Genomic DNA, 55,986 nt, shown 5'->3' with positions numbered 1-55,986 from the left:
GCACGCGCTGTCGTTCCGCACCCCCGTCGTGCTCGCGATCCCCTACGACGTGGGCGGGCGCGATGCGGGCGCGATCCCGGCGACGCCCGATCCGGTGCTGCCCGCACCGCTCGCCCCGGCGGGCCCCCACGCCGCCGCAACGGTGGCGGCGATCGCCGGGGCGCTCGCGTCTGCCGAGCGCCCGCTGCTGCTCGCCGGCCGTGGCGCGTGGACGGCGGGCGCGGGTGAAGAGCTCGGACGCCTCGCGGATGCGGTCGGCGCACTGACGGCATCCACTGCTCTCGGACGCGGGATCTTCCCGCGCGGCGAGTTCGACCTGGGGGTGACCGGCGGGTTCGGCGCTGAAGGGGCGATGGCCGCGATCCGCGAGGCTGACGTGGTCGTCGTGTTCGGGGCATCGCTCAACCAGTTCACGATGCGGTTCGGCGAGCTCTTCTCCCCCGAGGCGACGATCGCTCAGGTCGACGTGGCGCCTGCGGCGACGCATCCGCAGGTCGGTCGCTTCCTGCGAGCGGATGCCGCACTCGCCGCCCGTGCGATCGCGGACGAGCTCGAGCGGCTCGGTGCGGCGCCGTCGAACTGGCGCGATCAGGTCGACGTGGCAGGGTTGGGCAAACGCGACGCTGGCGACGGGCTTGCACCGGATGGACGACTCGATCCACGGAGTGCGGCCGCGGCGATCGCGGATCTTCTGCCGGAAGACCGGGTGGTGGTGTCGGACGGTGGGCACTTCATCGGCTGGGCGAACATGTTCTGGCCGGTGGCGTCACCCGACCGGATGATGATGATCGGCACGGCGTATCAGTCGATCGGTCTCGGCTTCCCCTCGGTGCCGGGCGCAGCACGAGCTCGGACGGATTCGACGATCGTGCTCACGACGGGCGACGGCGGCGGGCTCATGGCGATCGCCGACCTCGAGTCGGCCGTGCGGGTGGCGCGCGGGCGGGGACTCGCGGTGGTCTGGAACGACGGTGCGTACGGCGCGGAGGTCCACCTGTACGGCGTCATGGGTCTCGCCCGCGGACCGATGGAGATCCCCGAGGTCGACTTCGCCGGGCTCGCTCGAGCCGTCGGCGCGGAAGGCGTCATCGTCCGAACCCTGGACGATCTGCAGGCGCTGGCGCGCTGGCGCGATCTACCCGCGGATGAGCGTCCGTTCCTGCTGCTCGACCTGCGGATCTCGGGCGCCGTTCGCGCGCCGTATCAGGAGGAGATCCTGCAGGTGAACCTGCGGCGCTGAGGAAGCAGATGCGCTCGCGCCGAAAACGTCGCGAAGAGGTTTCGGTGGGGCGTGGTTTCGGCAGGGGTTTTCGGTGGGCTGCGGGCGGCGTGTCGCTGGGGTGTCTGGGCGGGTCGGGAGTTGCGCCGAAAACGATCGTTTTCGGTAATCACCGTCAGATCGACGTCGGCGTGACTGTGCCCCTATCGCCGGGCGCGATTACGTGACACTGTCAGCAACAGGGAAGGGTTCGGGAACCGTCCCTGCTACAAAACCCCCCCCTGCATCTTGGACGTGATCCTCGTGTTTCGGAAAGGGTGGATCCTCTTGCAGTCGTCTGGGGGCTGATTGCGAGGGGGTCCTCGTTTTCTGGACGGCAGGGGTGCAAGCGCGGAGCTATGACTCGCGCGGACTCGTTCGAGTGGGGATCTCGTTTTCTGCAGTCAGCGCAACCCCCAGTGCGCATGGCTGGCGGGGTCCCCACGCCACACGACCGATCCAGATTCTCTGTGGTCAAGGAGCAATGGTGGACACGCCCTCAGGTTTGGATCGATCCTCCGATTCGTTAGGCAGTCGAGGGCGATCGAGAGGAACCGGCCGCGGTAGCCGAGACAAGGTTCTCCGGCTGACCACAGCCCAGTGCTGGAGCCTCGTCGAGGGGAGCAGCGTCGGCCGGCTGGCGGTGATCGGTGTCGATGGGATGCCTGACATCTTTCCGGTGAACTACGCCGTTCACGGCGGCTCGGTCTACATCCGGTCGGCGCCAGGATCAAAGCTGCTTGCAACGACGGTGCACCCTGTCGGCGCCTTCGAGATCGACGGAGAGGATTCAACGTCTCATTGGAGCGTCGTCCTCCGGGGAGCGGCCGAGAGTGTCGAGACCGACTCGGAGATCCGCGCGGCGGGTATTCGAACCCTGGTGTCGTTGAGCCCTACTGCAAAGTACGACTATCTCCGTGTGACCCCCGTGTCGATCGCGGGGCGTAGGTTCGCGAAACGGGTGAAAACAAGAGATGCGGCGCAGAGCGAGATTCCGAAGGTGCCGGCAGCCGGATCCGAACCAGCGTCCCCCGAAAACCCCTCAGAGACACGTCGCCGGGGTGCGTCAAGGGCACGTCAACCCGTCTCGATCGCACACTACCCACCCCTATGAGCGGTGGTGTTGTGCGTTCGCCGGAACCTGTGCGGCGCTCAGCCGGCAGGCGTAACGTCAGTTCATGAATGCACAATTGAAGATCCCGGGGAGTAACCCCGCGTTGCTGGGCATTGGATCAATACTTCTCACCACCCTTCCGCCGGATCTGATGACCCCGGGCGCACCCGAACGCTACAAAGTCGACGCGGTCTTCACCCGCAGGGTGGGGCCTGACGAGGTTGCCGCCATCGAAGGCGACGAGACTCGCGCGCAACTTTCTGTGCATGGGTATCCGACGACGGAGCTCCATGTGTCTGACCGCCGACTCGAAATAGACAACACCAATCTCGAGGAACTCCGCGACGGCCTCGCTTCGGTGATCGCGGAGCGACTCGCCGACATCGACACATACCTGTCGATCCAGCGAGACGTCGCTGCCCACCACTTCCAGGACTCGTCGGACCTGGAAATGGCGCGAGCCGCGTCGGTCGCCGTCCTCGCCGCCTCCGTCGCCTTCACGCAACGAGATATGGGCGTCGTGTTTGACGACAGCGCGCGGATCAGCGACTGGATGGAAGAAGGAGGCTCAGGCCGCGACTGACAACGAACGCAACCGCCGAAAACGATCGTTTTCGGCGGAGTCATCCCTGTGGGCACTTCCGCAGAGATCGTCGTTCTCGCAGCGATGCGTGTGTCTTGATCGCGCCCCCCACAAGCCGACGGCTGACCCGACAGAGCCGTCAGGCAACCGGTCGGGCGCTGTCGCTCGTCGCGACGATGGTCTGGCGGTACGCCTTGATCTTCCGCTCCAGCGCCGCCAAGTGACGCTGGACCTCGGCCTGCCGGGCGAGGACGGCCGAGTGGTGTTGTTCGAGGAGCGCAAGACGCTCGGCATGATCAGCACCGGCCCGGTACGCCGCCGCGTATTCGCGCATCTCTTGCACGCTCATCCCCGTGCCGCGGAGCATCACCGTTCCGGCGAGCCAGCTCAACGCGGCCGTGTCGTACCGTCGCCACCCGTCCGGACCACGGTCGGGCGCGGGCGCGATGCCTTCCTTCTCGTAGTAGCGGATGGTGTCGACGGTGATGCCGAGGAGGTCTGCAGCGACACTGATCGTGACGGGCTCGTCGACGTGGACCTCGGGAAGCAGCATGGAACTGAGTCTGCCACTTGACATGGTGTGCACACCAGTGTGGAAGGTTGTCTTCGCCCGGGGCACCCCGGCGAGGAAAGGACACCACATGCAGCAGATCCCTCTCGGCTCCCAAGGCCTTCAGGCTTCCGTGCTCGGGCTCGGATGCATGGGCATGAGCGCCTTCTACGGCGGCGCCACCGAAGCAGGCTCCACCGAAGCCATCCGTCGAGCGCTCGACCTCGGGATCACCCTGTTCGACACAGCGGAGGCGTACGGGCCGTTCGAGAACGAGCGACTCCTTGGTCGCGTCCTCGGCACGGACCGGGAGCGTGTGGTCATTGCATCGAAGTTCGCGACGGACTTCACCGACGACGGCGAACCAATCGGCCTCGACGGCTCCCCAGAACACGCGCGCCGTGCGATCGACCGGTCCCTTGGGCACCTCGGTACCGACCACGTCGACCTCTGGTACCTCCACCGTGCAGACCCGAAAGTGCCGATTGAGGAGACCATCGGCGCGATGAGCGAAGCCGTCGCTGCTGGCAAGGTGCGCTACATCGGCGTCTCAGAGACTTCGGCCGAGACGCTTCGTCGGGCGCATGCGACGTTCCCGATCACAGCGATCCAGTCCGAGTACAGCCTCTTCGAGCGCGACGCCGAGCACAACGGCGTCCTCGAAACAGCCTCGGAGCTCGGCGTCGGGTTCGTACCCTTCTCCCCACTCGGGCGCGGATTCCTCTCCGGAACCGTCACCCGCAAAGACGACCTGCCTGAAGGCGACGCCCGCCGCAACCTTCCCCGGTTCTCTGACGAGGCCATCGAGGCGAACCTCCGCGTCGTCGCAGCGCTCAAGGTCATCGCCGACGAAAAGGGCGTCACCACGGCGCAGCTCGCGCTCGCGTGGCTGATCCAGGCTGGCACAGTGCCGATCCCCGGCACCGCCAAAGCCGCGCGCATCGAGGAGAACGCCGCCGCCGCAGACGTCGTACTCACCGCCAACGACCTCGAACGCATCGACGCCGCATCCCCGCACGGCATCACGGTCGGCACCCGTAACACCGAAGCAGGAATGGCACGCGACCGCGGCTGACCTGCACGCGAAGGCCCGCGACACCGAACAGGTCTCGCGGGCCGGCGTCGGATTCAACACCGCGCCCCTCGCAGCGATGCGCCGAAAATCCCTGCCGTAGGGGTTTTCGGTGATCGTTTGTGGCGCCTCTAAAGCGCCGACGGTTCCGGTCCCGCCAGAAACGATCGTTTTCGGCGGGCCGTGTCGCAACGTATCGTCGCCGAATGTGGCCGATGACGAATGTGCCTTTTGCCAGAACATCGCGGAGAACCAGTTCGACGTGATCGCTCGGGGTAGCCGCAGCTTGGTGGTGCTCGACAAGCACCCCATCAATCGGGGTCATATTCTCGTGATCCCGATCCGGCACGCGCTGGACCTGGCCTCGATGACTACGGCGGAGGTAGCCGAGGTTGCCCTTTTCGCCCAGGCTGCCGACCGCGCCATCAGGCGCGTCCTCGATGCAGCTGTGGCAACCAACCTTCTTATGTCGAACGGGCCTGCCGCCGACCAGGGTGTGCCACACGCGCATCTTCACGTGATCCCTCGGGAGCCTGGCGACGGCTACGAATTCCGAGAGGATTACGCTCGCTACCCGCTAGAGGCTCTCACCGAGTTTGAGCGAGAGTCCCTCGTCGAGGAAGTGGGCGGCCTTCTCCACAACGCGGACGTGGAGGCAGACCGCCCCTGCGCGCGGGGGCGGTCTGCCTCCACGTCGTAACGGACGCCGTTTACGGCCCGCTTCCCTTTGAATCACGCGATGCGGTCGAAAACGATCGTTTTCGGCGGGCCCGAATGGACTCTGCCGCATTGCTCGGGTGCGCACGACGGAAGGCGCTGCTTTCCAGGCAGCGGTGTCCATGCCTCTGTAAACCGTGCACATGCACGGTTTTTCGATACTGTGATCGCATGACGGTATACATCCCCACCATCGAGACCCCATTTCGACCGTTCCCCGACGACCGCTGGTCGGTGGATCCTGCCTCGGGCAGCATCCGCGTGTCCAGCATCCCGGGCACTGACATCTTCACTGACCCGGGCGGCGACGACGGCGGCCAGGTCACCTCTTCGACGCTGCACAACGCCGCAACACTTCTCACCGACGCTCCCGCCGGCGACTTCCAGCTCAGCGCGCGGGTCCGCGTGCGCTTCGCGGGCACATTCGATGCCGGCGTACTTTTCGTGCGCCACGATCGTGAGACGTGGGCGAAGCTCTGCTTCGAGTTCTCTCCACGCGGGCAGGGCATGATCGTCAGCGTCGTCAACAATCGCGTGTCCGACGACGCCAACGCCTTCACCGTCGATGGTGAACACGTGCACCTGCGCGTGTCTCGGAAGGGGACCGTCTTCGCCTTCCATGCGTCTTTAGACGGCGAACGGTGGGAGCTGATCCGCGCATTCTCGCTCCCCAGCGCGCACGAGCCGCTGGAGGTTGGATTCGAGGCTCAGTCGCCCCAGAGCGAAGGCTGCGACGTTGTCTTCGATGAACCGCGCCTCGAGGAACGCACGATCTCCGACTTCCGTGACGAGTCGTGAACTACTGATCGTCTCCTTGCTCCGGCGGAGGGGACGAGCGACATCGCCGCCGGCAGCGGGACCACTGGCGGGCGCGCTGCTGCTGCCACCGTCGCGATCGCACCGACCTCGGACGTCGGTGCACCCTGGTACGAGAGTTCGATGCCCTCGCTCTCACATTCCTGGTCATCGCGACACGATCTCGCCCACGAACTCCTCAGCGCCTGGACGGTCAGACCACCCGACTTCAGAGGAATGCGGCGTGCCCTGCCGGATAGTTCCGCTGAGCGCACCACCCGATAGCGTCGAGGAGCACGAGAAAGCGAAGGCCGTTTTCCTGGTGCGCCCCACGGAAGGTGCAGCATGCGCAGATACCGCTTCTCGAGCCACGGACGGAACAGAGTGCTTGTCACCGCCGGGGGCGCACTCGCTCTCGGCCTCGCCACCAGCAGTCTCACCTCCTGCGCGGCCGAGCAGGAGCCGCTTGAGTTCCCGGAGGTTTCTTGGGAGGACGGCACCCCAGCTGGTCCACTGGAAGCTGACCCGTGGGTGCAGGGCGTGCGGGCTGAGCTTGAAGCCGAGGCAGTGGCCCGCAATCGGCTTGATTTCAGCATCCCCGAGTTGGCGCAGACGGGGACGGAGACGTACATCGATCGCGTCGCCTCGGACGTCATTACCCACGTTTCCAACCACGGGGCCACCGACCTGTATCCCGGGCCACTCCCCTTCTCTCCCGTCGAGGTCAAGGTCGGATATGACGGAAAAAGCGACGACGCGGCAGAAGTACGCGGCTGTGTCGCGACCGACTGGGCCACGGAATCCGGCAAACCCGCTGACGATCTCACCGGGAGGGGTGTCGCTTACCGACTGACACGGGACTCGCGCGGACTTGTGAAGGTCGACTCCACCCTCGCGCTTCCGGATCTTGACTGCACCGCCCTCGAACCGCTGCCTGCTGCGCTGTTCACCCCCGCGCCCGAGCCATCCGGAATCACCGAGGTGTACGGCATCACCCGGCCCAGCGGCACCAAGGTTGGCGGCAGCAACTGACCCAGGATCGCCTTCGGGTTGCCCCGCGCGTGAGCGGCCCCCTCGCCCGAGGCACAGCCCTCGATCCGGGCGAGCGAACAGACCCGAGCTGGCGCGGAGAGCGAGCATCGATGTGCTCGAGCCGGACCGAAAGGATGTCTGATGGCGTACGACGCAGATTCCGATGACGACCGCTGGCTCATCGTCAACGGACGCCGATGGCGACGTACCGATCCCTCCTTGCCCGCAGAGCTCGTGGCAGCATTGACCTCCCATCTCGGCGCGGCCGGTCAGGTGTGCGCCGCGCGCAGGGCGATCCGGACGCCACGGCACAGGCCCGCCGACGAGTGGACCTCGCAAAGCACGGACTCGGCGAGCGCGGCCCGTACTGGTGGGACGAGCCGGAGGATGACCGCCTGCGCAGGGCACAGCAGGCGCTCGTCGAGCTGGAGGAACTCGAGAACTGAGAGGTCTCGACGTATCGCGTCGGCCCTGCTGACCACTTGGCATTGCTGTGTCGCGTTCGAGGTCGCCCTCACCGAAGCCATGTCAGGATCGGTCGTTCAGCAATCCCCACGGATTCCTCAGGCATCGATCGTGTGTCCCGCGTCCTCGAGCGCTGTCGAAGCTTCGGCATGTCGGTCGCTTGGCGTCATCAGGATGTCCCCGTCGAAGGTCGAGACGACGAAGACCGGGCAGCCGATCTCCGCGAGGGGGCCGACCAACGACGCGACGACCCCGGTGAGGCCGAACGGGATCGGACCGGCGGCGTAAAGGGCCCGCCAGGGACCGTCGAGTTCCGCGGCCGACGGAGCAACGATGACATCGCAAACGATCGAGATCTCTTGATCGGTCCGTGTGACGGACATCAGCGATGCCGATGCGACGAGAGCGGTCAGCACCGGAGTGATATCCGCCCCGACGGGGAATCGGGCGATGACGTATTCGCCAGGGAGGGAGCGGAGAGGAACAGCAGGAGCAGGCATGGGAGCACCCGTCGAGGACACGCGGAAGGCTACCGAGCGGCGCCACGGCGATCGCGTTGCTGAAACCCTACCGGGCCGCGTTCCCACTGACGGGTCAGCACCGAACTCCTCGGCGCAGGCTGCGCTTCCTGTGCGGCTGACGCGATCATCGCGTGAGCCTCGAACCCAGGCCGGGACAAGGAAGAAGCACCCGGCCGCGAGGAAGTAGATCGCCGCCGCTCGACCCCGCTCCGCAGCCATTCGCTGAGTGATCAGTCCGCCGGTCGTTCGTTCTGCTGAGGAGCTTTCACCTGTCACGACCGAAGAGTCCCAGCACACCGCGTGAGACGCAATCCTCGGTCTCCGAGGGTTAGACACCAGCGACACAAAGCCCTGACATCTTCTTGTCCGCCCCCTCACAATCGGCGCATAGCTTCGGGGCCATGCAGACGACACAACCCGCTCCCGAATCGCCGACGGTGCAGTCCCTTCGCCGCGGCTCGGGCAGACGACGCGGAGCGGCAGCCCTCCTCGGACTACTCATCGTCGCGGGGCTCGGAGTAAGCGGCATCTCCGTGACACACGCCAGCGAACAGAACTCGAAACGACCACCGACCACGCTCGAGTACAACCTCGGGGCCAGGTCCTTCTCCGTCCCGAATCTGACCGATGCGAACGGCCACCCATCGCCCATGGAGGTGCAGGCACGCGTGCATCTGCCACCCGACGCAGCAAAGGGCCATCACCCGGTCATCGTGCTCGTTCCCGGCTACTGGCCGACCTGCGCTGACGCGAAGGCGCAGAAGATCACCGAGAATCCGAGAAGTTCCGAGGACGCCCTCACGGCCGCATACGACCGCCTCAATCGGTGGCCCTGCGCAAAAGGCATCTCGCAGATCCCGAGCTATCGGGGATTCGACTACCTCGCCCGCGCACTCTCCGGCTCAGGCAACATCGTCATCTCCATCGGCGCCAACGGCGCCAACGCGATCGACACCCGCAGCTTCCAGGGCGACCAGGCGCGCGCCGCGCTGATCGGCAAGCACCTGAACCTGTGGCAGAAGTTCGTGGCAACGGGGAAAGGGCCCCTGTCGGCAGTCCTGCCTGCACGTATCCGCACCCACGTCGACATGAAGAGTGTCGGACTCCTCGGTCACTCCCGTGCCGGTCGCGCGGTCCTTCAGTACGCGGCAAACGCGAACCGAGGCAAGTGGCCCGCAGGAGTCAGGATTCGCGCTGTTCTGGGGCTGGCACCGGCATCCGGCTTCGGCACCGACCCCGCCACGTTCACCAACACAGGCACCGATGTCGCCATCATCGGAGGGTCGTGCGACGGCGTCAGCAACCCGCCCTTCAATCCTTACTTCGCACCCGCGGTGAAAGGGAGCCGTCACCCTGCCTACCGGTGGCTCTTCCGCGGGGCGAACCACAACTACTTCAATACTCAGTGGTCTCCGTCCGGCGGCCAGGTCGCCACACACGACGACGCCGTACATCCGAAAGGCCAGCCCCACCGCTGCTACGACGCGTCGAGCACGACTGCGCAGCTCACTGAGGGCGAGCAGCGACTACTCACCCGCACGTTCGTCACGGCCTTCTTCGGCAGCGCACTTCGGAACGACCGCAGCCAGATCGGTCTTCTCGATGGGAGCCGCCCGGTAGCCGGGGTCACGACGGAGAAAGCGGGAGGAAAGTAGGTGGATCGGGATCAACCCGGCGGCTGCCGGGCCTGTCACGATGAGTCCATGCCCGTCATCGAGTCCCGCTGCGTCGTCCCGGTCCCGGTTGAGGAGGCGTTCGCGGTGTCGCAGACCACGGGCGAGACCCGCAAGCGCTGGGATCCCTTCATCCGCCGCCAGTATTTCATTGGCGACGCGACCGCTCCAGGGAAGGGTGTGCGCACCTACACCGTGCAGCGCTTCGGGTTCCGGATGGAGAGCGAATACGTCTCCTACAACCCGCCATCGAACGTCGGCATGAAGATGACCAAGGGGTCCTGGTTCTTCGAGCGTCTCGCCGGCGGCTGGAAGTTCACGCCCGCCGCCGACGACCCTGGCAGCACCCTCGCCGTGTGGCGGTACAACTTCGTCTGCCGCCCGAAATGGCTGGCACCGCTCGCCGAACGGATCGGCGCGGTCATCCTGCAGCGCGACATGGACCGGCGCATCCAGGGCTTTGCGAGAGGTTGCTCAGACCCGCTCGTGCTCGCAGCGGTGCGCTGACCGAGCCCGCCTGTTCCGAGCCATGGGTTACCACGTGGCACGGCGTCGCGCTACGGGAGCAGACAAGCGCGAAGCGCGCACTACTGTGGGCCTCAGCCAGGCGGCGTGAGTGGAGCGCGATGAACAGTAGCGATGTGACCCCACGGGTCGCGCGGCACGAGGCGCGGCGAGTCCTCGCCATGTTGCGGCACTACCGAGTGGCCGAGTCCGACATGCTGACCCGTGCGCGGCGCTCCCTAGGGATCAGTGCGAACGAGTTCGAGGCACTCCGTTTTCTGATGCAGCAGCGCGACCACGCCGCAAGGCCTCACGCGCTCATCCAGCATCTCGGGATCTCTTCGGCGTCGGTGACCACCATGATCGACAAGCTCGAACGCACGGGACGGATCGAGCGACACGTGGTGGCCGGCGACCGACGAGCAGTGTCTGTGGCGGCCACGGAGCTCGCCAAACGAGAGATGCGAGCGACGTTCGGGGCGCTGGATGAGCTGATGGAAGACGTTGCCGAACAGCTCAGCCCGTCTGAACTCCGCCACATCGAAGCGTTCCTCGAAGCTGTGACGGATGCCGTCGAAGGGAGCGTTGCAGCCTGACCGTTCTCCGCCGGACCAGCGCCGGAGGCTGGATCACTCCGCCGAGGAGGATTCGGACTCCGACTCTGCGGCCGGTTCCGGCTCGGAGTGGCCGAGGGACTTCTCCTGAAGGAAGGCGCACAGCTCGGCTGCGATCTGAAGTTCGTGCGTGAGGGCGTTGAGCTCGAAGCTCGTCAGCTCGAGCGTCTGTTCCGCCGGCTGGATGAACACGTGCCAGCTGAGATCGTCACCCTCGTCGCGAGGTTCGATCCACACCTCGTTCGGCGCACTATCCAGAGGGATCAGCACCAGACCGGTGTCCTCTCCGCCGGAACCGTCTTGCACGGCGACTCGGATCTCCTCGCCGGCGCTCCGCGCGTCAATGAATTCCGCCACCCAGTGCTCGAGCGTTGCCTTGCTGTGGAACACCATTAGTCGTCCTCGGGTGGGTAAAAGAGGCGATGTCGGGGTGAGACCGCTCGCTCGATTATTGCGCTGCAGAGACGGGTCCTCGCACCCATCGCGCGGAGGAGCACGGTTCCGACGGGAAAGGCCGCTCGGACTCGGAGGTCGAGCGGCCGTTCACGAGGCGGCATCCGAGGGGCTTCTCGGCGTGTCACGCCTCGCGAGGAGGCATCCCTTGCGCTCGTCGGCCGATCGCGAGCCAGGTGACGGGCCCGAGGATCGGGATGAAGATCGTGAGCAGTACCCATCCGAGCGCCTGCCGTGCGCTGAGGTGTCGGGCGGAACGGGCGAGCGACACCAGCGCGACGATCGCCAGCACAGCGCCCACGAGCGCGACGACAGACCACGCGATGTCGTATCCGCTGGGGATGAGGGGGTTGATGGCGTCCACACCCCGACCCTAGCTGCCGACGTCCGCGTCGAACCGACGCAAAGTGTCGTCATGAGAGCGGCATTTCGACACTTCACGTCGGCTCGGCGCGCCGAGACGTCGCAGATGGTCGGCATTACGCCGCGCGGGCGACCATCTGCGACGGCTCGACGGCCGGCGCGCCGAGATCAGCTGACCGGCCGGAGCGCTCCGGCGAGGAACTCACCCAACTCTGCCGTCGCGGTCAGCGGCAGGACGGCGGCGACGTACTGGTCGGGCCGCACGACCACGACCGCACCTTCCGGCGAAATCCCCCGCTCGGCGAAGATGTCGACATCCGTCCACGTCGACGGCCCCGCCGCGTAGACCTTCTCCCAGTCCATGAGCCCGAGCGGGCCGGAGTGGGGCCGGAAGACGCCCGGAACCGCGGCCATCTCGACATCCTCATACGAGCGCGGATAGATCACCTTCGCGTCGAACACCGCGTCGGGATCAGCCCCTACGGGAGCGTGCCGGGCGGTGGGACCGGATGCCGAGCCGAACCACTCCGCCCAGTCGGCGAGTCTCTCGCACGACTGGTCCGCGAAGGCGTACACGCGCCATCGGCCGTCCGCCTTCGCGTGGTGGCCGAGGTGCACGACGTTGCCGTCCGCGACTCGAACGACCTCGGCCGACTTCAGCCGCTTGCCCACGGGGAACCCGGTAGCGAGACGCTCGTGCTCGGTTCCGCCGACGATCGCCGACCGCTCGTACCGCGTCATGAACCCCGAAGGGAACTCGGCGGTCGCGAGATAGTAGGTCGCGAGATCCTCCGGGTCGGTGATCTCCTCGGGCTTGCGCGCCATCAACGACGACCACTCCTTGTCGAAGTCGATCAGCTGCTGCGCGACCGGCCGCCGTTCGGCTCCGTAGGTGGCGAGAAGGGATGCCGGGGCAAGCCCGGTCAGCACGTGACCGAGCTTCCAGCCCAGATTGAACCCGTCCTGCATCGACACGTTCATCCCCTGGCCGGCCTTGGCGCTGTGCGTGTGGCAAGCATCCCCGGTGAGGAACACGCGCGGGTCTCGATCCTCCCCCTCAGGCACATCGTCGAACCCGTCGGTCACACGATGGCCGACCTCGTAGACGCTGTGCCAGGCGACCTGCTTCACGTCGATCGCGTAGGGGTGGAGGATCTCGTTCGCCCGCCGGATGACCTCCTCGATGGGAGTCTGACGGACGCGATGGTTGTCGTCGGCCGAGACGGCGCCGAGGTCGATGTACATGCGGCTGAGGTACCCGCCCTCGCGGGGAATGTGGAGGATGTTGCCGGCCGTGCTGTTGATCGCGCACTTGATGCGCCAGTCGGGAAAGTCGGTGTCGACCAGCACGTCCATGACGCCCCAGGCATGCAGCGACGCATCGCCCACATGGACCCGGCCGATCGCCTGCCGCACGCCGCTGCGCGCACCGTCGCATCCGACGACGTACCGTGCGCGGATCACGCGCTCCTCCCCCGCTCGCGGACCGTCGACGTGCCGGACCGTGACGGCGACGGGGGCCGCGGCATCCTCAGGCACCTCCAACCCGACGAACTCGACGCCGTAGTCGGGCACGATGCGTCCCGGCCCCTGGGCGGCGGCCTCGGCGAAGTAGTCGAGCACGCGCGCCTGGTTGACGATGAGGTGCGGGAACTCGCTGATCTTCAGCCCGTAGTCATCGGTTCGAGACGTCCGACGGATGCGGCGCGGGTCGGACGGATCGGGGCCCCAGAAGTTCATGTAGCCGATGTTGTAGGCCTCGGCGACGATCCGCTCGGCAAACCCGAACGCCTGGAACGTCTCCACCGACCGCGGCTGGATGCCGTCGGCCTGTCCGAGCTCCAGCCGACCGCTTCGCCGCTCGATGAGGCGGGTCGAGACCTGCGGGAACTGCGACATCTGGGCGGCCAGCAGCATCCCGGCGGGACCCGACCCCACGATGAGGACGTCCGTCTCATCGGGGAGTTCGTCGGGGCGGTCGATCCCGGTGCCTGCGGCGGGGAGGACCCGCGGATCGCCCGAGACGTAGCCGTGGTGGTGGAACTGCATGGGTGCTCCTCGTCGAGGTCAGGCGCGCGTCAGACCGCGGACGGGACTGACCGACTGCTCTGCTTCGTGATCGGGGTCGAGCGGGATGCCGCTGCGATCCCGCAGCAGCAGGGTCGCGACGAGCCCGAGCACGGTCATGCCGGCGAGGTACCAGGTGACCGGGGTGGTCGACCCGAACGCGGCGACCAGAGCGGTCGCGATCGTCGGCGCGAAGGCGCCGCCGAGGATCGCGCCGATGGCGTACGAGATCGACACCCCCGAGAACCGGATCGAGGCGGGGAACAGCTCGGCGTAGAGCGCCGCCTGCGGTCCGTAGGTGAAGCCGAGCCCGATCGTGAGGATCGCGAGTCCCAGGAACAGGACGAAGACGTTGCCGGTGTTGACCAACGGGAAGAGAGTGAAGACGCCCACGAGCTGCATGATCCACCCCGCGATGTACGTCGTCCGCCGGCCGAACCGGTCCGAGGCGAATCCGGCGACGAGCGTCGAAAGCAGCCAGGTGATGGCCGACCCGGTCACCGCCCAGAGAACCTCGCCCCGCTCGAGACCGAGCGGACCTTCGGGGTTGGTCGCGTAGCCCTGGATGTACCCACCGGTGGTCATGTAGCCGACGGCGTTGTTCCCGGCGAAGACGAACGCGGCGATGATCACGAGCACCGCGTGCTTGCGGAACAGCTCGACGATCGGCATCCGACTGTGCTCTTTGCGCTCGGCGAGCTCGAGGAAGACAGGGCTCTCCTCGACCCGGCGGCGGACGTACCAGCCGACCAGGATGAGGACGACGCTCAGCAGGAACGGCACCCGCCAGCCCCACTGCAGGAACTGCTCCCCCGGTGCGATCGCCGACATGAGCGCCATGACGCCCGATGCGAGCAGCAGTCCGAGCGGAACGCCGATCTGCGGCGAAGCACCGAACGCGCCGCGCCGCGTCTTGGGGGCGTGCTCGACCGCCATCAGCACCGCACCGCCCCACTCGCCACCGGCGGAGATTCCCTGCAGGATGCGGAGCAGAACCAGGATCACCGGCGCGGCCAGGCCGATCGATTCGGCACTCGGCAAGACGCCGATGAGCGCCGTCGCGACGCCCATGAGGATGAGCGTCCACATGAGCACGACCTTGCGGCCGTACTTGTCGCCGAGGTGGCCGGCGAGGAACGCTCCGAGCGGACGGAACAGGAAGCTCACGCCGACCGTGGCGAAGCCGATCAGAACGCTGTCCTTGCCCAGTGGGGCGAAGAAGAGCTGGCCGAAGACCAGTCCGACCGCGGTCGCGTAGATGAAAAAGTCGTACCACTCGACGGTGGTCCCGACGACGGTGGCGAACACGACGCGGCGGCGGTCCGCGGCGGTCGCGATGGTCCCGGTGGGGGTGAACCCTCGAGGGGCGGGGGAAGTGCTCATGCTGACTCCTGTGTCATCCGACGTCTTCGTCGATTCCCGGTTGTCCGGTGCAGCCCGATCATATACGATTTGAGATACGACGCAAGGGCGAGGGAGCTCACGAGATGCAGAACGACGACACGGCGACGGATGCCGCATCCCGCGATCCTCGCTACGCCGCCCTCCCCGGTCGGCCGGGCAAGATCGTCGCCGTCCACCTGAACTACCGTTCCCGGGCCGCGCAGCGCGGACGGACGCCCGCCGCCCCCTCTTACTTCTTCAAGGCGTCGAGTTCCGTCGCCGCCTCGGGCGCCACGGTCGAGCGCCCCGCCGGAACCGAACTGCTCGCCTTCGAGGGCGAGATCGCCCTGATCATCGGTGCCGCGGCCCGACGCGTGGGAGTCGACCGAGCCTGGGAGCACGTCGCGGGCGTGACCGCAGCGAACGACCTCGGCCTCTACGACCTGCGGGCGAACGACAAGGGGTCGAACGTCCGCTCCAAGAGCGGCGACGGCTTCACTCCCCTCGGCCCTGCCGTGCTCGACGCCCGCCGCGTCGACCCGACTCGACTGCGCGTCCGCACCTGGGTCAACGGGGAGCTCGCTCAGGACGGGACGACCGACGATCTCCTCTTCCCCCTCGCGCAGATCGTCGCCGACCTGTCGCAGCACACCACTCTGGAGCCGGGCGATGTGATCCTCACGGGGACGCCGGCGGGCTCGTCGGTCATCGTCCCCGGCGACGTCGTCGAGATCGAGGTCGACTCCCCCGCCAGCGGGGAGAGCACTGGGCGCCTCGTCACGACGGTCGTCGACGGACCCGACGTGCCGTTCGACCGGACGCTCGGCTCGTTCCCGCAGGTGGACGATATGCAGCGCGAGGAGGCCTGGGGGTCTCGGGAGGCCGCCGGGCTGGGAGCGGCATCCGCCCTCTCTCCCGAACTCCGCGCGAAGCTCGAGCGCGTCCCCGTCGCAGGGCTGTCCCAGCAGCTGCGCAAACACGGCCTCGACAACGTCACGATCGACGGGGTCGCTCCGCTCCACCCCGACGCGAAGCTCGTCGGGGTCGCGTCGACCCTGCGCTTCGTGCCGAACCGCGAAGACCTCTTCCACAGCCACGGCGGCGGCTACAACGCACAGAAGCGCGCGTTCGACGCCGTCGGTGAGGGTGAGGTCATCGTCATCGAGGCACGCGGCGAGACCGGCTCGGGAACGCTCGGCGACATCCTCGCCCTCCGGGCCCATGCGCGCGGGGCCGCCGGCATCGTCACCGACGGGGGCGTGCGGGATGCCGCGGCTGTCGCGGCCATCGGCCTCCCTGTCTACTCGGCCGGAGCACACCCCGCCGTCCTCGGCCGCAAGCATGTGCCGTGGGACACCGGCGTCACGATCGCGTGCGGCGGCACGACCGTGCAACCGGGCGACATCATCATCGGCGATGGCGACGGCGTCATCGTCCTGCCGCCCGCTCTGGCCGAGGTGGTGGCCGACGCCGCGCTCGCGCAGGAGGACGAGGATGCCTGGATCGCGGCTCGCGTCGCCGAGGGCGAACCGGTCGACGGACTGTTCCCGATGAACGCCACGTGGCGCGCACGCTTCGACGCCGAGCGGGACGCACGATGACCGAGGTGCAGACGGCTCCGAGCAAGTCCCAGCAGGCCTACGCCTGGATCAAGGAACGGATCGTCGAGGAGACGTTCACGCCCGGGTACCGACTCGTTCTCGGCAGCATCGCGGGTGAGCTCGACATGAGCGTCGTCCCCGTCCGCGAGGCGATCCGCCAGCTCGAGGCCGAGGGCCTCGTCACCTTCGAGCGCAACGTCGGCGCGCGGGTCGCGATGGTCGACGACTCGCAGTACCGCTACAGCATGCAAGCCCTGTCGATCCTCGAGGGGACGGCGACGGCCCTCTCGGCCCGCGCCCTCACAGAATCCGACATCCGCCGAGCGCGGCAGATCAACGAGCTCATGATCGAGACGCTCGACCACTTCGACCCGCGCGCGTTCACCCGCCTCAACCAGGAGTTCCACGCGACCCTCTTCGAGCGCTGTGCGAACCCGCGGATGCTGGAACTCGTCCAGACCGAGTGGGGCCGGCTCGGACACCTCCGCGACTCGACGTTCAGCTTCGTACCCGGGCGTGCGCAGGAGTCGGTCCGCGAGCACGAGCAGATCCTCGTGCTGATCGAGCGGAGCGCGCCCCTCGGCGATATCGAGCACGCCGCCCGTCGCCACCGGTCGGCGACTCTCGATGCCTACATGATCCACGAGCACCCCGACCAGGCGCTCGGCCTCCCCAACTTCTGACCCTCGAGCAAGGACGCACGACATGACAGAAACCACCCTGGCGGTGCCGCACACGCCCGCCGATCTGCCCACCCGCATTCAGCACTACATCGACGGCGCCTTCGTCGACTCGGCGGACGGCGACACCTTCGACGTGCTCGAGCCGGTCACCAACCGCACCTACCTGCAGGCCGCCGCCGGCAAGAAGGCCGACGTGGATGCCGCCGTCGCCGCCGCGCGCAGCGCGTTCACCGACGGTCCGTGGCCGCGGATGCTGCCGCGCGAGCGCTCGCGCGTGCTGCACCGGATCGCCGACCTCGTGGAGTCGCGCGATGCCCGATTGGCCGAGCTCGAGTCGTTCGACTCGGGGCTGCCGATCACGCAGGCCCTCGGTCAGGCGCGACGCGCGGCTGAGAACTTCCGCTTCTTCGCGGACCTGATCGTCGCGCAGACCGACGACGCCTTCAAGGTCCCGGGTCGCCAGCTCAACTACGTCAACCGCAAACCGATCGGTGTCGCGGGGCTCATCACGCCCTGGAACACGCCGTTCATGCTCGAGTCCTGGAAGCTCGGCCCGGCGCTCGCCACCGGCAACACCGTCGTGCTGAAACCCGCCGAGTTCACGCCGCTGTCGGCCTCGCTGTGGGCGGGCATCTTCGAAGAGGCGGGACTGCCCGCGGGCGTCTTCAACCTCGTGAACGGCCTCGGCGAAGAAGCGGGCGACGCCCTCGTGAAGCACCCCGACGTGCCGCTCATCTCGTTCACCGGCGAGAGCTCGACCGGCCAGCTGATCTTCGCCAACGCGGCCCCGCACCTCAAAGGTCTGTCCATGGAGCTCGGCGGCAAGTCCCCCGCGATCGTGTTCGAGGATGCCGACCTCGAGGCGGCCGTCGACGCGACGATCTTCGGCGTCTTCTCGCTCAACGGCGAGCGCTGCACGGCGGGTAGCCGCATCCTCGTTCAGCGCTCGATCTACGACGAGTTCGTCGAGCGCTATGCGGCGCAGGCGACGCGTGTGAAGGTCGGCTACCCGCACGACCCCGAGACCGAGGTCGGCGCGCTCGTGCACCCGGAGCATTTCGCGAAGGTGATGTCGTACGTCGAGCTCGGCAAGAGCGAGGGGCGCCTGGTCGCCGGCGGCGGGCGGCCCGAGGGGTTCGCCGAGGGCAACTTCGTCGCGCCGACGGTGTTCGCCGATGTGCCGCCGACGGCGCGCATCTTCCAGGAGGAGATCTTCGGCCCCGTCGTCGCGATCACGCCGTTCGACACCGACGCGGAGGCCCTCGCGCTCGCGAACGACACGAAGTACGGCCTCGCCGCCTATCTCTGGACGAACGATCTGACCCGGGCGCACAACTTCTCGCAGGCCATCGAGGCAGGCATGGTGTGGCTGAACTCGAACAACGTGCGCGACCTCCGCACCCCGTTCGGCGGCGTCAAGGCGTCGGGCCTCGGGCACGAGGGCGGCTACCGCTCCATCGACTTCTACACCGACCAGCAGGCCGTGCACATCACGCTCGGAGAACCCCACCACCCCACGTTCGGCAAGAACTGAACCCGCGACGACCCAGCAAGGACGCTGACATGAGCCACCGCGACGGAATGACGAAGACCTCCTCCGGATTCTTCGTCTCGCAAGAAGCCCCCATTCGCACCGACGACCCGGTGCAGACGCCCACCTCCCCCGCCCCCGACATCCTGCGCTGCGCGTACATGGACCTCGTGGTCACCGACCTCGCGGCATCCCGCCAGTTCTACGTCGACATCCTGGGACTCCACGTCACCGAGGAGGACGACGACGTCATCTACCTCCGTTCGACGGAAGAGTTCATCCACCACAACCTCGTGCTGCGGAAGGGGCCGATCGCTGCCGTCGCCGCGTTCTCGTACCGCGTCCGCACCCCCGAGGACCTCGATCGGGCGGTGGCCTTCTACGAGGAGATCGGATGCCGCGTCGAGCGCCGCCCCGGCGGCTTCACGAAGGGCATCGGCGACTCGGTGCGCGTCGAGGACCCCCTCGGCTTCCCGTACGAGTTCTTCCACCAGAGCGAGCACGTCGAGCGGTTGTCGTGGCGATACGACCTGCAGATCCCCGGCGAACTCGTCCGCCTCGACCACTTCAACCAGGTCACGCCCGACGTCCCCCGTGCCGTCCGCCATTACCAGGACCTCGGGTTCCGCGTGACGGAGGACATCCAAGACGAGGACGGCACGGTCTACGCGGCGTGGATGCGGCGCAAGCCCACCGTGCACGACACTGCGGCGACCGGCGGCGACGGTCCGCGCATGCACCACGTCGCGTTCGCGACACACGAGAAGCACAACATTCTCGCGATCTGCGACAAGCTCGGCGCTCTCCGCCGCTCCGACGCGATCGAACGCGGGCCCGGCCGGCACGGTGTCTCGAACGCGTTCTATCTCTATCTCCGCGACCCCGACGGGCACCGCGTGGAGATCTACACGCAGGACTACTACACGGGTGACCCCGACAACCCGGTCATCACGTGGGACGTGCATGACAACCAGCGCCGTGACTTCTGGGGCAACCCCGTCGTGCCGTCCTGGTACACCGAGGCATCCCTCGTGCTCGACCTCGACGGCAACCCGCAGCCCGTGCGCACCCGCGAGCACCGGAGCGAGATGGCCGTGACGATCGGTGCCGACGGATTCTCGTACACCCGCGAGGGCGACGACGAAGCGATGCCGTCCTGGAAGCAGGGCGAGTACAAGCTGGGAAACCAGCTCTGATGCTCTCCGCTGAGGACGTCTCCCGCATCGCCGACGAGCTCGCCGAGGCCGACCGCACGCACAGCGTGATCCCGAGGATCACGGCTCGCTACCCCGAGGCGACGGTCGAGGATTCGTACGCGATCCAGGGTGTGTGGCGCGATCGCATGGTCGCGTCGGGCCGCCGTCTCGTCGGTCGCAAGATCGGTCTCACGTCGAAGGCGATGCAGCAGGCGACCGGCATCACCGAGCCCGACTACGGCGTCATGTTCGACGACACCGTTTACCACTCGGGCGACAGCATCCCGGTCGATCTTTTTTCGAACGTGCGCATCGAGGTCGAGCTGGCGTTCGTTCTCGCCCGCCCCCTCGAAGGGCCGGACTGCACCCTCGATGACGCGCTCGCGGCGATCGACTACGCGGTGCCCGCGCTCGAGGTGCTCAACTCGCACATCGAGCTCGAGGGCCGCACGATCGTCGACACGATCAGCGACAACGCGGCCTACGGCGCGATGGTCCTCGGCACCGAGCACCGCCGCCCCGATGAGATCGACCTGCGGTGGGTGCCGGGCGTGCTCTCGCGGAACGGCGAGATCGAAGAGACAGGCGTCGCACAGGGAGTGCTCGGCCACCCCGCGACCGGCGTCGCCTGGCTCGCGAACAAGTTCCACCAGCACGGTGCACGGCTCGAGGCGGGAGAGATCATCCTCGCCGGCTCGTTCACGCGACCGATGTGGGTGTCGCAGGGCGACGAGGTGCGCTGCGACTATGGGCCGATGGGAGTGATCGAATGCCGTTTCATCTGAGTCCGACGTTCCGCGAGGCGCTGACGGATGCCGACCGTCCCCTCACGGGCATGTGGGTGTGCTCCGGGTCGCCGCTCGTCGCCGAGATCTGCGCGGGCTCGGGGCTCGACTGGCTGCTCATCGACATGGAGCACTCCCCGAACGGACTCGAGTCGGTGCTCGCGCAGCTGCAGGCGGTCGCGGCCGCCCCCGTGACGGCGGTGGTGCGCGTGCCGATCGGCGACGTCGTGGCCATCAAGCAGGTGCTCGACCTCGGCGCGCAGAACATCCTCGTCCCGATGGTCGACACGGCCGAGCAGGCGGCGGAGCTCGTCGCCGCGGTGCGGTATCCCCCGCACGGCCGGCGCGGCGTAGGGTCCGCGCTCGCGCGCTCCGCCCGCTGGAACCGCGTCGAGGACTACCTCGCCGACGCCGACCGGCACGTGTCGCTGTTCGTCCAGGTCGAGACGGCCGAGGGCGTCCGGAACGCCGCCGAGATCGCCGCGGTCGACGGCGTGGACGGGGTCTTCGTCGGGCCGAGCGACCTGGCGGCATCGATGGGGCTACTCGGCGCTCAGACGCATCCGGACGTCGTCGCCGCCGTCCTCGATGCGTTCAGCGCCGTTTGTGCAGCGGGAAAGCCCGTAGGCGTCAACGCATTCGACCCGGATGCCGCGCAGCGCTACCTCGACGAGGGCGCGTCGTTCGTTCTGGTCGGCGCCGACGTCACCCTGCTCGCGCGGGGGTCCGAGGCGCTCGCGACCCGGTGGGGTCGCGCCGGCGGCTGAACGTCCGCGCGTTCGTCAGCGGGCGGCATCCCACCACTGCAGGACGCGCAGCGCGAGAAACGTGAGCCACCGCGACGGTTGACCCTCGGGAGCATCGATGTCGAACCAGCGTCGCCCTTCGAGCGTCCGGCCCTGGTGCCAGGTGCCGTCGGGATGCCGCGCCGCGCGCACCATCTCGATGGCGTCCGCCAATCGCGGGTCGGGAGCGGAACCCTCGTGCAGCGACGCCTCGCGGAAATGGTCGAGCGCCGCGAGCGCGCTGTAGCGGTGCCGGTTGGGATACACGAAATCCGTGACGAAGGCGCCGACGAGCTCGCCCGTCGATAACCGGAACGCCAGTCGCCGCTCGAGGAGGTACTCCTCGCCGCGCTTCCTGCTGGCCCGGAGCGCAGTGTCGCCGGTGAACTGCTCGTGGGCGAGCATTCCTCGGACGGCATTCAGTGTCGAGTGGAACGAGCCGCGCACAGAGTCGCCCTCCTCCGCCTCGCAGTTCCACCCGCCGTCGTCGAGCTGGTGCTCGGGGAACCATGCGGCGAGCGCGGAGACATCCGCCCCGAGCCAGGCACCCGTCCCGAGCGTGAACGCGTTGATGCAGACGTCGACCTCACCGCCCCAGTAGGGCAGGTCGTCGTACTCCCAGCGACTGTTGCGGTCGAGCTTCTGCGCCGTGCCCGCGAGGACGGATGCCTCGACGCCCCACTCGCGCACATCCTTCAGCGTCCAGGTCGTCGCCGTCCACGGCTGGCCCGGCATCTCGGACTCGGGGCTGCCGAAGAACCCGGCCGGGAAGTATGCCCCGCCTTCCCACTGGCCGTCAGACCCTTGCTGCGCAAGGAGCGTGGCTCCGTTCCCCTCGGTCGTCACGCGCGCACGCGTGGCCTCCCACTGCTCGGGTGGCGTGCCGAGCAGATCCCGCTCGACCTGCCACCTGAGCGACGGATCCGAGTCCAGCAGCCAGTCGAGGATCTCCCGCGCGCTCGTCATGTCCGCATCCTCCCGCCGACCGCCGACATCCGCCAGAGCTCAGCCCCGGTGCGCGATCATCTCGTCGTAGCCGTCCTCGAACATCGGGTAGGCGAGGCCGTCGACGACCTCGCCGAGGCGCGTCCCATCGAGGATCGTCCCGCGCCGCTCGGCGGGTTCGCCGCGCGGCGGCACTGGCACGCCCAAGCGGTCGGCGAGGAATGCGACCACCTCGCCGAGCGTCGCCGGCCGCCGGTCGACCGCATGGAGGACGGCGGGCACCTCGTCGGCCTGCAGAAGCGTCAGGATCGTGCGGACGACGTCGGTCTCGTGGATGCGGTTGGTCCGGCGGTCGTGATCGACCGGGGTCCCGGCGAGCACCTGACGGATCAGCCGGTCGCGGCCCGGGCCGTAGATGCCGGCAGGACGCAGGATGGTCGCGCCGAACAGCTCGCTCGCCCGTTCCTCCCCGTCGACGAGCTGCTGGGCACGCTCGCTTCGGGGCCGCGGTTCGTCGCCCTCGTCGAGCGGACGCTCGTCGCCGTACCCCTCGAACACCCGCGTCGAGGAGACCCAGATCAAGCGTGCCGGCCGCTCGGGCAAGGCCTCGGCGATGCGGCTGATCGCACCAGCGAGGAAGTCGGGCTCCTCCCCCGGCGGCAACGTCACGACGACGGCGTCGACGGCGGGCAGCGCCTCCGCGAGCGGCTGGGACAGGTCCGCGGCGATGTGATGCCACCCGTCCGAATCGGATGCCGCCGACCGCCGCAGCGTGACCACCCCGCCGCCCGCGCGGCGGAGCTCCTCCGCCACCCGCGAACCGATGCGTCCGGAACCGACCAACAGCGTTCGTGCGGGAATCATCTCCCCATCCTCTCCTGCCCCGGCGATGACGGGCGTGTAACAAAGCGACGCCGCGAGACCCGCGGCATCCGTCCTCACGCGAGAATGAGTGCGGCACCCGCGATCTGCACCGCGGGCGCCTCCCGAACCCCTCGTCCGAGCCCGCTCGGCGCCCCCGGAGGCCCTCATGTCCCGTCGTCCCGTCCTGCGCACCGCACTCGTCGCGTCCGCTGCGGCCCTCGCCCTCCTCCTCGGAGGCTGCGCGTCGAACGCGGCTCCGGGCGCCGGATCGTCCGCGGGAGGCACGCCGTCGGCCGACGACTACGTCACCCCCGGCAAGTTCACCGTCGCCACCGGCGAGACGGCCTACGAGCCCTACGTCTACGACGACAAGCCCGAGTCGGGCGAGGGCTTCGAGTCCGCCGTCGCGTACGCCGTCGCCGACAAGCTCGGTTTCGCGAAAGACGACGTCGAGTGGGTCCGCACGAGCTTCGACGCGGCGATCGCGCCGGGCCCGAAGAGCTTCGACGTGAACCTGCAGCAGTACACGATCACCGACGACCGCAAGAAGGGCGTCGACTTCTCGTCGCCGTACTACTCCGCGAGCCAGTCGATCATCGCCCTCAAGGGCGGCAAGGCCGACGGCGTGAAGGACCTCGCCGGGCTCAAAGACATCACGATCGGCGCCATGGCGAACTCGACGAGCGCCCTGACGCTCGACGCGCTCGACCTCGGGCTCACCCCGAAGCTCTACAACTCGAACGAGGACGCGACCGCGGCCCTCGGTGCCGGACAGGTGGATGCCGTCGTCCTCGACACTCCCACCGCCTACGTCGCGGTCAGCGCGTACATCGAGGACTCCTTCATCGTCGGCGAGCTCCCCAAGGTGGGTGTCGAGGACCAGTGGGGCCTCCTCCTCGCGAAGGACTCCCCGCTGACCCCCGCTGTCAGCGCGGCCGTCGACGAGCTCCGCGAGGACGGCACGCTCGCGAAGCTCGAGAAGGAATGGCTGTCGGGTCTGACCGCAGGCGTGACGAAGCTCCAGTGACGAAGCGCCAGTGAGGACGCGCTAGCGTCGATCCGTGAGTACCAGCATCCCGAGCGAACTCGAGCTCGACCGTCGCGCCTACCGGCGTGGACGGCAGCGACGGTCCGTGCTCATCGCGATCCTCTCGACGGCCGCTTTCGCGGTGATCGTGTGGGCGTTCGTCATCAACACGGAGGGCTGGGCAAAGGTCCAGCGGGCCTTCTTCGACCCCGCTGTCGCCATCGAGGCGCTGCCGAAGGTGTGGGAGGGCTTCCTCCTCAACCTGACGGTGCTCGGCATCTCGATCTTCACGGTCGGCGGCGTCGCGCTCGTGATCGCACTCCTGCGCACTCTCCGGGGCCCGGTCTTCTTTCCCGTGCGGACCCTGGCGGCGGGCTACACCGATCTGTTCCGCGGGCTGCCGTTCATCATCGTCCTCTACCTCGTCGGATTCGGGTTGCCCACGATCGTCGGCGAGCGGATCGATGAGCTGCTCCTCGGCGTGCTGGCCGTGACCCTCACCTACTCCGCGTACGTCGCCGAGGTGATCCGCGCGGGCATCGAATCGGTGCATCCGTCGCAGCGGCTCGCCGCCCGCGCGCTCGGCCTGGGCCACGTGCAGACACTTCGTCGCGTCGTCCTGCCGCAGGCGCTCCGCAAGATGACACCGGCGCTTATGAACGACTTCATCTCGATGCAGAAGGACGTAGGGCTCATCTCGATCATCGCGGGTCTCGACGCGCTCGCCCGGGCGAAGGGCGTCGTCGCGACGACGTACAACTTCACGCCGTACGTCGTGGCCGGCATCCTCTTCATCCTGCTTGCGATCCCCACGATCAGGCTCACGGACTGGTACACGGCGAGGCTCCGCGAGCGCGAGCAGTCAGGATCGGTCCTGTGAGCGCGATCCTGACGGCCACCGGCATCCGCAAGTCCTTCGGCGACCGGGAGGTGCTGAAAGGCGTCGACGTGACGCTCGGCGCACACGAGGTCGTCGCGCTCATCGGCGCGAGCGGGTCGGGCAAGTCGACGCTGCTCCGGTGCCTGGGCCTTCTCGAACCCATCGACGACGGGCAGATCTTCTTAGGCGAAGAGGACATCTCCGACCCCCGGGTAGACGGCAACCGCGTGCGGGCCCGCCTCGGCGCGGTGTTCCAGAGCTTCAACCTCTTCCCGCACTTGTCCGTGCTCGACAACGTCACGCTCGCCTCCCGCGTGGTGCACCGGATGCCGCGCCGCGACGCCGAATCCCGCGCCGCCGATCTGCTGGCCCGGGTCGGACTCGCCGACAAGGCGAAGGATCACCCCGACCGCTTGTCGGGAGGTCAGCAGCAGCGCGTCGCCATCGCCCGCGCGATCGCGACCGATCCCGAGGTGCTGCTCCTCGACGAGATCACCTCGGCTCTCGACCCGGAGCTCGTCGGCGAGGTCCTGGAGCTCGTCCGCGACCTGGCGACCGAGGGCGCGACGATCCTCATGGCGACGCACGAGATGGCGTTCGCCCGCGACGTCGCCGACCGCGTCGTGTTCCTCGACGCCGGCACGATCGTCGAGCAGGGCCCGTCGTCGGCCGTGCTGCGGCATCCGCAGGAGGCCCGCACCCAGGCGTTCCTCGCGCGCTTCACCGCTTGAGGCTCGGCGCCCCGCGCAGCTTCCCCTGTCGCAACGCCGCGCGCCCCCGCACATTGCGACAGGCGAGCACCTCCCGTTAACCAAGGCGAGGGATGCCGGGCGACACCCGGCATCCCTCGCTCACAAAGCGGGCGTCAGACGCGCAGCCCCGCAGCGCGCTCGGCCACCTCGACGACGTTCGTCATCAGCAGCGCGACCGTCATCGGGCCGACGCCGCCGGGGTTCGGCGATACCCAGCCCGCGACGTCCGCGACATCCGGGTGCACGTCGCCGAAGACGCGGCTCTTGCCGGTCTCGGGGTCGTCCTCGCGCGTGACGCCGACGTCGAGGACGGCGGCGCCGGGCTTCACGTGCTCGGCGGTGACGATGTGCTTCACACCCGCGGCTGCGACGATGACGTCGGCTTCGCGCAGGTGCGCGCCGAGGTCGGTCGTGCCGGTGTGGGTGAGCGTCACGGTCGCGTTGTACTCGCGACGGGTCAGCAGCAGGCCGATCGACCGGCCGATCGTGACGCCGCGTCCGACGACGACGACGTGTTTGCCGTTCAGGTCGTAGCCGTTGCGCAGCAGCAGCTCGATGACCCCGCGCGGCGTGCAGGGCAGCGGCGACGTGATCGCGGTGTTGACGTTGAGCACCAGGCGACCGAGGTTCGTCGGGTGGAGGCCGTCGGCATCCTTCTCGGGATCGATCCGCTCGAGGATCCGGTCGGTGTCGAGGTGCTTCGGCAGCGGCAGCTGCACGATGTAGCCGTGGCAGGCGGGGTCGGCGTTGAGCTCATCGATCAGCGCCTCGACCTGCTCCTGCGACGCGTCGGCGGGCAGCTCGCGCTGGATCGAGTTCATTCCGATCGCCTCGGACTGCCGGTGCTTCATCCCGACGTAGAGCTGGGATGCCGGGTCCGCCCCCACGAGGACGGTGGCGATCCCGGGCGTCACGCCGCGCTCCTTCAACACGGCGACGCGCTCGGCGAGCTCCGTTTTGATCGCGGCCGAGGCCGCCTTACCGTCGAGGATCCGAGCGGTCATGATGTCTCCTGTCGTCGCCCCTCGACCGCGAGACTGCACCCGGAGCTCGAGACTGCGGCCCAAGACCCCTGTCTCGAGGCGTGCGCGCAGTCTCGCGGTCGGTGAAGGGGCCGGATCCGAGCGGTCACTGCTGAAGGCCGGGGTAGAGCGGGAACCCGTCGGCGAGCTTCGCGACGCGGGCGCGGAGCGGCTCGAGGTCGGCGCCGGGCAGCAGCGCGAGCGCGATCACGTCGGCGACCTCGGTGAACTCGGCGTCGCCGAAACCGCGGGTCGCGAGCGCGGGGGTGCCGATGCGCAGGCCGGAGGTGACCATCGGCGGGCGCGGGTCGTTCGGAACCGCGTTGCGGTTGACCGTGATCCGGATCTCGTGCAGGAGGTCTTCGGCCTGCTTGCCGTCGATGGCGGCCTCGCGGAGGTCGACGAGGACGAGGTGCACGTCGGTGCCGCCCGAGCGCACGGCGATGCCGGCGTTCTTCACGTCGTCCTGGGTGAGGCGATCGGCGAGGATCGCCGCTCCCCGGAGCGTGCGCTCCTGGCGCTCCTTGAACTCCGGCGTCATCGCGAGCTTGAACGCGGTCGCCTTGGCGGCGATCACGTGCATGAGCGGACCGCCCTGCTGGCCCGGGAAGACCGCGGTGTTGATCTTCTTCGCGATGTCGGCGTCGTTCGAGAGGATGAGGCCCGAGCGAGGCCCGCCGATCGTCTTGTGCACGGTGGTCGAGACGACGTGCGCGTGCGGGATGGGCGAGGGGTGCAGGCCCGCCGCGACGAGACCGGCGAAGTGCGCCATGTCGACCCAGAGGAGCGCACCGACCTCGTCGGCGATGGCGCGGAACGCGGCGAAGTCGAGCTGGCGGGGGTAGGCCGACCAGCCGGCGATGATGACCTTCGGCTTGTGCTCGATGGCGAGGCGGCGAACCTCGTCCATGTCGACGAGCGAGGTCTCGGCGTCGACGCCGTACGCGACGATGTTGTAGAGCCGGCCCGAGAAATTGATCTTCATGCCGTGCGTGAGGTGGCCGCCGTGGTCGAGCGACAGGCCGAGCAGCGTGTCACCGGGGCGGGCGATCGCGTGGAGGACCGCGGCGTTCGCCGAGGCGCCCGAGTGCGGCTGGACGTTGGCGAACCCGGCGCCGAAGAGGGCCTTCGCGCGCTCGATCGCGAGCTCCTCGGCGACGTCGACGACCTCGCAGCCGCCGTAGTACCGGCGGCCGGGGTAGCCCTCGGCGTACTTGTTGGTGAGGACGGAGCCCTGCGACTGCAGCACCGAGACGGGAACGAAGTTCTCGGAGGCGATCATCTCGAGGAACCCGCGCTGACGGTCGAGCTCCCGCTCGAGCACATCGGCGATCTCGGGGTCGACCTCGGACAGCGGGGCGTTGAACAGCGAATCGGTCATAGCGATCTCCTGACGACGGCTTTCGGGATGGGGAATCTCGCATCGGCCCAGGCGCGCGGTCGAATGCCGTGTCAATCGCTCCCCGGTGGTGGTCCACCTCAACGCCAGTCGCGACACTGCGAGCATAACGGATGGGGCCGCTGATAGGCTGGCCCGATCGGTTTTGTTAGGACACCTTACAGATCGGCGGCGGACATGCTCCCCCTTCCTCTCGTGCCCTCCCCCGCAGACGTCGAGGTCACGGGCGACGCATCTTTCCCCCTCGCCGACGCAGGCGTGACCGGAGATCCGGATGCCGCAGCCGCGCTCCGCGCCATGCTCGCCGCGCGCACGGGCCTCGATCTGCCCGACGGCGACGGCATCGTCCTCGCCTCCGCCGAGGGCGGCCCCGCGGAGTCGTACCGACTCGAGGTGTCGGCCACCGGCATCCGGATCACGGGGGCGGACGCCGCGGGACTGTTCTACGGGGTGCAGACGGTCGGCCAACTGGTCCGCCGCGACGGCGAGCGCTGGGTGATCCCTGCCGTCCGCATCGAGGACTCGCCGCGCTTCGTCTACCGCGGCGTCATGCTCGACGTCGCGCGCCACTTCCACGATGTCGCGACGGTACGCGCGTACATCGACCGGGCGGCATCCCTCAAACTCAACGTCTTGCATCTGCACCTGTCCGATGACCAGGGCTGGCGCCTCGAGCTGCGTTCGCGACCCGCGCTCACCGAAAAGGGGTCCGCGGCCGCGGTCGACGGCGCCCCGGGCGGCTTCTACACGCAGGACGACTACCGCGCGATCGTCGACTACGCGGCATCCCGCCACATGACCGTGATCCCCGAGTTCGACATGCCGGGCCACACGCACGCCGTCGGGCTCGCGTATCCGGAGCTCGCCGAGGCGCCCGTGACCGACGTCATCACGGAGGGCTCGACCCCCGTCGCGGGCGAGCCATACACCGGCACCGCGGTCGGCTTCTCGTCGCTGCGCGTCCACGACGAGGCGACGTACGACTTCGTGCGCGACGTCTTCGGCGAGCTCGCCGAACTCACCCCCGGGCCGTGGCTGCATTTCGGCGGTGATGAGTCGCTCGGCACGGCGCCCGAGGACTTCGCGTACTTCGTCGCCCGCGCGAGCGCAGTCATCGCGGACCTCGGCAAGACGCCGATGGCCTGGCACGAGGCCGGCGCCGTCGCGAGCCTGGCACCCGGCACGGTCGGCCAGTACTGGGGGTTCGTCACGCCGACGGATGCCGCCCCGCAGCACGCCCGCGCCTTCGCCGAGCGCGGCGGCCGGGTCGTCCTCTCCCCCGCCGATGCGATCTACCTCGACATGAAGCCGACGGCGGACTCGGCCCTCGGCCTCACCTGGGCGAACGGCGTGACGAGCCTCGAGCGCGCCTACGCGTGGGAGCCGTCGACCGTCGTCGAAGACCTTGCCGAGGACGCGATCCTCGGCGTCGAGGCGCCGCTCTGGACCGAGACCGTCGCGACGCTCGCCGATATCGATGCGCTCGCGTTCCCACGCATCGCGGCTGCCGCGGAGATCGCCTGGTCTCCAGCCCTCGGGCCGGAGCGGACGTGGGAATCGTTCCGCAGCCGGGTCGGTGGTCTCGGGCCGCTGTGGACGACTCTCGGCATCCACTTCCCCGCCCTCGAGGAGGTCCCGTGGACGACGTGACGCGCCTCATCCACTCGGCCCTGCTGGTCGACGGCGGGAGGGAAACCCCGGACGCATGGGTTCACCTCGACGCGGGCCGGGTCGCGGCATCCGGCACCGGCGAGACCTGGCGCGTGCTCGACGCGGATGAGGTCGTCGACGCGCGCGCGGTCGCCGGCGACGGCGCTGTGCTCACGCCGGGGTTCGTCGACCTGCACGGTCACGGCGGCGGCGGATACGCGCACGAGGACGGCTCCGGCGCGATCCGCGCGGCGCGGGCCCTGCACCTCGCGCATGGCACGACGCGCGCGGTGATCTCCCTCGTCGCGGGCTCGCCCGCCGACCTCGCGACACGACTCGGCGCGATCGCGGATCTCGCGAAGACGGATGCCTCGGTTCTCGGCGCGCACCTCGAGGGACCGTTCCTCGACCCGGGTCACCACGGCGCCCACGACCCGGAGCTGCTCCTGGACCCCACGCCCGAGGTTGTGACCGCCCTGATCGAAGCGGCCCGCGGATCGCTCGTCCAGGTGACGCTCGCACCCGAGCTGCCGGGCGGCCACGAGGCGATCGCGACGTTCGTCGCAGCCGGCGTCGTCGTCGCGGTCGGCCACACCGACGCCGACGCCGACGCGACCCGCCGCGCGTTCGACGCCGGCGCGACGCTTCTCACCCACGCCTTCAACGCGATGCCCGGGCTCCACCATCGAGCACCCGGACCGGTCGGCGCCGCCACCGGCGACCCGCGGGTGACGATCGAGGTCATCGCCGACGGCGTGCACCTGCACCCCGACGTGATCCGGATGCTGTTCGCCGCCGCTCCCGGTCGCGTCGCGCTCGTGACCGATGCGATGGCCGCCGCCGGCTCCGCCGACGGGACCTACCGCCTCGGATCGCTCGAGGTGAGCGTCGACGCCGGTGTCGCCCGCTTGGCCGACGGCACGATAGCCGGGTCGACGCTGACGCAGGATGCCGCGCTCCGCACCGCGGTCACCGCCGGAGTCGCCCTCCCCGACGCGGTCACGGCTCTCACCCGCACCCCGGCGCGCACGATCGGCCGGCCCGATCTCGGCTCGCTCGCCGTCGGCGCGGTCGCCGACGCCGTGCTCCTCGACGCCGACCTGCACGTGCGGCGGGTCTTCACCGGGACGGTCTGACCGCGGCATCCAAGCTGCCGGACCGTTCTCCGGACGGATGCGCTCCCGCGGGGCCGCGTCCCCGCCTGGCGGACAGTTTCTCCGGAGAACGGTCCGCGCGGATCGGAGCGACACCGACGCGGACTCCGCCTGCCCCTGAGCACGACGCGTTCCGTATCCGGTCCCGATCGATGCGGCCGAGCTGATCTCGCACGCTCCGCGTGCTCGCGTGGAGACCGGATACGAATCAGCGCCTCGTTCACATTCCCGGGACCGCGGCGGCAGGCGCCCCCGCCAGAAGCGCCGCGCCGAGCGCACCGATCGGCGCGTCCGAAGGAACCGGCACGACGCGGTCCGCAAGATCCAGTGAGGCGAGGAACACCGACCCGGATGCCGCGGCCCGCAGCGCCGTGCGCACGGGTCGGCGCAGCCGCTCGCCGAGGTTCGCGACCCCGCCGCCGAGGACGACGCGCTCCACGTCGGTGGTCAGGACGAGCAACTGCACCGCGGCGGCCACCCCGCGGACCAGGTCCGCTCGCACCGACAAGGCGAGCGGGTCGCCCGCGTCCGCGGCCTCGAAGACCTCGGCCACGGGGAGGGTCGCCGCCTGCCCCCAACGCGCGGCCACGGCATCGCCGCCGGCGAGCGCCTCGATGCATCCGCGCTGACCGCACGGGCAGACGGGGCCGGCAGGGTCGACGCTCACGTGCCCTATCTCCCCGGCCGCGCCACGAGCGCCGCGCCACGGCATCCCGCCCTGCGCGATGCCGGCGGCGACTCCTGTCCCGAGGTTGAGGTAGGCGAGCGAGGCGACCTCGGGCAGCAGCGCCGACACCCCGACGGCCGCGGCACGCACGTCGTTCTCGACGACGGGCCGGGCGCCGATCCGGTCCTCCACGGCCGCGGCGAGATCGAGGGAATCGATTCCGAGGTTGAGGGCGTGCCGCACGATGCCGCGCGGCGCGACCTGGCCCGGCACACCCACACCGATCGCATCGGGTCGTCGCCCCTGCGAGACCGTCTCGACCGCGGCGCAGATGCCGTCGACGACGGCGTCGGCGCCCCACCCCGTCTCGCGGCGCACCGCCGAGACCACAGCCCCGCCCTCGTCCACGGCGACGGCGAGGATCTTCGTGCCGCCGACGTCGACTCCGACGCGCATGTCAGCCCTTCACGGCGCCCGAGACGAGGCCGCCCGACATCCGTCCCTGCACGATCAGGAAGAACACGACGACGGGGATCGAGATGAGGGTGGATGCCGCCATCACCGCACCCCAGTTCGTCGCCTCGGTCGCGGACTGGAACGACAGCAGCCACGGCGGCAGGGTCAGGTTCTGGCCGCGCAGGAGCAGGAGGGCCATCGTGAACTCGTTCCACGACTGGATGAACGCGAAGACGCCGGTGGCGACGAGGCCCGGGGCGAGGAGCGGGAAGGTGACCTTCCAGAACGCCTGCGAGCGCGTGCAGCCGTCGATCATCGCCGCTTCCTCGAGGTCGACCGGCACTCCCGCGACGAACCCGCGCAGAGTCCAAATCGTGAAGGGGACGACTGCGGCGACGTAGACGATCCCGAGACCGACGAGGGTGTTCATGAGCCGCCAGTCGTCGATCATCCCGTAGATCGTGAACATCATGGCCTCGCCCGGGATCATCTGGACGATGAGCACGGAGACGATGAACGTGCGACGACCGCGGAAACGGATGCGGGCCACTGCGATCGAGGCGAGGAAGGCCACGAGCAGGGTGATGACGAGCACTCCGACGGTGACGAGCCCCGAGCTGATGACGCCGTGCACGAAGTCGGTCTGGCCCGGTGCGGCTTCGCGGTTCCAGGCGGTCTCGTAGTTGCGGAGCGTGAAGTCGAGCGGCAGAAAGCTCGGGGAGCGACTGATGATCGACTCGCCCCGCGTGAACGACATGTTCAGCATCCAGTAGACGGGGAACACCGAGCAGACGAAGACGACGAGAGCGGCGAGGTTCAGCAGGAGGCGACCCACTGGCGAGCGTCGACGACGCCGCGCAGCAAGCGAGTCGGGTAGCACCGTCCGGGCGTCGCCGACCCGCCCGGCGACCTCCTCGACGCCGACGGTCGACAGCTGCGCGGCCGGGGTGATCTGCGTGCTCACAGCTCCTCCTCCTTGAGGGTCGTGCGGACATAGCCCCACGACAGGGCGAGGAGCAGGATGACGGTCAGCACGCCGATCGCGCTCGTGACGCCGAACTCCCCGACCCCCTGCCGGAAGATGTAGGTCCCGAGAACGTTCGTCTCGGACGCGAGCCCGCCGCGCTGCTGAAGTGTGTACACCTGCGTGAAGATGCGGAGGTTCCAGATGACCTGCAGCACGACCACGACGGTGACGACGTTCCGCAGGAACGGGTAGACGACGAGCCGGAACCGGCGGATCCCCGTCGCGCCGTCGAGCGAGGCGGCCTCGAGCACCTCGCCGGGAACCTGCCCGAGCGCCGCGTAGAGGGTGAACGCCGCGAACGGCACCCCCTGCCAGACGACGATGATCGTGAGCACGACGAAGAACGACCACGGGTCGAGCAGCCACGAATGGTTCGTGAAGTCGGTCGTGCCGGTGACGGCGTTCAGCAGCCAGTTCACCAGCCCGTACTGCGCATCGAAGATCCAACCCCAGACGGTCGTCGCCGCCAGCGGCGGCATCGCCCAGGCCAGGAGCAGTCCGACCGACACGAGCAATCGCCACCCTCGGGTCAGTCGGGTCATGAGGACGGCGACGAGCGCACCGAGCCCGACGATCAGGATCGTCATCACGAGCATGAGGCCCAAGCTTCGAACCAGGACGGCCGGGAAGTCCGACGCCGTGAACACCTCGAGGTAGTTCGCGAACCCGACGACGTCGGGAACCGTGCCCTGGACTTTGTCCCGGATCGAATAGTCGGTGAACGACTGCACCACCATGAGGACGGCGGGATAGCCCACCATCACGGCCAGGATGACGAGCGAGGGCCCGAGCAGGGTGAGTGCCGCCGCGCCGTCCTTTCGGCGGCGGGCGCGCTCACGCGTCGCCGTCGCGAGGGGATCGCGGGTCGCCCGCGCGGGCGCGGTGCGGGTGAGGGTTCCGGACATCGTCGTCTCCGCGGAGTGGGGGCGGCGCAGAGGGCGCACCGCCCCCTGCGCCGCGTCGGTCAGGAGTTGAGGATCGCTTCGATCTGACCGTCGAGGGCGGCTGCGATCTCGGCGACGTCGCCTCCCTGCGCGATCTTCACGAGGGCGTCCTTGATGACACCCGCAGACTCGACCTCGACCCACTTCGGGCTGGCCGGGACGGCCTTGGAGGATGCCGCGGCCTTCGCCGCCTCGGCCGTGATCTGGTTGTCGGGCAGGTACTGCGCGAACGAGGTGCGAGCGGGAATGAGTCCGTTCTCGGCGAGGATCTTCTGGTACCCCTCCGACAGGATGATCTCGAGTGCAGCCTCGGACATGTCCGGCGCGTCGGACTTCGCCGCGACGGCGATGCTCGATCCCCCGGCGAAGACCGGTGCGACCTCACCCTCGGTCATCCCGGGGAGCGCGAACGCCGCCATGTCCTTGCCGGTGTCGTCGGGGCATCCGGGTGCTTCGGCATCGGCCGGAGCGAGGATCGACCACTGCACCCAGCTGGGCGCCGAGAGGAACCCGACCTCGCCCGCACAGAACGGCACCTGGGGATCGGTCTCGTCGGCGTCGGCGGGAGCGATGGTGGCGTTCTTGTAGACGTCCTGGAGCATGGTGAGCCCCTCCACGCCGCCCTCGCTCGAGAAACCGCCGACCCACTTGTCCCCTTCGAGGGTGGCGATCTCGCCGCCGTTGGCCCAGACGTAGGGCAACGCGTTGTACCAGTCCTTGCCGGGCGCGTAGATGCCGGACTTGCTGCCGGTCGTGTTGTCGATGCCGGCCTTCACATAGTCGCTCAGTGTCGCGGGGAGCTCGCCCCCGTAGGTCGTCGGCGAGTAGAAGACGACACGAGAGCCGGCGTAGTACGGCGCCGCGTACAGGGCACCGTCCAGGGTCGCGCTCTCGACGAAGGCGGGGAGCATGTCGTCGCCACCGAGATCGTCGCGGATGTCGGTGATGTCGGCGAACAGCCCCTGATCGATGAACCCGGGCGCCTGCGTGTTCCCGACCTCCACGAGGTCGGGGGCGTCGTTCGAGGACAGGGCGGCGACGTACCCCTCGGTCGTGTCTGCCCACGTCTTCTCTTCGATCGTGAGGGTCCAGCCGTCGTTCTGCTGCTCGAACGTCTTCTTCAGGTAGTCCCGCGCATCCTGGGGCGTGTCCGTGCCGACCAGCCAGACCGTCAGCTCTCCGGTGGCGGCGCTCCCGCCGGTGGGCGATCCGCCGCCGGCGCAGCCGGAGAGGGCGAGGGCCGACGCGCCGAGGAGCGACAGTGCTCCGAGGGTCTTCTTCATAGCGATTCCTTCACTGTGGGGGATGCGGCGGCCCGGACGGGTCGTCGCGGATGCGGGTGGTGCAGGTCAGGACACTCCGAGACGCCCGGAGAGCACCATGACGGCCGCGCCGCGGAGGACGATGTCCTCGCTGTGGGTCGACATGCGCACCAGGAGTCCGTCGTGGAATGCGGCGAGGGTCCGGGTGCGGACCGTGTCGGCGGCCGCTTGGGCGAGGGACCCACCGAGAAGCTCGGGGGGGCCGGAGAGGGCGATCTCCGACAGATCGAGGGCGCCGACGATCGGTGCGAGCGCGATTCCGAGCCGTGCGCCGGCGTCGCGCAATACCCCCTCGGGATCATCGGAGGCGGCGAGGCGCTCGGTGAGCGCGGGCACCGCGAGCCACGCTTCGAGGCATCCGATCTTGCCGCAGGCGCACTCCGGGCCGCCGTCGGTGCCGACGGTGACGTGGCCGATCTCACCCGCGGCGAACCGGGCACCGGCGAGAGGCTCGCCCCCGGTCAGAAGGCCCGCACCGACACCGCGGCCCACTCGGACGAGGATCACATCGTCGCCGGCTCCCCCGAACGTGTGCTCGGCGAGGACCGCGGCGTTCGCGTCGTTGGCGACGAGGACGGGCAGCCCGAGCTCAGCCTGGAGCTCTCCGGCGAGGTCGACGTCGGTCCACCCGAAACCAGGCGCGGCGAGGACGACGCCGTGGTCGTCGACGACACCGGGAGTGCCGACTCCGAGGCCCAGGACGGGAGCGTGGGCGTCGGCCACGACCGTGCGCGCGAGCGCGATGATCGCTGCGAGCACGTCCTCTCGACGGTCCGGCACGGGAACGCTGTGGCGCGCGACGATCTCGCCGTCGAGGGTGAGGACCGCGCCGAGGAAGCTCTCGCTCCCCGACAGGTCGAGGCCGACGATGCGGTGACCGTCGCGAGCGATGTCGACGAGGATCGCGGGTTTGCCGGGACCGGATGCCTCGCGGACCCCCTGCTCGACGACGTAGCCGTCACCGATGAGCGAGGCCACGAGGTCGGAGACCGTGACGCGCGTCAGCCCGGTTTCGCGAGCCAGGTCGGCCCGGCTCATCGCCCCCGCCGAGAAGAGCGACTGGAGCACCAGCGCGCGGTTGTGGGCACGCGCGTGCTCGGGGAGGATCTTGCCCGCGGACCGTCGCGAACGGGTGACTGCGGTGGAGCGGGTCGGCGTCGACATGTTTGTTAGTAAGCCTTACGAATAGGCTGCCCGCAAGAGCGAAAGCTCTATTTGCAAGCAGTCTTAACAAACTCGTTACACTCCGACCGTCGACACGGCCCCGGTAGAATCGAGGCATGTCCGAGCTCCCCCACGTCCGACCCGCACGTCCCGCGGAGCCCGCACCCGCTGTTGCCACCCCAGCACCCGCCGCGCCCACCCGGCTGTCGACCCTCGACATCCTCAGCTATCTCTGCGCACTGTTCGCCGTCGTGACCCTCGCGATCTGGGGCTTCACGGCCTGGGACGCACCGTGGAACATCGTCTTCGGCATCGCCGCGCCGCTCGCCACCCTTCTCGTCTGGGGCCTGTTCGCCTCGCCGCGCTCCGTGATCCGCGTGCACCCGTTCGTCCGGGGCCTCGTCGAGCTCCTCGTCTACCTGTCCGCGACGATCGCCTGGTGGAGCGCGGGTCAGGCCTGGATCGGCCTCGGCTTCGCCGTGGTCGCGGTCATCGTCGGCGTCCTCTCGGGGCGTCGACGCCTGTCGTGACCGAGGTCGTCGCCCTCCTCCGCGACGCGCTCGGCGAGCGCGTCGACACGTCGGATGCCGCCCTCGACGACGCGCGGTCCGACAAGTCGGGCCACCGCGCAGCGCAACGGCCGCTTGCGGTCGTGCGCGCGGCATCCGTCGCCGACGTGCAGGCCACCCTGCGGATCGCCACGGCGACGAGAACCCCCGTCGTCACCCGCGGCGCGGGAACCGGCCTGGCCGGCGGCGCGAACACCGGTGAGGGTGAGATCGCGCTCTCGGTGCGCGACATGAACCGGATCCTCGAGGTCCGCCCCGATGACCTCCTCGCCGTCGTCGAACCCGGTATCCTCAACGCCGACCTCGGGCGCGCACTCGTCCCCGACGGCCTCTGGTGGGCACCGGACCCCGCGAGCCGGGAGATCTCGACCGTCGGCGGCAACATCGCCACGGGCGCCGGCGGCCTGCTGTGCGCGAAGTACGGTGTCGTCCGCGATGCGGTCCTCGCCCTCGACGTGGTCCTCGCCGACGGCCGGCTGATTTCGACCGGACACCGCAGCGTCAAAGGCGTGACGGGCTACGACCTGACGGCGCTCATGATCGGCTCCGAGGGGACCCTCGGCGTCGTCGTCGGCGCAACGCTCAAGCTCCGCCGCCTCGTCCCGGGCGAGACGCGCACGCTGACGGCGCAGTTCTCCGACGTCCGCGCAGCCGCCGCCGGATCAGCCGCGGTGACCGCGGCGGGGGTGCAGCCCGCGATCATGGAGCTGATGGATGCCGTGAGTCTCGCGGCCGTCCATGCTCTCCTCGGCCTCCCCTCCCCGACCCCCGGGGCGACGCAACTGACGGTGCAGACCGACGGCGTCGCCGCGGCGAGCGAGCAGGCGGAGATCGCCCGCATCCTCTCCGCCGCGGGCGGTGCGGTGCGCCTCGCCGCAGACGACGTCGAGGCGGCGCAGCTGTGGGCCATCCGGCGCGCGATGCATCCCGCGATGGAGAGCCTCGGCACCGCGCTCATCGAGGACATCTCGGTTCCTCGGAGCGCCCTGCCCGCGATGTTCGACGAGATCGCCCGGATCGAGACCGAGTACGGCCTGACGATCCCGACGGTCTGTCACGCGGGTGACGGCAACCTCCATCCCAACTTCATCTTCGACGGCGACGAAGTCCCTGAGCGAGTGTGGCAGGCCGCCGACGCACTCTTCCGCGCAGCGATCGCGCTGGGCGGGACCCTCACCGGCGAGCACGGCATCGGCGTCCTCAAGAGTCGATGGCTCGCCGATGAGCTCGGGGACGATCAGTGGTCGCTGCAGCGCGGCATCAAGACCGTCTTCGACCCCGCCGGCATCCTCAATCCAGGAAAGGTCTTCGCCGCTCAGCCGTGACGCATGGCTGCGCTCGACGGAGCAGTCGAGGTACCGGCCGGCGACGGCTGCGTCGTGACGGCGAGCACCATCGACACGATGCCGACGACGCCGGGAATCGTCGCAGGCAAGACACCCACGGGGCCGCCCGCCCCGGGCGCCACCACGGTGACGGCCGCGAGGACGACAGCCAGGCCGAGCCCGAGAACGATGGCGGCGAGCGGAATCCAGCTCCACGGCCGCGGGATCACGCCGACGCGGATGATCGCGATCGCGCCGCCCACCGCGAGGACGAAGGAGACGATGGCACCGAGCGCAGCGGTCACTTCCGCCCCGACACCCGCCATGAAGCCCGTCGGACCAGCCCACCATACGGCGCGCACCAGGACGAAGGCACCGAGCGCGAGCAGGATGGCGACGCCCCCGGGACCTCGCGCGACCACGCTCTCCGACGGCCGTAGCCCGAAGGCATAGACGACGCAGGCGACGGCGACCAGAAAGGCGGCGCCCAGCTCGTAGGGCACCGAGACGACGTCGCCCGACCGGACGGCGATCGCGGACAGCACACCGAGAACGCTCTGTGCCAGAAGGAGGAGCCCGCCGACGAGCCACGACCACACCGTTGTGCGCTGCATGGGCACACCCTACGGGGCCATCGACCCCGCCGTCATCCGCCGGGCCGCACACCAGGATCCACTGAACCTCCAGCGGAACCGTGGCAGGCTCGAACGGCCCCCCAGATCCGAGGAGTTTCGTCGTGCCTGCATCCCGCTCCGTTCGCGCCGTCCGCGCCTTCGTCGCTCTGGGTACGGTCGCCGTCCTGACCATCGGATGCGCACCCGAGACCGACCGGGGCGACTCGCAGAGCGTGAAGACCGCTTGCCGAACGCTCGCAGACGCCGTCGACGCCGCGATGACGTCCTTCTCCGAGACGGATGCCGCCGACGCTGCCGCCGCCGCGGCGGCGACCGCGGACGTGCGTGCCCGACTGACCGAAGCCGCCGGCTCGATCGACAACGCCCGCGTCGAAGCGGTCGTCGCGGAGCTCCGCGCCGGATTCGACGTGCTCGCGGACGCGAGCGCCGCCGCCGCGGACGGCGAAGTCGGGAGCGTGACGGGCCTCGCGGAAGCGACCGACCGCATCCGCTCAGGGGTCGCCGAATATCACGATCTGTGCGGTGCCTGAGTCGTATTCAGCCCACGTCGCGTACCCTTTTCGGAAGTGACATTCGCTCTGGCGACGAGACCCCGGATCCCCGTGGCGTCCGGTACGTCAGGCCGCAGCTCGGGGGAGATCGATGTCCGAGATCATCACACGCCAGGACGCCGACGACACTTCTTCGTCGGACGCGCCGCTCGACGTGCGCTGGGCACCCGCTGAACCCGCACCCCGCCCCCGCCGCCTGTGGTTGAAGGTCGGTGTCCCCGTCGCCGTCGTGGTCGCCGCTGCGACGGTCTGCTCGCTCATCCTGATCGCTCCGGGCACGACGGCTGCAGGTGTCCCTGTCGGCGGCCAGACCGCCGGTGCAGCCGCCGACACGATCTCGTCGCGACTGTCGTCCATCGAGGTCTCCCTCGGCGACGGCGGCCCGACCGTCTCGGCCGCGGACCTCGGTGCCTCGATCGACGCGTCGGCCCTCGCCGACGCCGCCTTTGCCGGCAGCCCGATGTGGAACGTGACCGCCTGGTCCGCCGCATACGGCACGCCCGACGTCACCCTCGACGCAGACCGGGCGGCGAACGTCCTCCGCGCCGCGCTTCCCGAGGCGTACACCGACCCGACGCCCGCAGCCGTCTCATTCCAGAAGGGCGCCTACACCGTCACGCCCGCCGTCGACGGAACCGGTGTCTCGGTCGACGCCGTCCGCACGGCCCTCGAGTCCGCTCTCGCGGACGGGCAGTCCACCGTGACGGTCGACCCCACTCCCGAGCCCGTCGCTTCCATCGTCACGACGGCTGCCGCCGAAGCGACCGCGGCCAGCCTCAACGACATGACCTCCGAAGCCGGCTTCTACGCCGGCGACGAGCGCACGGTTCCGATCTCCGCCGACACCCTCGCCTCCTGGCTGACGGTCGACGCCGATGACGCGGGCGTCTTCTCTTACACGGTGGATGCCGCCGCGATCCAGACGGCCGTCGACGCGCTCCCGGACCAGGTCAATCAGGACCCGGTCAGCGCGAACGTCCTCGCCAGCGAAGCCGGCAGGACGCTCTCCACTCTCGCCGAGGGACAGGACGGCCGCGTCCTCGGCGACACGTCGGGAGTCGCCCGCGAATTCGCCGACCAGCTCGCGAGCGGCGACGCCTCGTACGAGCTGCCGGTCGAGGTCACGCCGCGCAGCACCGTCAGCACAGTACGCCTGGCCGAGGTCGATCTCGGCGAACAGCGCCTCTATCTGAAGGAGAACGGCAAGGTCGTCGACACCTGGCTGATCTCCAGTGGTCGCGACGGCGCCGTGACCTTCCCCGGTCGCTACTCGATCGGGTGGCGCACACCCCTGCAGGACATGAAGGGCACCTCGCGCGACACCGGCAACAAGTACACGCAGCCCGACGTGCCCTGGGTCATGTACTTCAACGGCAACCAGGCCTTCCACGGCGCCTACTGGCACAACAACTTCGGCAACCAGATGAGCGCCGGCTGCGTGAACATGCCGCCCGCCACCGCGAAGAAGCTCTACGACTGGATGCCGGACGGCGGCGACGTCTGGATCCACTCCTGACGCGGAACCGCATCGATCGTTCAGGTGCACACCACAGCGATCACGGTTAGCCTGTGCTCATGGCTGACCTCCGCGTAGAAGAACTGTCGGCGTCGACGATCGTCGCCGTGAACACCCTCTCGCTCAAGCCGGGCCAGGAACGCTTCATCGCACCGGAGAGTTACGCGATCGCAGCGACCGTCGTCGACCCGGCCACCTCGTGGCAGCGCGTCATCCTCGACGACGACGAAGTCGTCGGCTTCGTGAGCGCCGGTTTCGACGAGGACGCCCCGCACGAGCACTTCCGCTCCGTGCTGTGGCGGATCAACGTCGACGCCGACGACCAGGGCCGCGGCGTCGGACGGTACGCCGTCGATCAGCTCATCGACGAAGCCCGCGCCCGCGGCTTCGATCACCTCAACGTGATCTACGAAGCCGGCGAGGGCGGCCCGGATGCCTTCTTCCGCCGGGTCGGATTCACCCCGGTCGACGAGACCGAGTACGGCGAGGTCGTCGCGCAGATCAAGTTCTGACGCTCCCCCGAACGAACGGATGCCCCGGCCCGCAGTTGCGGCCGGGGCATCCGTCTTTGCGGATCAGAGTCCGTCGATGATGCCGTTCAGCGTCGCGGACGGGCGCATGACCTTCTCGACCAGTGCGGGGTCGGGACGGTAGTAGCCACCGATCTCGGCGGGTGCGCCCTGGACTGCCACAAGCTCTGCGACGATCTTCTCTTCGTTCGCGACGAGCGCCTCGGCGACGGGAGCGAAGGCGGCAGCGAGCTCGGCGTCGACGGTCTGACGGGCCAGTTCCTGCGCCCAGTAGGTCGCGAGGTAGAAGTGGCTGCCGCGGTTGTCGATCGTGCCGAGCGCGCGACCGGGCGACTTGTCCTCTTCGAGGAACGTGCCGGTGGCGGCGTCGAGCGTGTCGGCCAGGACCTTCGCGTGCGCGTTGCCGGTGTAGTCACCGAGGTGCTCGAAGGATGCCGCCAGCGCGAAGAACTCACCCAGCGAGTCCCAGCGGAGGTAGTTCTCCTCGACCAGCTGCTGCACGTGCTTCGGGGCGGATCCGCCCGCACCGGTCTCGAACAGTCCGCCGCCGGCGAGCAGCGGGACGATCGAGAGCATCTTGGCGCTCGTGCCGACCTCGAGGATCGGGAAGAGGTCGGTGAGGTAGTCGCGGAGGACGTTGCCGGTGACCGAAATGGTGTCCTCGCCGCGGCGAATGCGCTCGAGCGAGTACCGCGTCGCCTCGGCCGGCGCGAGGATCTCGATCGTGAGTCCCTCGGTGTCGTGGTCGTCGAGGTAGGCCTTCACCTTCGCGATGAGGTTCGCGTCGTGCGCGCGGCTCTCGTCGAGCCAGAACACGGCGGGAACGCCCGTGGCGCGGGCGCGCGTGACGGCGAGCTTCACCCAGTCGCGGATGGCGACGTCCTTGGTCTGGGTCGCGCGCCAGATGTCACCCTGCTGCACCGTGTGGGAGAGGAGGACCTCGCCCGCGGCGTTCACGACGTCCACGGTGCCGGCCGCGGCGATCGCGAACGTCTTGTCGTGCGAGCCGTACTCCTCTGCGGCCTGAGCCATGAGGCCGACGTTCGGGACGGATCCGATGGTCGCCGGGTTGAGCGGGCCGTTCGCGATGACATCGTCGATCGTCGCCTGGTAGACCCCGGCGTACGACGAGTCGGGGATGACGGCGATCGTGTCGTCCTCGCCGCCGTCGGCGCCCCACAGCTTGCCGCCGTTGCGGATGAGGGCCGGCATCGAGGCATCCACGATCACGTCGGAGGGGACGTGCAGGTTCGTGATGCCCTTGTCGGAGTTGACGTAGGACAGGCGCGGGCCGTTCGCGATCGCGGTGTCGAACGCGGAGCGGATCTCGTCCCCGCCCTCGACGTGGCCGAGTCCCGCCAGAATCGCACCGAGGCCGTCGTTGGGGGTGAGGCCCGCGGCAGCGAGCTTGTCGCCGAAGCGCGAGAAGACTTCGGCGAAGAAGGCGCGGACGACGTGTCCGAAGATGATCGGGTCGCTGACCTTCATCATCGTGGCCTTGAGGTGCACCGAGTAGAGGACGTCCTCGGCGGCGGCCTGAGCGATCGTGTCGACCAGGAAGGCGTCGAGGGCCTTCGCCGAGAGGAACGTCGCGTCGACGACCTCCCCGGCGAGGACCTTGAGGCCGGACTTCAGCTCGGTGACCGAGCCGTCTTCCGCCGTGAAGCGGATCGACAGGACGTCGTCGCTCTCGAGGACGGTCGAGGTCTCGTTCGACTTGAAGTCGTCGTGCCCGAGGGTCGCGACGCGCGTCTTGCTGCCGTCGGCGAAGGGCTTGTTGCGGTGCGGGTGCTTGCGGGCGTAGTTCTTCACCGACAGGGGCGCGCGACGGTCGCTGTTGCCCTCGCGCAGCACGGGGTTGACGGCGGATCCCTTGACGCGGTCGTAGCGGGCGCGGACGTCCTTCTCGGCGTCGTCCTTCGGCTCATCCGGGTAGTCCGGGATGTCGTAGCCGGCGGCCTTCAGCTCGGCGATGGCGGCCTTGAGCTGCGGGATGGATGCCGAGATGTTCGGCAGCTTGATGATGTTGGCCTCCGGCAGCGTCGCCAGGCCACCGAGTTCGGCGAGCGCATCGCCCACCTGCTGCTCGGGCGTGAGGTTCTGCGGGAAGAGGGCGAGGATGCGACCCGCGAGCGAGATGTCGCGGGTGTCGATGTGGACTCCGGCCTTTCCGGCGAACGCTTCGACGATCGGCAGGAAGGACGCCGTCGCCAGCGCCGGAGCCTCGTCGGTGTAGGTGTAGATGATGGTGGAATCAGGCACGTGTCGTCTCCAAGAAAAGGGCGTCGCGGATGCTTCTCAGCGTATCGCACGACCCCGGTTTCTCTCGATGTCGAGATATCTCCGACGCCGGCCCGCCGGACGCTAGGGTGAGGCCGTGCCGCGCTTCGATCTCGCCCTCCCCGACCTCCGCGACTACCGACCGGAGGTGCGCGTCCCGGCCGACTTCGACGACTTCTGGTCGAGCACGATCGCGGGTGCCCGCGAGGCCGGCGGCTCCCCCATCGTCACTCCGGTCGAGACGCCCCTCCGTGGCATCGATGCGTTCGACGTCACCTTCCCCGGGTTCGCGGGCGACCCGGTCAAGGGCTGGTTGCTGCTCCCCGCCGACCGTGACGGCGCCCTCCCCGCCGTCGTCGAGTTCAACGGCTACGGCGGCGGCCGGGGTCTCCCCGTCGAACGGCTGGGGTGGGCGGCATCCGGATACGCGCACTTCTTCATGGACACCCGCGGGCAGGGCAGCGCCTGGGGAGCGGGCGGTGCGACGCCCGATCCGCACGGCTCGGGACCTGCCCACCCGGGCTTCATGACCCGCGGGATCGACGATCCCGAGACCTACTACTACCGTCGCGTCTTCACCGACGCCGTGCGCGCGATCGACGCGGTGCGCTCCCTGCCCGAGGTGGATGCGGCACGCGTCGCCGTCTGCGGCGGCAGTCAGGGCGGCGGGATCGCCATTGCAGCCGCCGCGCTCAGCGACGGGCTCGTCGCGGCGATGCCCGATGTGCCGTTCCTCTGCCACTTCGAGCGCGCGGTCGGCATGACCGGTCGCGACCCCTACGACGAGGTCGTCCGTTACCTCGCCGTCCACCGCGGCACCGAGGAACGCGTGTTCGAGACCCTCTCGTACTTCGACGGGGTGAGCTTCGCGGCCAGGGCACAGGCGGCATCCCTCTTCTCCGTCGCGCTCCTCGACCCGATCTGCCCACCGTCGACCGTGTTCGCCGCGTTCAACGCGTGGGCCGGCGCCGACAAGGAGATCGAGGTCTTCCCCTTCAACGAGCACGAGGGCGGTCAGGCCCACCAGTGGATGCGGCAGGCCGAGTTCCTCGCCGCGCGCGTCTGAGGCGACTCAGTCCACCGGCGGACGCTCGCCCGTTCCGCGCTCGATGATCCACGTCGGCAGCACGATCTGCCGGACGAAGCCCGACGGGTCTCCGATCCGCTCGATTGCGAGCGTCGCCGCACGCCGTCCGAGCTCGAGCGGGTCGTAGGAGATGACCGAGACGCCGAGGACGTCCCCGGTGTCGAAGTCGTCGAACCCGATGAGCGCGGTCTGCTGATCGTCTCGCGCCTGCAGGGCGCGCAGAGCGCCGATCGTCACGCGGTTGTTCCCGGCGATGATTGCCGTGGGGGCGGCATCCTGCTGCCAAAGGCGTTGCACCAGCTCCCGCGGCGGGATCGTCAGATCGTCGCCCAGCATCTCCCACGGTGCGGAGTCCATGCCGGCTTCTGACATCGCCTGGCGGTAGCCGGCGAGTCGCTCGGACTGGGTCCAGACGGATGCCGGGTTGCAGACGTACGCGATGCGACGGTGCCCGAGCGCCGTGAGCCGCCGCGTCGCCTCGAGGACCGCGACGCGGTTGTCGAGGACGATCGAGTCGGCGGCGAGGTTCCGCGCCGGGCGGTCGATCGCGATGATCGGAGTGCCGAGCTGGCGTTCACCCTCGAGGTAGGACTGGTCATCGCCGACGGGGATGAGCAGGAGAGCGCCGACCCGCTGCGCCAACAGCGCGTCGGCGACCCTTCCCTCGCCCTCTTCCGTGTCGTCGGTCGTCGCGACGACGAGGCTGAAGCCGTGGGCGGAGAGCTCCTTCTCGATGCCCGCGGCGACCTTGTAATAAAACGGATTGCTCAGCTCACCGATGATGAATCCGACGGTACGGCTGCCGCCGCGGCGGAGCCCTTGAGCGAGGCTGTTGGGTCGGAAGCGGAGCCGCTTCGCCGCTGACAGCACACGATCCACTGTCTGAGGCGCGACGAGCTCGCGCTGGGCGAACACGCGCGACACGGTCTTCGAACTCACGCCGGCCAGCCGCGCGACGTCTTCGAGCGTGGCCCGCTGTTGCACCGTCATCGGTCCTCCCTAGGGTCGACCATAGCAGCCGGTGCGCAAATGACGACGATGGACATTTATGCGACATTGACCGACAACAGAGTCGCTCACATACAAGAGAAAAACCCGGTCAGACTGAAATCGAGACGTTCGCAGGGTTGCGGGACACACTTAGACAGCGCTGACATTCGGCCCTTGTGAGCGCCGTTTCGCGAGGCTAACGTGAGCCGCGTCGGCGACGTTGCCGACCCGCACCCGAGTGGTTTCGAAGACGAACCTGACAGGAGACGCACACATGGCACGCACACGGATCGGCGTCGCAGCCGCGACGCTCACCGTCGTCGGCATCGCGCTCGCCGGCTGCGCCGGCGGAGGCACGCAGAATGCCGCCGACAACACCATCGACGGAAAGGTGGCCGGCGACATCAAGGTCGTCACCTGGCGCACCGATCTCGTCGAAGACGGCACTTTCGAGAAGTACGCCAAGGAGTTCACGAAGGAGTATCCCGACGTCACCGTGACCTTCGAGGGGATCACCGACTACGCCGGCGAGATGCTCACCCGCATGTCGACCACCAACTACGGCGACGTCATCGGCATCCCCGCCATCAAGCCCGACCAGTTCGAGCAGTTCCTGGAACCGCTCGGTAAGACGTCGTCTTTCACGGACACGTACCGCTTCCTTCCGGCGGCGAGCTTCGACGGCACCCAGTACGGCATCGCCTTCGGCGGCAACGCGAACGGCATCGTCTACAACAAGAAGGTCTTCGACGAGGCGGGCATCACCGAACTGCCGACCGACGAGGCCGGCTGGCTCGAGACGCTGCAGAAGGTCAAGGACAACACGGACGCCGTGCCGATGTACACCAACTACAAAGACGGCTGGCCGCTGACGCAGGCGTTCGGCAACCTCGGCTCGATCACGCACGACCCCGACGCTCCCATCACGATGGCCGAGAATGCGGCACCGTGGACGGAAGGCACCGACGCCTACGCGGTCGATTCCTTCCTCTATGACACGGTCGCGGCCGGACTCACGGAGAAGGATCCGCTCACGACCAACTGGGAGCAGTCGAAGGTCGACCTCGGCACCGGCAAGATCGCGACGATGCCTCTCGGCTCGTGGGCCATCTCGCAGATGCAGGCCGCGGCCGAGGCCAACGGCGGATCCGCCGATGACATCGGCTACATGGCCTTCCCGGCCAACGTCGACGGCACGCAGTACGCCGTGATCGGCGGCGACTACAACCTCGCCGTGAGCAAGCACTCGAAGTCGAAGGCCGCCGCGTGGGCGTGGATCCAGTGGGTCGCCGCCGAGTCCGGCTACACCGAGGCTCAGGGCATGATCTCCCCCGTCATCGACAAGCCGCTGCCGGCCAACCTGACCGGGTTTGAGGATTCGGGTGTCGAGCTCATGGAGATCAATGCCGCCCCCGCGGGCAAGGAAGGGCTGATCAACGCGATCGCCGACGATTCGCAGATCGACCTCTACGGCCCGCTCTACCGCCAGAAGCTCGTCGACATCGCCCGTGGCGCCGCCGACGGCGACAAGGACAGCTACTTCGCCGACCTGAACAAGCGCTGGGGCGCATCGGCCGAGAAGCTCGGCTGAGGTCATCACGATGGCGATCGCAACTCCCGGCTCCGCTCCCGCGGATGCCCCTGCGGTCCTGTCCGCGCCCGCCCGGGCGCGCCGGCTGCGCGGTTCCCGCCGCGCGGCCGGCGCACCCGGCGCCGGGTCGCGCGGGGCGGGACGCGGGATCGTGCAACGACTCACCCCGTGGCTGTTCCTGTCCGGCGCGGTCGGACTGCTGCTCCTGTTCACCTACTGGCCCGCGGTCAACCTCTTCTACTTCTCCGTCACCGACTGGGACGGCATCGACCTCACGAAGAATTTCGTCGGACTCGACAACTACGTGCAGGTGTTCACCGATCCGCGCATCTTCAGCGTCTTCGGCGTGAGCCTGTACTACTTCGCCGCATCCTTCGCGCAGATGGCGATCGCGCTCTACTTCGCGGTGATCCTCAGCTTCTCGACGCGGTTCTCGAGCCTCTTCCGCGGCATCCTCTTCTTCCCGTACCTGATCAACGGCGTCGCGATCGGCTTCGTCTTCCTCTATCTCTTCCAACCCGGCGGAACGCTCGACACGGTGCTCGGGTGGTTCGGTCTCGCCGATCCGCCGCAGTGGCTCGGCGACCCCGACGTCGTCAACTGGTCGCTCGCCGGCACCTCGGTCTGGCGGTACACCGGCCTGAACTTCGTCCTGTTCCTGGGCGCGATCCAGTCGATCCCGCGCGAGCTCTACGAAGCCGCCGAACTCGACGGCGCGAACAAGTGGCAGCAGTTCTGGTCGATCATCGCCCCCGGCATCCGTCGCATCATCGGACTGTCCTTCATCCTCGCCATCGCCGGGAGCCTCTCGGTCTTCGAGGTGCCCTTCATCATGACCGGCGGCGCCAACGGCTCATCGACGTTCGTCATCCAGACCCTGCAGACCGCGTTCTCCTTCCGCCAGGTGGGTCTGGCGTCGGCCATGGCCGTCGTCCTCCTGACCATCGTCCTGGTCGTGACCTGGATCCAGCGACGCGTGTTCCCCGACGAGAAGGTGGATCTGACATGACCGCCACCCTGATGCCGCCCACGAAGCCGACACCCCTCCCCCGGCGCCGTTCCGGGCGGACTCCGCTGCAGCGACTGGGCGGCATGAGCGCGACCGCGGCGAAGTACACGAGCCTCGTGATCGCCGCGATCGTGACGCTGCTGCCGCTGTCTGTGCTGCTGTTCGCCTCGATGAAGAGCTCGAGCGAGTACGCGGCGACCGGCCCCTTCGACCCGCCCACGAACTGGCTCAACTTCGACAACTTCGTGACAGCGTTCACGAGCGGCAAGATGCTCGAGGGCTTCGTCAACACGACGATCGTGCTCGCGGTGTCCCTCGTGGGCACGATCGCCCTCGGGACGATGGCCGCGTATGCGCTCGACCGGTTCGCCTTCCGCGGCAAGAAGCTCGTCATGGGCCTGTTCCTGCTCGCCACGCTCATCCCGGGCGTGACCAGTCAGGTCGCGACGTTCCAGCTCGTCAACGGGCTCGGGCTCTACGACACGAAAGCCGCGCTGATCCTGCTCTTCATGGGCACCGACATCATCGCGATCTATCTCTTCATCCAGTTCATGCAGTCGATCCCCGTCTCGCTCGACGAAGCGGCGATGATCGACGGCGCCAACCGGTGGACCATCTACTGGCGAGTGATTCTGCCGCTCCTGCGGCCTGCAATCGCGACGGTGGTCATCATCAAGGGCATCGCGGTCTACAACGAGTTCTACGCCCCCTTCCTCTACCTGCCCTCCGAGGGCATGATCTCCACGTCCCTCTTCCGATTCAAAGGCCCGTTCGGCGCACAGTGGGAGGTGATCGCGGCCGGCACGCTCGTCGTGATCATCCCCACCCTGGTCGCCTTCCTGGTGCTGCAACGATGGATCTATCAGGGCCTCACCTCAGGAGCTGTCAAGTGACCCACCTCTCCCGCCGCCCCCTCCACGACGGATGGACCGTCCGCGCCGCCGACGGCCCCGCTCCCGACGCGTTCGACGGTCTCACCGTCCCCGCCGCGGTGCCGGGCAGCATCCATGTCGACCTGCTCGCGGGAGGATTCATCCCCGACCCGTTCCACGGCGACAACGAGTCGCTCCTGGCCTGGATCGGCCTCGTCGACTGGACGTACCGGACCGCCTTCGCGTGGACGCCCGACGGGAGCGACCGTCACGACCTCGTCTTCGATGGCCTGGACACCGTCGCGACGATCCGCCTCAACGGCGAGGTCGTCGGCGGGGTCGCGAACCAGCACCGCTCATACCGCTACGACGTGGCCGCTCTCCTCCGCGACGGCGACAACGAGCTGGAGGTCGCGTTCCGCGCGCCGGTGCCGTACGCGAACCAGGCGAGCCTCGACCTCGGAGTTCGTCCCCGCCCCTACCCGCTCCCCTACGAGGCGATCCGCAAGTCTGCGTGCAGCTTCGGGTGGGACTGGGGCATCGCGACCTACACGAGCGGCATCTGGAAGCCGGTGCGCCTCGAGTCGTGGTCGGCGGCCCGCCTCGCCGAGACGCGGGTCGTGGCGACGCCCGACGGCGACGGGGGCCGCGTCGCGGTCGACGTCGTCCTCGAACGAGCGGATGCCGGTGGCCGCCCCCTCACCGCCCGCCTGAGTGTGAGTGGGCCGGGCATCGACGGCACCGCGACCGCCGAGGCGACACTCGGCGAGCGCGACGGCCGCGTCGAGGTGGACCTCGCCTCGGTCGAACGCTGGTGGCCGGTCGGCCACGGCGCGCAGCCGCTCTACACGGTGGACATCGAGCTCGTCGCGGACGACGCGGTGATCGACGCGACCTCCCGTCGGATCGGTTTCCGGACCGTCCAGTGGGACACCGAGCCGGATGCCGCGGGCACCCCGTACACGCTCGTCGTCAACGACCGTCCGATCTTCGTGAAGGGCGTCAACTGGATCCCCGACGACGCCCTTCCCGTGCGGGTCGACCGCGACCGCTACGAGCGTCGTCTGCAGCAGGCCCTCGATGCGAACATCAACCTGATCCGCGTCTGGGGCGGCGGCCTGTACGAGTCCGACGACTTCTACGACCTCGCGGACGAGAGAGGGCTCCTCGTCTGGCAGGACTTCCTGTTCGCGTGCGCGGCGTACCCCGAGGAGGAGCCTCTTCGTTCCGAGATCGAGGCCGAAGCCCGCGAGAACGTCGTGCGGCTCGCGTCGCACGCCTCGCTCACCCAGCTCGTGGGCAACAACGAGAACCTGTGGGGCTTCGAGGACTGGGGCTGGAAGCTGAGCCTCGACGGCAAGACGTGGGGCGCGACGTACTACTACGAGCTGTTCCCCGCGATCATCGCCGAACTCGCGCCTCACGTGCCGTACGCCCCCGGCAGTCCGTTCAGCCCGGAGACCGGGTGGGATGCGGCATCCGCTCGTCAGACGGGACCGCACCCGAACGACGAGCAGCACGGCAGCATGCACCTGTGGGAGCAGTGGAACCGTCGTGACTGGACCACCTATCGCAGCCACACGCCGCGTTTCGTCGCCGAGTTCGGGTGGCAGGCACCGCCGGCGTGGACGACGCTCGTCGAATCGGTCGACGATGCTCCGCTGACGCCGGAGTCGCCGGGCATGATCGTCCACCAGAAGGCGACCGATGGCAACGTGAAACTCACGAACGGGCTGCTTCCCCATTTCCGGGTGCCGGCGGACATGGAGACCTGGCACTGGGCGATGCAGCTCAACCAAGCCCTCGCCGTCGGCGCGGCGCTCGATCACTTCCGTTCGCACGCGCCGCACACGATGGGTGCGGTCGTGTGGCAGCTCAACGATTGCTGGCCGGTGACCTCGTGGGCCGCGATCGACGGAGCCGAGCGGGTGAAGCCCCTGTACCACGCGCTCAAGAACGCCTTCGCGCCGCGCGTCGTCACGGTGCAGCCGCGTGACGGCGGGCTGGCGGCGGTCCTGAGCAACGACACCGATGAGACCTGGAACGTCGCACTCCGCACGCGCCGGGTGTCGTTCGCGGGCCAGGAGCTCGCCGGCGCAACAACAGAGGTGACACTCACGCCGCGGGGCACGCTGACGGTGTCGATCGACGACGAGTTCGCGACGGCGACGGATGCCGCCGACGAAGCACTCGTGCTCGACGCCGGCGAGGCCCGCGGAGTCTGGTACTTCGCCGAGCCGCGCGACTCCACCCTCGGAGAGGCGGGACTGTCGGTCACGACACAGGCCGTCGAAGGCGGCACGGAAGTCAGCATCACGGCTGAGGGCTTCGCCCGCGACGTGAGCCTGCTCGCCGACAAGGTGCACCCGTCGGCGCAGCCCGACGACGGGCTCTTCACCCTGCTCCCCGGGGAGACTCGGCGCGTCGTCGTGCGCCATGACGGCGACGCCGGTCTCGACGCCGACGCGCTCTCGGACCCGCGCGTGCTGCGTTCCGCGAACCAGCTGGTGACCGGATGAGCCTGATCGACGGACCCGTCTGCGGGATGACCTGGGGGTGGACCGGCGTGCGCGGCACGTGGACGACGCCCGAGGCCGCGGCATCCCTCGATGCGATGGTCGACCACGGCGTGACGTGGACAGCGCTCTCGTACGCCGCTCTGCAAGCGACCGCGTTCTCGACCGAGATCCCGTTCCGAGAGGAACCGACGGTGACGGAGGACGAGATCGTGCACGCCATCCGCGGGGCTCATGCCCGCGGACTCCAGGTGTGCCTGAAGCCCGTCGTGAACGTCGCCGATGGGACATGGCGGGCGTTCATCGGCTTCTTCGACTGGGACGTGCCCGGCGAGCCGAGTTGGACCGAATGGTTCGCCTCGTACCGCGCGTTCATCCTCGACGCCGCGCGCATCGCAGAAGCCGAGGGATGCGCGATGCTCAGCATCGGGTGCGAGATGGTGCGGGCCGATGGACAGGACGCGCACTGGCGTGAGCTGATCCGCGCCGTGCGCGAGGTGTTCACCGGACTCCTCACCTACAACTGCGACAAGTACCAGGAAGACCGCGTCACCTGGTGGGACGCCGTCGACGTCATCTCGTCGAGCGGCTACTACCCGATCGATGCGTGGCAGGAGAACCTCGACCGGATCGAGGGCGTGGTCACGGCATCCGGCAAGCCGTTCGTGTTCCTGGAGGCAGGATGCCCCTCGCGCGAGAACTCTCCCGCGCGCCCCAACGACTGGCAGCTCGAGGGAGCACCCTCGGGTGAGGCGCAGCTCGCCTACTACCGAGCCATGTTCGATGCGTGCGCGAAGCGGGAGTGGATGTCGGGGTTCTTCCTCTGGGACTGGCCCGCCCACCTGTACGACCGCGACGCCGCCGCGACGAACGACGACTACTGTCCTTATGGCAAGCCGGCAGGAGCCTTCTTGCGCGAGCAGTACCGGTCGCTCGCGGGCGCCGGAAGCGGAGGAGGACGATGAACGCGCGCCGAGTGCTCGCCATCGATGCGGGCCAAAGTGACATCAAGGTGCGAATGAACGATGGGCAGCGCCGGGAAGACCTGGCGTTCCACGGGATCCACACCGGGACCCCGCTGCTTCCGCAGCTCGCCCAGGTGGTGAAGGACACGCTCGCACGAACGGGCGCCGAGCTCGATGTCGTGACCGCCGGCATCTCGGGGCTGACCGACCGTGACGCCGACGCCGATGCTCTGCTCTCCCTCATCCGCGACGACGGCGTTCGTGCCACGATGCTCGCGCACGACTCGACGACGTCGTTCCTCGGCGCCCTCGGTGATCGGCACGGGGCCGTCGTCGCCGCCGGCACCGGGGTGGTCACTCTCGCCGTCGGCGAATCCGACACCGCGCGCGTCGACGGCTGGGGCTGGATCATGGGCGACGCCGGCAGCGGCTACTGGATCGGCCGCGAGGCTCTCGACGCCGTCATGCGGGCCTACGACGGACGAGGTCCCGCCACGGTCCTGACGGACGCCGCTCTCTCGCGGTGGCCGGATCTGACGCAGGCATACATGGCACTGCAGGCCGATCACGACCGAGTGCGGGTGGTGGCTTCCCTCGCCCGCGAGGTCGCCGAAGCAGCGGACGCCGGCGATCAGGTCGCGCGGGACATCGCCCGGCGGGCCGCGCACGAGCTCGCGCACAGCGCGAGAGCAGCCGTCGGCCGGGTACGCACCGACGAGGCGACGTTCGACGTGTGCGCGATCGGAGGCGTGTTCTCGTCGCGGACACTCCACGCCGCCTTCATCGACGAGCTCGACGACGGCTCCGGGCTCCGCATCGTCGCACCGCGCGGTGTCGGCATCGACGGCGCGCTCGCCCTCGCCGACATCACCGCCGCACACCCGCTCGGCTCCGCCGTCCACCGCGCCGGCGCGGTCTGACCCCGCCACGACGAGCGCGCGGCACGCGCGGCACCCACCCGTTGGCCTCGGATTCGGAGTTTCGGTCCGAATCCAGGCGCACCACCCCCGGCATGACAGGGCCTCGCGGCCTCCTGCACAGCACGCGCGGCATCAGCCCCCTGCACCCTGCATCCTCGCTCCCGCGAGAACGGATCCTCCGGTCGGTCATCGTGATGCGATGGACTACCGGGCCTTCGTCGACGCGCACGAGGGGATCGTGCACCGCGCGACGATCCTCGCCGCGGGAGGAACAGCTCACGGTTTGCAACGTGCCTGCTCCACCGGCGAGGTGGATCGCGTCCGTCGGTACTGGATCGCGACGCCGAACGCGCCCGACGATCTGCGCGCGGCCGCCTCGGCCACGGCACGGATCGCGTGCGTGTCAGCGGCTCGTCGACGTGGCTGGTGGATACCTCCCTCGACGGACGCCGGGCTCCACCTCCATGTGTGCCCTCACGCGGAGCGGCCGCGCGGGAATCACGTCGTCCACTGGACCCGCCCGCTCGTCCCCGTCGGCCGAACGTCCCTTCTCGAGTCGACGCAGGACACCCTCGATCACATCGCGACGTGCGCCGACGCCGAGACCGCAGCAGTCCTCTGGGAATCGGCCTGTCGTGTCGAGCGTTTCACGCCCGCCGACCTGCGCCGCGTGCGGTGGCGGTCGGCATCCGCACGCGAACTCTGCGAGCTGATCACAGGACTCCACGACTCCGGTCTCGAGACGATCTTCGCGGTGAGGATGCGAGGAGTCGGCATCGCGGTCCGGTTCCAGCAGGTCGTCGCCGGGCACCCCGTCGATGCGCTGATCGGCGAGCGTCTGATCGTGCAGCTCGACGGATTCGCGTTCCACTCGACGGCCGCCGATCGCACCCGTGACGCCGCCCACGATCGTGAACTCGTCGCCCGCGGCTACACGGTCCTGCGGTTCACCTACGCGGAAGTCCTGCACCGCTGGGACATCGTGGAGCGCGCTATCGCTCGCGCGATCGCGCAGGGCGTCCACGTCGACAGGTGAGCAGTCCCCTCGCACGCTCGGATTCGGAGTGTTGTCTCGGATTCTGACCGGATCACGCAAACTGATCCGAATCCGAGGCCGCGGTCCGAATCCGGGGGCACAGGCGGTCACCCGCAGACGACGGATGCCGGGGCCCCGACTTCGGGCCCCGGCATCCGTTCGTCACACGACGAGACTCACACGAGCGATTCGCGCCAGGCGCGGTGCAGCTGCGCGAACTTGCCCGTTCCGGCGATCAGTGCCGCGGGAACGTCGTCCTCGATGATGCGCCCGTGCTCCATGACGAGCACGCGGTCGGCGATCGCGACCGTCGAGAGGCGGTGCGCGATGATGATCGCCGTACGGTCGGCGAGCAGGGTATCGAGGGCATCCTGGATCTGCCGCTCGCTCGGGATGTCGAGCGACGCCGTGGCCTCGTCGAGGATGAGCACCGCCGGATCGGCGAGGAACGCGCGGGCGAACGAGATCAGCTGGCGCTGCCCCGCCGACACGCGGCCACCACGCTTGTTGACGTCCGTGTCGTAGCCGTCCGGCAGCTTCTCGATGAACGCTTCCGCGCCGACGGCGCGGGCCGCC

Annotated in this window: 53 protein-coding genes, 1 pseudogene and 1 riboswitch (1 of these 55 only partly in view); of the genes and pseudogenes, 35 read left to right on the top strand and 19 right to left on the bottom strand. The window is 68.9% G+C overall.

The features are described from left to right. From MO1_RS07270 to MO1_RS07265, 3 genes are all read left to right on the top strand, one after another. Positions 1 to 1,240 carry the 3' portion of a thiamine pyrophosphate-binding protein gene (locus tag MO1_RS07270; protein ID WP_060915661.1) on the top strand. It extends 419 nt beyond the left edge of the window, so only the last 1,240 of its 1,659 coding nucleotides appear in the window; the start codon falls outside the window, past its left edge; it ends in the stop codon at positions 1,238 to 1,240. A 502-nt stretch (positions 1,241 to 1,742) separates the two neighbouring features. Beyond that, positions 1,743 to 2,372, top strand: a complete 630-nt coding sequence (locus MO1_RS14990) for a pyridoxamine 5'-phosphate oxidase family protein (protein WP_081417013.1) — start codon at positions 1,743 to 1,745, stop codon at positions 2,370 to 2,372. 64 nt (positions 2,373 to 2,436) lie between these two features. Further along, complete coding sequence (locus MO1_RS07265) at positions 2,437 to 2,955, top strand: hypothetical protein (protein ID WP_052009494.1); 519 nt, start codon at positions 2,437 to 2,439, stop codon at positions 2,953 to 2,955. 139 nt (positions 2,956 to 3,094) lie between these two features. On the opposite strand, the gene MO1_RS07260 is transcribed toward MO1_RS07265, so the two are convergent. Continuing rightward, positions 3,095 to 3,508 carry a MerR family transcriptional regulator gene (locus MO1_RS07260; protein WP_052009495.1) on the bottom strand — a complete coding sequence of 138 codons (414 nt, stop codon included), beginning with the start codon at positions 3,506 to 3,508 and terminating at the stop codon, positions 3,095 to 3,097. 88 nt (positions 3,509 to 3,596) lie between these two features. Here MO1_RS07260 and MO1_RS07255 point away from each other — a divergent pair, with 88 nt between their 5' ends. From MO1_RS07255 to MO1_RS14475, 5 genes and pseudogenes are all read left to right on the top strand, one after another. Continuing rightward, positions 3,597 to 4,580: an aldo/keto reductase gene (locus MO1_RS07255; RefSeq protein ID WP_060915660.1), complete on the top strand. Its 984-nt coding sequence runs from the start codon at positions 3,597 to 3,599 to the stop codon at positions 4,578 to 4,580. A gap of 205 nt (positions 4,581 to 4,785) precedes the next feature. After that, on the top strand, positions 4,786 to 5,277 hold the full coding sequence (locus MO1_RS07250) for an HIT family protein (RefSeq protein WP_060915659.1): 492 nt from the start codon (positions 4,786 to 4,788) through the stop codon (positions 5,275 to 5,277). A 188-nt stretch (positions 5,278 to 5,465) separates the two neighbouring features. Beyond that, the gene (locus tag MO1_RS07245; RefSeq protein ID WP_036312926.1) at positions 5,466 to 6,092 is read left to right on the top strand and encodes a DUF1349 domain-containing protein; all 627 of its coding nucleotides are present in this window, start codon (positions 5,466 to 5,468) and stop codon (positions 6,090 to 6,092) included. Between the two features lie 381 nt (positions 6,093 to 6,473). Further along, entirely contained in the window at positions 6,474 to 7,121 is a 648-nt protein-coding gene (locus MO1_RS07240; RefSeq protein WP_060915658.1) for a hypothetical protein, read from the top strand. A gap of 141 nt (positions 7,122 to 7,262) precedes the next feature. Next, a pseudogene (locus MO1_RS14475) lies at positions 7,263 to 7,567 on the top strand (biopolymer transporter Tol). A 117-nt stretch (positions 7,568 to 7,684) separates the two neighbouring features. Here the strand turns inward: MO1_RS14475 and MO1_RS14740 are convergent. Next, positions 7,685 to 8,086 (bottom strand): ACT domain-containing protein, encoded by a 402-nt coding sequence (locus MO1_RS14740; protein ID WP_076708785.1) that lies wholly within the window; start codon positions 8,084 to 8,086, stop codon positions 7,685 to 7,687. A gap of 422 nt (positions 8,087 to 8,508) precedes the next feature. Here MO1_RS14740 and MO1_RS07225 point away from each other — a divergent pair, with 422 nt between their 5' ends. The 3 genes from MO1_RS07225 (at position 8,509) to MO1_RS07215 (ending at position 10,880) form a co-directional block, all read left to right on the top strand. After that, complete coding sequence (locus tag MO1_RS07225; protein ID WP_157526382.1) at positions 8,509 to 9,762, top strand: alpha/beta hydrolase; 1,254 nt, start codon at positions 8,509 to 8,511, stop codon at positions 9,760 to 9,762. A 48-nt stretch (positions 9,763 to 9,810) separates the two neighbouring features. Next, a complete protein-coding gene (locus MO1_RS07220) occupies positions 9,811 to 10,287 on the top strand; it encodes an SRPBCC family protein (RefSeq protein ID WP_060915654.1) in 477 nt (158 codons plus the stop codon). Between the two features lie 197 nt (positions 10,288 to 10,484). Further along, the gene (locus tag MO1_RS07215) at positions 10,485 to 10,880 is read left to right on the top strand and encodes a MarR family winged helix-turn-helix transcriptional regulator (protein ID WP_255209238.1); all 396 of its coding nucleotides are present in this window, start codon (positions 10,485 to 10,487) and stop codon (positions 10,878 to 10,880) included. Between the two features lie 33 nt (positions 10,881 to 10,913). Here the strand turns inward: MO1_RS07215 and MO1_RS07210 are convergent, their stop codons facing one another. The 4 genes from MO1_RS07210 to MO1_RS07195 form a co-directional block, all read right to left on the bottom strand. Beyond that, on the bottom strand, positions 10,914 to 11,291 hold the full coding sequence (locus tag MO1_RS07210) for a hypothetical protein (protein WP_060915653.1): 378 nt from the start codon (positions 11,289 to 11,291) through the stop codon (positions 10,914 to 10,916). A gap of 184 nt (positions 11,292 to 11,475) precedes the next feature. Next, positions 11,476 to 11,715 (bottom strand): PLD nuclease N-terminal domain-containing protein, encoded by a 240-nt coding sequence (locus MO1_RS07205; protein ID WP_060915652.1) that lies wholly within the window; start codon positions 11,713 to 11,715, stop codon positions 11,476 to 11,478. Positions 11,716 to 11,882: 167 nt separating this feature from the next. Further along, the gene (locus MO1_RS07200) at positions 11,883 to 13,763 is read right to left on the bottom strand and encodes an FAD-dependent monooxygenase (protein WP_060915651.1); all 1,881 of its coding nucleotides are present in this window, start codon (positions 13,761 to 13,763) and stop codon (positions 11,883 to 11,885) included. 18 nt (positions 13,764 to 13,781) lie between these two features. After that, positions 13,782 to 15,164 (bottom strand): MFS transporter, encoded by a 1,383-nt coding sequence (locus tag MO1_RS07195; RefSeq protein WP_060915650.1) that lies wholly within the window; start codon positions 15,162 to 15,164, stop codon positions 13,782 to 13,784. Between the two features lie 104 nt (positions 15,165 to 15,268). Here MO1_RS07195 and MO1_RS07190 point away from each other — a divergent pair, with 104 nt between their 5' ends. Genes MO1_RS07190 through MO1_RS07165 form a run of 6 tightly spaced genes read left to right on the top strand, consistent with a single transcriptional unit; the run spans position 15,269 to position 21,727 of the window. Continuing rightward, complete coding sequence (locus tag MO1_RS07190; protein WP_060915649.1) at positions 15,269 to 16,765, top strand: fumarylacetoacetate hydrolase family protein; 1,497 nt, start codon at positions 15,269 to 15,271, stop codon at positions 16,763 to 16,765. Then, complete coding sequence (locus MO1_RS07185) at positions 16,762 to 17,448, top strand: GntR family transcriptional regulator (protein ID WP_036313284.1); 687 nt, start codon at positions 16,762 to 16,764, stop codon at positions 17,446 to 17,448. The genes MO1_RS07190 and MO1_RS07185 overlap by 4 nt, the downstream gene beginning before the upstream one ends. Before the next feature lie 22 nt (positions 17,449 to 17,470). Then, a complete protein-coding gene (gene hpaE, locus MO1_RS07180; protein WP_060915648.1) occupies positions 17,471 to 18,982 on the top strand; it encodes a 5-carboxymethyl-2-hydroxymuconate semialdehyde dehydrogenase in 1,512 nt (503 codons plus the stop codon). 29 nt (positions 18,983 to 19,011) lie between these two features. Then, positions 19,012 to 20,175 (top strand): 3,4-dihydroxyphenylacetate 2,3-dioxygenase, encoded by a 1,164-nt coding sequence (hpaD, locus tag MO1_RS07175; protein WP_036312958.1) that lies wholly within the window; start codon positions 19,012 to 19,014, stop codon positions 20,173 to 20,175. Next, entirely contained in the window at positions 20,175 to 20,960 is a 786-nt protein-coding gene (locus MO1_RS07170; protein ID WP_060915647.1) for a 2-keto-4-pentenoate hydratase, read from the top strand. The genes hpaD and MO1_RS07170 overlap by 1 nt, the downstream gene beginning before the upstream one ends. Then, entirely contained in the window at positions 20,945 to 21,727 is a 783-nt protein-coding gene (locus MO1_RS07165) for an HpcH/HpaI aldolase family protein (RefSeq protein WP_036312962.1), read from the top strand. Before MO1_RS07170 ends, MO1_RS07165 begins: the two co-directional genes overlap by 16 nt. A gap of 15 nt (positions 21,728 to 21,742) precedes the next feature. On the opposite strand, the gene MO1_RS07160 is transcribed toward MO1_RS07165, so the two are convergent. Together MO1_RS07160 and MO1_RS07155 are read right to left on the bottom strand one after the other, a co-directional pair. Beyond that, entirely contained in the window at positions 21,743 to 22,711 is a 969-nt protein-coding gene (locus MO1_RS07160) for a hypothetical protein (protein WP_060915646.1), read from the bottom strand. Positions 22,712 to 22,750: 39 nt separating this feature from the next. Next, entirely contained in the window at positions 22,751 to 23,554 is an 804-nt protein-coding gene (locus MO1_RS07155; protein WP_060915645.1) for an NAD(P)H-binding protein, read from the bottom strand. Between the two features lie 166 nt (positions 23,555 to 23,720). Here MO1_RS07155 and MO1_RS07150 point away from each other — a divergent pair, with 166 nt between their 5' ends. From MO1_RS07150 to MO1_RS07140, 3 genes are read left to right on the top strand one after another with little or no spacing between them, the layout of a single operon-like run. Beyond that, positions 23,721 to 24,581, top strand: a complete 861-nt coding sequence (locus MO1_RS07150) for an ABC transporter substrate-binding protein (protein ID WP_060915644.1) — start codon at positions 23,721 to 23,723, stop codon at positions 24,579 to 24,581. 34 nt (positions 24,582 to 24,615) lie between these two features. Next, the gene (locus MO1_RS07145) at positions 24,616 to 25,461 is read left to right on the top strand and encodes an amino acid ABC transporter permease (RefSeq protein ID WP_060915643.1); all 846 of its coding nucleotides are present in this window, start codon (positions 24,616 to 24,618) and stop codon (positions 25,459 to 25,461) included. Further along, positions 25,458 to 26,192 (top strand): amino acid ABC transporter ATP-binding protein, encoded by a 735-nt coding sequence (locus tag MO1_RS07140; RefSeq protein ID WP_060915642.1) that lies wholly within the window; start codon positions 25,458 to 25,460, stop codon positions 26,190 to 26,192. The genes MO1_RS07145 and MO1_RS07140 overlap by 4 nt, the downstream gene beginning before the upstream one ends. A 134-nt stretch (positions 26,193 to 26,326) precedes the next feature. Here MO1_RS07140 and MO1_RS07135 read toward each other — a convergent pair whose 3' ends face one another. Further along, positions 26,327 to 27,217, bottom strand: coding sequence for a bifunctional methylenetetrahydrofolate dehydrogenase/methenyltetrahydrofolate cyclohydrolase (locus MO1_RS07135; RefSeq protein ID WP_060915641.1), 891 nt, complete (start codon positions 27,215 to 27,217; stop codon positions 26,327 to 26,329). Positions 27,218 to 27,341: 124 nt separating this feature from the next. Next, complete coding sequence (glyA, locus tag MO1_RS07130; RefSeq protein WP_036312983.1) at positions 27,342 to 28,616, bottom strand: serine hydroxymethyltransferase; 1,275 nt, start codon at positions 28,614 to 28,616, stop codon at positions 27,342 to 27,344. Positions 28,617 to 28,654: 38 nt separating this feature from the next. Further along, positions 28,655 to 28,738, bottom strand: a riboswitch (ZMP/ZTP riboswitch). 73 nt (positions 28,739 to 28,811) lie between these two features. Between glyA and MO1_RS07125 the strand changes: the two genes are divergently transcribed. Both MO1_RS07125 and nagA read left to right on the top strand, forming a co-directional pair. Then, positions 28,812 to 30,284, top strand: coding sequence for a beta-N-acetylhexosaminidase (locus tag MO1_RS07125; protein ID WP_060915640.1), 1,473 nt, complete (start codon positions 28,812 to 28,814; stop codon positions 30,282 to 30,284). After that, complete coding sequence (gene nagA / locus MO1_RS07120; RefSeq protein WP_060915639.1) at positions 30,272 to 31,420, top strand: N-acetylglucosamine-6-phosphate deacetylase; 1,149 nt, start codon at positions 30,272 to 30,274, stop codon at positions 31,418 to 31,420. The genes MO1_RS07125 and nagA overlap by 13 nt, the downstream gene beginning before the upstream one ends. Before the next feature lie 238 nt (positions 31,421 to 31,658). Here the strand turns inward: nagA and MO1_RS07115 are convergent, their stop codons facing one another. The 5 genes from MO1_RS07115 to MO1_RS07095 all read right to left on the bottom strand — a co-directional run bounded on the left by MO1_RS07115 (position 31,659) and on the right by MO1_RS07095 (position 37,018). Continuing rightward, positions 31,659 to 32,561 carry an ROK family protein gene (locus MO1_RS07115; RefSeq protein ID WP_060915638.1) on the bottom strand — a complete coding sequence of 301 codons (903 nt, stop codon included), beginning with the start codon at positions 32,559 to 32,561 and terminating at the stop codon, positions 31,659 to 31,661. Between the two features lies 1 nt (position 32,562). After that, the gene (locus tag MO1_RS07110; RefSeq protein WP_060915637.1) at positions 32,563 to 33,525 is read right to left on the bottom strand and encodes a carbohydrate ABC transporter permease; all 963 of its coding nucleotides are present in this window, start codon (positions 33,523 to 33,525) and stop codon (positions 32,563 to 32,565) included. Then, on the bottom strand, positions 33,522 to 34,493 hold the full coding sequence (locus tag MO1_RS07105) for a carbohydrate ABC transporter permease (RefSeq protein WP_036312998.1): 972 nt from the start codon (positions 34,491 to 34,493) through the stop codon (positions 33,522 to 33,524). The genes MO1_RS07110 and MO1_RS07105 overlap by 4 nt, the downstream gene beginning before the upstream one ends. Positions 34,494 to 34,552: 59 nt before the next feature. Then, positions 34,553 to 35,815 (bottom strand): sugar ABC transporter substrate-binding protein, encoded by a 1,263-nt coding sequence (locus MO1_RS07100; protein ID WP_036313001.1) that lies wholly within the window; start codon positions 35,813 to 35,815, stop codon positions 34,553 to 34,555. 66 nt (positions 35,816 to 35,881) lie between these two features. Continuing rightward, positions 35,882 to 37,018: an ROK family transcriptional regulator gene (locus MO1_RS07095; RefSeq protein ID WP_036313004.1), complete on the bottom strand. Its 1,137-nt coding sequence runs from the start codon at positions 37,016 to 37,018 to the stop codon at positions 35,882 to 35,884. A gap of 116 nt (positions 37,019 to 37,134) precedes the next feature. Here MO1_RS07095 and MO1_RS07090 point away from each other — a divergent pair, with 116 nt between their 5' ends. Beyond that, complete coding sequence (locus tag MO1_RS07090; RefSeq protein ID WP_060915636.1) at positions 37,135 to 37,548, top strand: YrdB family protein; 414 nt, start codon at positions 37,135 to 37,137, stop codon at positions 37,546 to 37,548. Further along, positions 37,545 to 38,912: an FAD-binding oxidoreductase gene (locus MO1_RS07085; protein WP_060915635.1), complete on the top strand. Its 1,368-nt coding sequence runs from the start codon at positions 37,545 to 37,547 to the stop codon at positions 38,910 to 38,912. The genes MO1_RS07090 and MO1_RS07085 overlap by 4 nt, the downstream gene beginning before the upstream one ends. Here MO1_RS07085 and MO1_RS07080 read toward each other — a convergent pair. Continuing rightward, complete coding sequence (locus tag MO1_RS07080) at positions 38,903 to 39,526, bottom strand: hypothetical protein (RefSeq protein WP_036313012.1); 624 nt, start codon at positions 39,524 to 39,526, stop codon at positions 38,903 to 38,905. The genes MO1_RS07085 and MO1_RS07080 overlap by 10 nt on opposite strands. A gap of 122 nt (positions 39,527 to 39,648) precedes the next feature. Here MO1_RS07080 and MO1_RS07075 point away from each other — a divergent pair, with 122 nt between their 5' ends. The 3 genes from MO1_RS07075 to MO1_RS07065 all read left to right on the top strand — a co-directional run bounded on the left by MO1_RS07075 (position 39,649) and on the right by MO1_RS07065 (position 42,126). Continuing rightward, positions 39,649 to 40,077 (top strand): hypothetical protein, encoded by a 429-nt coding sequence (locus tag MO1_RS07075; protein WP_036313016.1) that lies wholly within the window; start codon positions 39,649 to 39,651, stop codon positions 40,075 to 40,077. A gap of 112 nt (positions 40,078 to 40,189) precedes the next feature. After that, entirely contained in the window at positions 40,190 to 41,614 is a 1,425-nt protein-coding gene (locus MO1_RS07070; protein WP_060915634.1) for a L,D-transpeptidase family protein, read from the top strand. 59 nt (positions 41,615 to 41,673) lie between these two features. Further along, on the top strand, positions 41,674 to 42,126 hold the full coding sequence (locus tag MO1_RS07065; RefSeq protein ID WP_036313287.1) for a GNAT family N-acetyltransferase: 453 nt from the start codon (positions 41,674 to 41,676) through the stop codon (positions 42,124 to 42,126). Between the two features lie 63 nt (positions 42,127 to 42,189). On the opposite strand, the gene MO1_RS07060 is transcribed toward MO1_RS07065, so the two are convergent. After that, positions 42,190 to 44,406, bottom strand: coding sequence for an NADP-dependent isocitrate dehydrogenase (locus MO1_RS07060; RefSeq protein WP_060915633.1), 2,217 nt, complete (start codon positions 44,404 to 44,406; stop codon positions 42,190 to 42,192). 115 nt (positions 44,407 to 44,521) lie between these two features. Here MO1_RS07060 and MO1_RS07055 point away from each other — a divergent pair, with 115 nt between their 5' ends. Further along, entirely contained in the window at positions 44,522 to 45,490 is a 969-nt protein-coding gene (locus tag MO1_RS07055; RefSeq protein ID WP_036313025.1) for an acetylxylan esterase, read from the top strand. Positions 45,491 to 45,496: 6 nt separating this feature from the next. Here the strand turns inward: MO1_RS07055 and MO1_RS07050 are convergent, their stop codons facing one another. Continuing rightward, complete coding sequence (locus MO1_RS07050; protein WP_060915632.1) at positions 45,497 to 46,501, bottom strand: LacI family DNA-binding transcriptional regulator; 1,005 nt, start codon at positions 46,499 to 46,501, stop codon at positions 45,497 to 45,499. Between the two features lie 274 nt (positions 46,502 to 46,775). Here MO1_RS07050 and MO1_RS07045 point away from each other — a divergent pair, with 274 nt between their 5' ends. The 7 genes from MO1_RS07045 (at position 46,776) to MO1_RS07015 (ending at position 55,410) form a co-directional block, all read left to right on the top strand. After that, positions 46,776 to 48,092, top strand: coding sequence for an ABC transporter substrate-binding protein (locus MO1_RS07045; RefSeq protein WP_036313030.1), 1,317 nt, complete (start codon positions 46,776 to 46,778; stop codon positions 48,090 to 48,092). A 10-nt stretch (positions 48,093 to 48,102) separates the two neighbouring features. Next, the gene (locus MO1_RS07040) at positions 48,103 to 49,101 is read left to right on the top strand and encodes a carbohydrate ABC transporter permease (protein ID WP_036313035.1); all 999 of its coding nucleotides are present in this window, start codon (positions 48,103 to 48,105) and stop codon (positions 49,099 to 49,101) included. Then, on the top strand, positions 49,098 to 49,994 hold the full coding sequence (locus MO1_RS07035) for a carbohydrate ABC transporter permease (protein ID WP_036313039.1): 897 nt from the start codon (positions 49,098 to 49,100) through the stop codon (positions 49,992 to 49,994). The genes MO1_RS07040 and MO1_RS07035 overlap by 4 nt, the downstream gene beginning before the upstream one ends. Further along, positions 49,991 to 52,492, top strand: a complete 2,502-nt coding sequence (locus MO1_RS07030) for a glycoside hydrolase family 2 protein (RefSeq protein ID WP_036313042.1) — start codon at positions 49,991 to 49,993, stop codon at positions 52,490 to 52,492. Before MO1_RS07035 ends, MO1_RS07030 begins: the two co-directional genes overlap by 4 nt. Continuing rightward, positions 52,489 to 53,454: a glycoside hydrolase family 113 gene (locus tag MO1_RS07025; protein ID WP_036313045.1), complete on the top strand. Its 966-nt coding sequence runs from the start codon at positions 52,489 to 52,491 to the stop codon at positions 53,452 to 53,454. The genes MO1_RS07030 and MO1_RS07025 overlap by 4 nt, the downstream gene beginning before the upstream one ends. Then, positions 53,451 to 54,374, top strand: coding sequence for an N-acetylglucosamine kinase (locus MO1_RS07020; protein ID WP_060915631.1), 924 nt, complete (start codon positions 53,451 to 53,453; stop codon positions 54,372 to 54,374). The genes MO1_RS07025 and MO1_RS07020 overlap by 4 nt, the downstream gene beginning before the upstream one ends. A 199-nt stretch (positions 54,375 to 54,573) precedes the next feature. Then, the gene (locus tag MO1_RS07015) at positions 54,574 to 55,410 is read left to right on the top strand and encodes an endonuclease domain-containing protein (RefSeq protein WP_060915630.1); all 837 of its coding nucleotides are present in this window, start codon (positions 54,574 to 54,576) and stop codon (positions 55,408 to 55,410) included. Positions 55,411 to 55,586: 176 nt separating this feature from the next. Here the strand turns inward: MO1_RS07015 and MO1_RS07010 are convergent. Next, the coding region (locus MO1_RS07010; protein ID WP_157526380.1) for an ATP-binding cassette domain-containing protein at positions 55,587 to 55,986 on the bottom strand (400 nt) is incomplete at its 5' end.

The sequence above is a fragment of the Microbacterium oleivorans NBRC 103075 genome (assembly GCF_001552475.1).
GTDB lineage: Bacteria > Actinomycetota > Actinomycetes > Actinomycetales > Microbacteriaceae > Microbacterium > Microbacterium oleivorans.
This window is presented reverse-complemented; position numbering and strand designations above follow the sequence as displayed.

Excerpts from the sequence above, each read along its gene's own strand:
- MO1_RS14990 (WP_081417013.1), top strand. The coding sequence starts at position 1,743 with ATGGTGGACACGCCCTCAGGTTTGGATCGATCCTCCGATTCGTTAGGC.
- MO1_RS07265 (WP_052009494.1), top strand. The coding sequence starts at position 2,437 with ATGAATGCACAATTGAAGATCCCGGGGAGTAACCCCGCGTTGCTGGGC.
- MO1_RS07260 (WP_052009495.1), bottom strand. The coding sequence starts at position 3,508 with ATGCTGCTTCCCGAGGTCCACGTCGACGAGCCCGTCACGATCAGTGTC.
- MO1_RS07255 (WP_060915660.1), top strand. The coding sequence starts at position 3,597 with ATGCAGCAGATCCCTCTCGGCTCCCAAGGCCTTCAGGCTTCCGTGCTC.
- MO1_RS07245 (WP_036312926.1), top strand. The coding sequence starts at position 5,466 with ATGACGGTATACATCCCCACCATCGAGACCCCATTTCGACCGTTCCCC.
- MO1_RS14740 (WP_076708785.1), bottom strand. The coding sequence starts at position 8,086 with ATGCCTGCTCCTGCTGTTCCTCTCCGCTCCCTCCCTGGCGAATACGTC.
- MO1_RS07225 (WP_157526382.1), top strand. The coding sequence starts at position 8,509 with ATGCAGACGACACAACCCGCTCCCGAATCGCCGACGGTGCAGTCCCTT.
- MO1_RS07220 (WP_060915654.1), top strand. The coding sequence starts at position 9,811 with ATGCCCGTCATCGAGTCCCGCTGCGTCGTCCCGGTCCCGGTTGAGGAG.
- MO1_RS07210 (WP_060915653.1), bottom strand. The coding sequence starts at position 11,291 with ATGGTGTTCCACAGCAAGGCAACGCTCGAGCACTGGGTGGCGGAATTC.
- MO1_RS07200 (WP_060915651.1), bottom strand. The coding sequence starts at position 13,763 with ATGCAGTTCCACCACCACGGCTACGTCTCGGGCGATCCGCGGGTCCTC.
- MO1_RS07195 (WP_060915650.1), bottom strand. The coding sequence starts at position 15,164 with ATGAGCACTTCCCCCGCCCCTCGAGGGTTCACCCCCACCGGGACCATC.
- MO1_RS07190 (WP_060915649.1), top strand. The coding sequence starts at position 15,269 with ATGCAGAACGACGACACGGCGACGGATGCCGCATCCCGCGATCCTCGC.
- MO1_RS07185 (WP_036313284.1), top strand. The coding sequence starts at position 16,762 with ATGACCGAGGTGCAGACGGCTCCGAGCAAGTCCCAGCAGGCCTACGCC.
- hpaE (WP_060915648.1), top strand. The coding sequence starts at position 17,471 with ATGACAGAAACCACCCTGGCGGTGCCGCACACGCCCGCCGATCTGCCC.
- hpaD (WP_036312958.1), top strand. The coding sequence starts at position 19,012 with ATGAGCCACCGCGACGGAATGACGAAGACCTCCTCCGGATTCTTCGTC.
- MO1_RS07170 (WP_060915647.1), top strand. The coding sequence starts at position 20,175 with ATGCTCTCCGCTGAGGACGTCTCCCGCATCGCCGACGAGCTCGCCGAG.
- MO1_RS07165 (WP_036312962.1), top strand. The coding sequence starts at position 20,945 with ATGCCGTTTCATCTGAGTCCGACGTTCCGCGAGGCGCTGACGGATGCC.
- MO1_RS07160 (WP_060915646.1), bottom strand. The coding sequence starts at position 22,711 with ATGACGAGCGCGCGGGAGATCCTCGACTGGCTGCTGGACTCGGATCCG.
- MO1_RS07155 (WP_060915645.1), bottom strand. The coding sequence starts at position 23,554 with ATGATTCCCGCACGAACGCTGTTGGTCGGTTCCGGACGCATCGGTTCG.
- MO1_RS07150 (WP_060915644.1), top strand. The coding sequence starts at position 23,721 with ATGTCCCGTCGTCCCGTCCTGCGCACCGCACTCGTCGCGTCCGCTGCG.
- MO1_RS07135 (WP_060915641.1), bottom strand. The coding sequence starts at position 27,217 with ATGACCGCTCGGATCCTCGACGGTAAGGCGGCCTCGGCCGCGATCAAA.
- glyA (WP_036312983.1), bottom strand. The coding sequence starts at position 28,616 with ATGACCGATTCGCTGTTCAACGCCCCGCTGTCCGAGGTCGACCCCGAG.
- MO1_RS07125 (WP_060915640.1), top strand. The coding sequence starts at position 28,812 with ATGCTCCCCCTTCCTCTCGTGCCCTCCCCCGCAGACGTCGAGGTCACG.
- MO1_RS07115 (WP_060915638.1), bottom strand. The coding sequence starts at position 32,561 with ATGCGCGTCGGAGTCGACGTCGGCGGCACGAAGATCCTCGCCGTCGCC.
- MO1_RS07105 (WP_036312998.1), bottom strand. The coding sequence starts at position 34,493 with ATGTCCGGAACCCTCACCCGCACCGCGCCCGCGCGGGCGACCCGCGAT.
- MO1_RS07100 (WP_036313001.1), bottom strand. The coding sequence starts at position 35,815 with ATGAAGAAGACCCTCGGAGCACTGTCGCTCCTCGGCGCGTCGGCCCTC.
- MO1_RS07095 (WP_036313004.1), bottom strand. The coding sequence starts at position 37,018 with ATGTCGACGCCGACCCGCTCCACCGCAGTCACCCGTTCGCGACGGTCC.
- MO1_RS07090 (WP_060915636.1), top strand. The coding sequence starts at position 37,135 with ATGTCCGAGCTCCCCCACGTCCGACCCGCACGTCCCGCGGAGCCCGCA.
- MO1_RS07080 (WP_036313012.1), bottom strand. The coding sequence starts at position 39,526 with ATGCAGCGCACAACGGTGTGGTCGTGGCTCGTCGGCGGGCTCCTCCTT.
- MO1_RS07070 (WP_060915634.1), top strand. The coding sequence starts at position 40,190 with ATGTCCGAGATCATCACACGCCAGGACGCCGACGACACTTCTTCGTCG.
- MO1_RS07065 (WP_036313287.1), top strand. The coding sequence starts at position 41,674 with ATGGCTGACCTCCGCGTAGAAGAACTGTCGGCGTCGACGATCGTCGCC.
- MO1_RS07050 (WP_060915632.1), bottom strand. The coding sequence starts at position 46,501 with ATGACGGTGCAACAGCGGGCCACGCTCGAAGACGTCGCGCGGCTGGCC.
- MO1_RS07045 (WP_036313030.1), top strand. The coding sequence starts at position 46,776 with ATGGCACGCACACGGATCGGCGTCGCAGCCGCGACGCTCACCGTCGTC.
- MO1_RS07040 (WP_036313035.1), top strand. The coding sequence starts at position 48,103 with ATGGCGATCGCAACTCCCGGCTCCGCTCCCGCGGATGCCCCTGCGGTC.
- MO1_RS07035 (WP_036313039.1), top strand. The coding sequence starts at position 49,098 with ATGACCGCCACCCTGATGCCGCCCACGAAGCCGACACCCCTCCCCCGG.
- MO1_RS07025 (WP_036313045.1), top strand. The coding sequence starts at position 52,489 with ATGAGCCTGATCGACGGACCCGTCTGCGGGATGACCTGGGGGTGGACC.
- MO1_RS07020 (WP_060915631.1), top strand. The coding sequence starts at position 53,451 with ATGAACGCGCGCCGAGTGCTCGCCATCGATGCGGGCCAAAGTGACATC.
- MO1_RS07015 (WP_060915630.1), top strand. The coding sequence starts at position 54,574 with ATGGACTACCGGGCCTTCGTCGACGCGCACGAGGGGATCGTGCACCGC.